Source organism: Streptomyces sp. NPDC046900, assembly GCF_040644975.1.
Classification (GTDB): domain Bacteria; phylum Actinomycetota; class Actinomycetes; order Streptomycetales; family Streptomycetaceae; genus Streptomyces.
Map to the genome: position 1 here is coordinate 1 of NZ_JBEYXD010000073.1, position 40,536 is coordinate 40,536.

Genomic DNA, 40,536 nt, shown 5'->3' on the forward strand with positions numbered 1-40,536 from the left:
CCTCTCACCACTGGAGTTCGAACAGCAACACCACAAGGAAGCTAGACTCTCACTCGCAGCATGAACCCCGTGTCCACACTCCGGGGGTCACCTCAGTCTCCACGTATCCGTACCGCGTGTACAAGGCCCGTGCCTCAGTGAGTTGGGTGTTGGTCTCGCACACGATCCGGGCAGCGCCCAGCCTCCTGGCAGACTCCTCGACGGCGAGCAGCAGACCCCGGCCCAATCCCGCGCCCCGGCCGGCGGGGCGCACGTACATCCGCTTGAGCTCCGCAGTCTTCGGGATGCCGCCAAGCAGCCTCAGACCCGCGCAGCCCAGGAACTCACCCCTATCGCTGCGCGCGACGAGAAACTCGCCGTCCGGCGGGCTGAGGACATGGTGCGGGTCCTTGGCAAGCACCGTTCGAAGCTCTGCCTCCGTCGCCGAGCGTCCCAGCACCCGCCGCCCCATCTCCGTGAAGTACTGCCGCATCACCTCGTACACAGCCGAGCCAATGGCGGGCTCGGGTTTGACAGTCCAAGTAGGCATGCAGGCCATGGTCCCGGACCCACTGCAAGCCGTCCACCGTTCTGTCGCCAGGCACAGCCGACTACGGGCAACAGTCAGAGATCGATACGGGACAGCCTTTCAACGCCGTCCCGTAAGTGATCTTCGATTTGGTGTGGACGAGGTTGGGTGCCGAACGAACTCGGCGCCTATCCCACGAGGGCGAGGTTGTGCAGGTGTGCGACGCCGAGCATCGCGTGGTGGACGCCGTCGCCCTTGCGGCGGCAATCGCGCAGGATCTTCGAGCACTTCATCTGGGCGAAGGCATGCTCGGCGCGGGCGTGAACCCGCTTGCGGGAGCGGTTGTGCTACTCCTTCCAAGCGGGGAGCTCTGTCCCCTTCTGGTGGCGGTGCGGGATAACCAGGCCGGTGCCTTGGTAGCCGCCGTCGGCGATCGTCATCGTGGCGCCGACAGCATCCTTGGCAGCAGATTCCTCCCAGCCTCGGGAGTCGTGTCGGTTGCCGGGCAAGGGCCGGCCGACCACAACGACCAGGCGGGTGGTCGGCATCGATGACGATCTGGTGGGCTGCGGAATAGCGATAGTTTAGGTTGCTGGGCGACAAGTCATCGAGACCAGCGTCTCTCTACCTCTCGGTCCGGGTTCGGCCCAGAATGCTGCCCATGGTCGACGAAGAGCCCAACGAGGCAGAAGCACCCACATTCTTGTCAGCCGCAGCCGAGGTGGCTCGACTACTGGACCTCGACAACGCGGCCGGTGTGCCAGAAGACCGACGCGCACGGCACCTGGCCCATGCAGTGCGCAAGCCACTACTCCAACACGTCAGCCTGTCCGAGGAGTTCTTCGCACCGTTGATGGCCGCAGCCGTCTATGACCCTGACCCCAGCTTCTGCCGCTGGTTCATCGAGCCCGCCCTCTACACCTTCGGGCGTCGGCGAGTCATGACGGCACTGCTCAACTATGCGCGGACAGGCACGGACGCGGAGCAAGCGGGCGCCAAGCGGGCCTGGTACTGCGCCCACTTGCCGCTGCGCGCCGACCGGTCTCCGGCCTACGCACCTGGTGGAAGTCGCAACCCGGCTCTGGACGAGTCCCACGAAGTGGTGGACAAGTGGCTGGAGTGCATGGCCTCACCGGACCGCAACGGAGCCTGATCCGGCGTACGAGGCGACGGGACAAGCTTTGGCCGTCGTATGCCAGCGTAAGCGCTGGACAAAGCGGGTATGTCTGCGGCACTGCGAGTAGGCGGACCTTGGGGAGGGGAACGGGCAGGCGTGGCGTCCTGGCACTGCTGGGACAGGAATAACTCCGGAAAATTACGGGCTTCTCAGAGACGTAGGAGTGGCACAGCGTGTCGATTTCACGTGCGGAAGCAGCGAGATTCTTCCTCCGCGCCTATTGGCGCACGCTGCGCGGCCTGATAAAGCGTGCAAGAGCCACCGCCATTGTCCTCACATGCTTGATTTCGTTTCTCTTGCTTCTCGTCATACAACTTTCCAGCAGCGCAAAGATTCTCGGACTAAGCAAGGACACCTGGCTCAATGTGGCAGGATCCGTGTTCGCGACGGCCCTCTTTCTATTTATTGAATCTGCTGTTCAGGCCGTGAAAGGAGTAGAGGAAAGCGTAGAGAAAAATGCATACCGAGAGATCGTGGAAGAACAAGGGATACTGGAGGTATTCAGCCAGCGCGGAGATGACCGAGTTCTGGCGCTTTATGAGCGGCTAATCTCCGACGCCGAAAGTAGAATTTGGGCAATCGGTATGACTAACGGTCATTTCGTGCACCAACACCTACAGGAGATCTGTGCGCGGCTACACAGACAGCCATTAGATGTGGTAATTGCCTTTTGGGATCCGGACACCACCGTTTCAAGACCGACGGCGCCTGGTTCTTCCAGTGCATCCGTAAACCTTCTCTCAGTCCAGAGTCAACTTGAGGGAAAACATATATCGTCCGACGACCTGAAGCAAACGGTTCGGGTACGGCAGGAACAGGTCCAAGAGGCTGTCGATCGGATTGGCACTCAACTCGCGGGGCGTGTAAGGATCGTCGATATCACTCATGTTGCAAATTTTACGTGCCTGATCGTGGACGATCAGGTTTTCTTTTTCCCGTTTCTCGCAGGACCTGACAGTACTAACAATCCAACGCTTCGGTGCTCTGCCCAGGGACAGATTGGGCGGGCAATTTGTCGGCATGTTGAACATCTGTTGGCGAGTCCTGAGCACACTCGAATTTTCTGGGAGAAGGATGCTTCATGAGGATCGCCCTCACAGGATCATCGAGTACGGGAAAGACAACACTTGCACATGCGCTCCTTCGAGATGCAAGATTTCAGAAGTACGCGACAGAGGTAAGGTCGATCAATGCGCGTGACACTCTGGCGAGACTTGGCTTCTCGGCGATGGACAAGATGAGCCGCGAGGAGGCTCGCTACTTCCAACTTGCTTATTATATTCAAAAAGAGAGTGACGAAAGGAAATGCCGGGAAGGGTTTATAACCGAACGGTCCTTTGTGGACGTTGCGGCTTATTGGATAGAGCGAGACACTCGCGATCGTTCCCACTTTGAGAAGATGATGCTGGTTGACCCGTGCACCGAGAATGCGCGAGCGTACGATATCCACATCTATCTGCCTTTCGGCAGCATTCCCTTTTATCCAGATGGTTGGAGGTCGGAAGATGTCTCCTTCCATGAAAGAATCGATCGACGCATACGGAGCCTGCTTGGAGAATGGGGCTTGCACTACATAGCGATCACAAGCGCTGATCTGTCGGAACGTGTGGCCTGCGTACTGGAGGGGTTGAGTAGCGTTGGGCGGACCTGATTCGGTCATTTTCGTTTCAGCAGGTATCACCGAACCGAAGAAGGGCAATAGCCCTCTAAATCGCCTGAACCTCTATCTCAATTATGGCCTGCTGGGGCTGGCCACATTGGTGGAGAGTAACGGCTACAAGGCCAAACTTGTACACGGCGGGTTTTCTGATCCGGCTGACATCCTATGCGAGTTAGAGCAGTCAGGGATTATTCCAACTCGCCACCCGGTGATGCTCTCCTTGCCGAGCAGTTTTTGCCTTGAATGGGCGCACATATTTTCGCGTACGCTCAAAGAGCGTTTTCCGGAAGTATCCATTATCGCCGGAGGGCGCTGGGTGATCGACCCTGATCCGGCATGGGCGAAAAAGCGGCTCCCTGATGTGGACCTATTCGTTTATGGTACGGCAGAGCGTCGAATACTCAGTCTATTGGGTGGCCCTCAGCGTTGGAGCGCAATCAGTTCGTGCAGTGCATCTCTAGATCGCTCCCCGGAGGCCGCGCTTGTTCAGCCACCGAACCTTAATTTCTTCCTGATGGATGATTATCGAGATTATCATCCAAGTCTCGAGATGTCTCGGGGATGTGGATTTAGTTGTTCCTTTTGCCTAGAGCGGAATGTGAAGCTACAGACCATACGAAGTCCCGCATCGACAGTGCATGAACTTTGTCGCTATATCCAGCAATATGACTCGGAGTTTATTCACCCGTACTTTGAGGCGTCCTATTTTCGCCCCTCACGTGCATGGGTGCGAGAGTTCGAGGAAGAATATCGAAGTAACGGATTGGAAGTGACCTGGCGTTGCGAGACCAGGGTGGACTCGTGGCGCGTTTCTGATATATCCGACCTGGCCGCGTGTGGCCTGAAGGTGATCGATCTCGGTCTCGAATCCGGCAGCCCCCGGCAGTTGGTGGCGATGGGGAAAACAAAAAACCCTACGAGATATCTCGAGAAGGCGAACGAACTACTGCATGCTTGCAGGGATAACGGAATATGGGCGAAAGTGAATGTGCTGCTGTATGCCGGGGAGACGGAAGACACGATCGCCGAGACCGTTCAATGGCTTGATGGCCGGCGGGACTGCATAAAGGGTGTATCGGTGACCCCTCTGATTGTCTATAGATCTAGCGGTGACGTCTATTCTTACGTGTCTGAGCTCTCGCGGGCGGGCGCTACCCTGGTCGACAGTGAGCGGCTGGAACAAGATGGATACTCTTTCGTTCACCTCAATTCGAGTATCCCGCATGAACAGGCTATTGAATTAACCCGCAGAATATCGAGACGGTACATGTCCGATCAGGACTACTTTAGCCTCAAGAAATTCAGCTACTATCCACGGACATTTTCATGGGAGTCATTCAATGAGATTCTTGACTCCCAGCCGCTGGATGAACTGCCGTTTTCGCGTCTCACATCAGCCTGTAAGTAGATGGCGATGCCGACATCCCCCGTCGGCGGGGAGGATCTGAACGGGTTCACGAGCGTGCTCAGTGGCGGTCGCCTCTTCCAACGACGGTTCAGTCCACCAGTATCACCGCTTGTTCGCCACGTGTAGCACCCGCGGCCGGGCTAGACCTGACCAGCTCCTCCAGCTCGCGGCGGCGTTGGAGTCCGTGCACGCAGCGATCTGATTGCGCAGCGTCAGCGCGACAGGACCGACGGCCGGTGGCTGCAACCCAAATTGCTCGGCGATAGCCGGGCAGTCTGAGCCGCCGGCCCGCGTGGCACGTCCCTCCGAACGCTGGTCGACCGGGCTGCAAGGCCCGGCCGAGGAGGGTGCCCGACGTCGCCTGGGCGCCGGGCGCGCCCATAGCGCTTTGTCACAGATTTACTACGCTTCGCTATCCAACTGGTGGGCCTGTGGGGGGCCTGAAGATCCGCACCTTCAGGCAGCCGACCGTTGGACCTGGCTGATCCTCGCCGTCCACACCTAACCTCGAAGTTTCGTGACGGGCCGTCGGCTCGCCCTTCGGGCCGTTTCGGTTGTTCGGGCTGGTGGCGGGCATGCCTGTGGCCCGGCTGTCGCGCCAGGTAGGCGCCGGGTTCCACGGCTCCGGCAGGGGTGTCTCGTTGGGGCGGGGTGTCGTTGCTGGTCAGCCGAGGTTCGGCAGCGCCTGCAGGCGGTCGAAGGCGGTGGTGATCACCTGGGTCCAGGGCCAGTGCCGGGCCAGGCGGAGCCAATGGCGGCGTGCGGTGGTGACGAGATGGGCGGCTGCGGAGAACAGCCGCGGGCGCTTGGGCTCCCAGCGTCGGGCCTCACTCGTGAGGGCAAGCATGGGCATCCAGGCGAGCAGGTCGAGGGCGAGCTGGACGATCTCCAGCCAGATGCGGTTCTGGGCGGCGTCGTGCAGGGGCAGGTTGCGCAGGCCGGTGTCGCGGGCGGCGTGGATGCGGTCCTCGGCGCGGGCGCGCTGGCGGTGCCGCAACTCCAGTTGAGCGATCGGGGTGCCGGTGGTGTTGGTGGCGAAGCAGGTAATCCGCATGCCGTCGGCGTCGTTGATGCGCAACTGGGCGCCGGGGTACGGTCGTTCCTTGCGGACGATCAGCCGCATGCTCGTGGGCCAGCCCCCCAGGACGTCGCCGGCAAGTTCGGCGACCCAGGCGCCATCGCGCACGTCGCCGTCGGGTTCGACGGCCGGTGCCCAGGCCGAGGCGGGAACCAGGAGGACGGCCTGGTGGATGGCGTCGGTGATGACCATCCCGACCGAGTAAGACAAACAGCGTCCCCGCGCGGTCAGCCAATCGAGGAACTCGTGGGTGCCGCCGGCGGAGTCGGTGCGAATCAAGGTCCGTCGGCCGCGGCGGTGCTGCTTCGGCAGCTGGGCCATCGCCTGCCGGGCCGCGGTGATGTGGTCGGCGGCGGTATTGCTGCCCGCGTTGCCCGGCCGCAGCAGACCCGCGACCGGCTCGCCGGAGCCCTCCGGGCCGTGGTCGACAAACGCGAGCAACGGGTGATGCCCGAAGCTCTTCTTCCACGTCGCGGCGGCGTCCTCCTTCTCGGAATGGGCCAGGACCAACACGCCGTCGATGTCCACGACCACCTCGCCGCCCGCGTTCGGCGCCGCGTCACCGGCCAACTGCCAGACCCGCTCGCGCACGTCGGCCTGAGGCTGCCGCACGGCGGCCAGGGCTCGGGGACCGGCCGCGGCAAGCCCGTCGACCAGCCGGGAGACGGTCGGATCCGAGGCCACTGGCCCGAACACGGCGGGCTCGGCCCGCAGCATCCCTACGTCGGACAGGCAGTCTCCGCCCAACGCGACCGCCAGCGCGAGGTCGAGCAGGACCTTCCCGGGATCGTGCACCGCCCGCGGCCTGCGCCACGGCTCCAGGGCTGCGGACAGCGCGCTGTCCAGGCCGATCCGGCGGACGGTCTCCACCAGCAGCACCCCACCGGCCTGCGAGATCGCGCCGGCACCACCGCCCCGGACGCGGACATGTGGATAGAAACCACTACGCTTCTTCACGTGGAGAGTGCTTCTTTCCCTGTGGCGACCGGATCCTAGACAAACCCTATCGTTGCAGGTCAGAGGCACTCTTTGCTTGTTTGATCAAGACCCAGACAAGCCTGCTCGTGAAGGCCCGAGGTTAGTTAGGGCCGCGGAAATCAAGGATTTTTCAGTGGTGTGGGGCAGGTCTGGACGTCCAGAACCATTGTGTCCGAGTTGCCGTTGCACCCGACCCGCGTGAAGCCGAGGGCAGTGTAGAGGTGCACGGCGGGGTTGCCGTCCTCGACGCTCAGGCTGAGTCGACCGACCGGGGCCACTCCCTCGGCGGCGGCCTGGATCAGCGCTTCCATCAGGGCCCGGCCGTGCCCGCGGCCGCGGTGCTCGGGCAACAGGCCGAGGGTCAGCTCGGGAACGTCCGGAGCAATGAAGCCGTATCCGGGCTCACTCTCGGGGAGGTGCCGCGCCCAGACCGCACCGATCGGTTCGCCGGTGTCGGTCTCGGCGATGATCCCGAAGTCGTCCTTGCGAGGCCAGCCGACGAGGTAGCGCGCGGCGTGCGGCTCAGCGGCGAGCTGCTCGGCAGTGAACCGCTGCTCGCCGTTCCAGTTGTATGCCTCGAGCAGGATGCGCCAGAGGAAGTCGGCGTCGCGGGCGACGGCGGGGCGGACAGACATCAACGGCCTTCGGGTCAGGAGCGGTGCGGGCCGACCGACGTTAGGTCGCCATCTGCAGATCGGCAAGGAGTTTTGTCGCGGGATGCCTGCCCCATCGGTCGGCATCCGGAGAGCCACCGGGAACCTCCGGCGGCCGACGCCCAACTGACGACCTTCACCTCAGGAGTGACGTCCTCTTACTGACCAACAGGACCCAGAAACGCCCTATCACTCCAGGGCAAAAGCACTCCTGAACATGTTGGTCACGCTCAGCTGCGCTGGCTCATGAAAGCGTGAGGCTAACTCCGGCTTGCCCGCCCGCTTGCAGCCGACCGGCGCCGCCCCTGGGGGAGGCCCGTCCAGTTGAGCAACTTCACTCTTGCCCGCGTCCGCCGCGACTTTCGGTATATCAGCCGAACGGTCGCCGGCTTGGCCCCGAACGGCCGCAAGGCCGCAAGAACGGAGCCGGGCCTCCCGCGGTGGTTCAGGCGAGTACGGGATCCAGCAACGTGAGTATGCCCGCGTCCGCGTCGAGTCGGGCCCGGGTACCGATGGGGAAGGTCTGCTGCGGCACGCCGTGGCCGATGTCCGCGCCGGTCAGGACCGGGATGCCGAGGTCGCCGAGCCGGTCGTGCAGCAGTTCCTCGACGCGCTCGCGCGTGCCGCAGTCCGTGAAGGTGCCGCAGACGATGCCGGCCGCGCCGTCGAAGTAACCGGCGCGGCGCAGTTGGGTGAGGAACCGGTCGAGCCGGAACGTCTCCTCGTCCACGTCCTCCAGCAGGACGATGCCGCCGCGCGCGGGCAGCGAGGTGTCGGTGCCCAGGGAGCAGGCGAGCAGGGTGACCGTGCCGCCCAGCGTGACACCCTCCGCCGTGCCGCCGACCAAGGGGCGGGAGTCGGGGAAGCGCAGTTCCTTGACGGACACCGGGTCGTTGAGCAGCGCGGCGAGCCCGTCGAAGTCGGCCCGGCCCGGACGGAAACCGCGGATGGCGGGCATCGGCCCGAACAGCCCCGTCCAGCCCAGCTTCACCGCCACCGCCTCCAGCAGCGCCGTCACGTCGGAGAAGCCGATGACGGTGCGCGGGGTGGGCGTGCCGACGGCGTCCCAGTCGACCAGTTCCAGGGTGCGCTGGGCGCCGTAGCCGCCGGCCGCGCAGAAGACGGCCGTGAAGGCCGGGTCGGTGAGCGCGGCGGTCAGGTCGCGGGCGCGCAGCGCGTCGTCACCGGCGAGGTACTCGCCGCCTGCCCGCGCGGAGGCGAACACTTCGGGCTGGAGGCCGAGTCCGCGCAGCGATTCCAGGCCGACCTCCAGGTTCTCCTGGTTGGGCGGCCCGCTGGCGGCGATGACGGCGACACGGTCACCCGGCTTGGGCGCGGAGGGGCGGACGAGCCCCTCGGGGGGCAGGGTGGGCATGGGGCTCCTTGGGGAGAGGGGTGGGTGTGCGGATGTTTTGGTCCGCGTTCGGTGCGGGGCGTGGAGCGCCGGGGGCACCGTTCGCGGGAAGGGGTGGGTGCGGCGTCAGTGGGCGTCCAGGAAGGCGGCCAGGAGCGCCGCCCGCTCCAACAGGGAGGCCAGCGAGGCGTGTTCGTCCTCGCCGTGGGCGCCGGCGCCCGCAGGGCCCAGACCGTCGACCGTCGGGATGCCGAGCGCGCCGGTGAGGTTGGTGTCGCCCGCGCCGCCGGAGGAACCGAGGGGCAGATCCAGGCCCAAGGCGGCGGCGAGCGTGGTCAGTTCGGCCGCCAGGGGGTTGGCCGGGTCCATCGCCCAGGCCGGGCGGTGGGACAGCGTTTCGGCGGTCAGGGCGGCCCGCTCCCGCACCGGCGTCGGCTCCAACAGGGCGGACAGCAGGGCCCGTTCGGTCTCGGAGGTGGCATAGCGCAGGCCGATCTCCGCCTCGGCGTGGTCCGCTACGACGTTGGCGCGGGTGCCGCCGCTGATCGTGCCGACGTTCAGCGCGGCGTCGGGGAGGGACGCGGCCGTCGCCCGCAACCCGGCGAGCTGGTCCACGAGTTCGTCGATGGCGGAGACGCCGAGCGCGGCGTCGAGGCCGGCGTGGGCGCTGACCCCGCGCACGCTGAGCCGTACCCGGGCCACGCCGCGTCGGCCGATCTTCAACGCGCCGCCGGGCAGTGGCGGTTCGAGGCCGAGGACCGCGTGGGCGCCCTCGGCGTGCCGGGCCACCAGGCGGCTGCCGTCGGGGCTGCCGATCTCCTCGTCGTTGACCACCACGAGGCGTACCGGGCGACCGGGCGTGGCGCCCGTACGGGACAGCAGGTCCATGGCCAGTTCTACGGCGACCAGGGAGCCCTTCATGTCGAAGACCCCGGGGCCGGTGACCGTGTCCCCGTCCTCGGCGAGCGTGAACGGGCGCCGGGCGACCGTTCCGGCCGGGAAGACGGTGTCGCTGTGGGCCACGAGCAGCGTGTGCCCCGCCGGCGGGCCGTCTCCCGCGTCGCCCTCCGTCTCGAGGCCGTCCCAGTAGGCCACCAGGTGGTCGCCGCCCGGTCCCGGCGGCTGCTCGACGCGGTCGGCGGTGGCGGCGAGGCCGGCGGCGAGTTTCTTGCCGAACACGGCCGCACGGTCTGCGTCGCCGGACGGGGTCTCCAACGCGACCAGGCGTTCCCAGCGTTCCAGCACCGTGTCGCCGAACGTGCGGGCCAGGGCGAGGAGTTGGGCGGGCTCAGCCATAGCAGTTCTCCACGGCCGAGGTGACGACGCGGGTCAGGGCACGGAAGCAGCGGATTGCCTCGTACATCGTCGGGAGCGTGAACCGCACAGTCAGCGGGTCGGTCTGGACGACGCCGGGGATGTAGCTCGCGGCGGGCGCCAGGTGGGCGGCGTCGAAGGACACCTCGTAGGTGTAGCCCTCGGCGGGCGGGGCCGCCGGCCGGATGGAGGCGGGCAGAGACGTGAGGCCTTCGCGGGCGGCCTCGGTGATGCGGGCGGCGCTCACGTCGGGCGGCAGGCAGATCGCGGAGTAGCGGTCCACGCAGGTCTTGACCACGGCGTGGGCGGCGTGCGGAGCCCAGCCGCGGGCGTCCTCGCAGCACAGGTCGTCGCCGGTGACCAGGACCACCGGGACGCCGTACTCGTCGGCGAGCAGTGCGTTCATCCGGCCCTCGGAGGCCGGCTCGCCGTTGATCCGCACCGCGGTGATGGTGTTGGGCAGATAGGTGTGGGCGAGGACGCCGGGCTGGCCGGCGCCGGTGTGGTAGCCGACGAAGGCGACCGCGTCGGGGGAGTGGTCGATGCCCTCCATCATGCCGAGCGGCTTGTGCGTGCCGATCAGCAGCGTGGCCCTTTTGTCGAGCCGGTCCAGGAGCAGGTTGCGCTGGTCGGCGTGGGCCTCGTTGACGAGGATCTCGGTGGCGCCGGCGGCGGCGAAACCGGCGATCGCGGCGTTGACGTCGGCGGTGAGGAACTGCCGGTTGTACTCCCAACGGGCGTGACCGGGCTCGCAGTCGTCGGGGAAGGTGACGCCGGTGACGCCCTCCATGTCGGCGGAGATCAGGACCTTCATGCTGCCTTCTCCTCAGGGGTGGTGAGATGGGCGCGGGGACGGATGGTCCAGGTGCGCATGGTGTGCCGGCTCAGCTGGTCGAGGTCCACGTCGAGGCCGATGCCGGGCCGGGAGCGGGGCACGGCGACCATGCCGTCCACGGCGCGGATCGGCGGCGTGACGATGTCCCGCCGGTAGTACTTGTCGGAGCCGGAGACGTCCGAGGGCAGGGTGAAGCCGGGCAGTCCGGCGAGCGCCAGGTTGGCGGCCCTGCCGATGCCGAACTCGTGCATCCCGCCGCACCACACCGGCACTCCGGTGTCCAGGCACAGGTCGTGCACCGTCTTGGACGGGCCGAGCCCGCCGAGCCGGGACACCTTGATGTTGACGACGTCGGCCGCGCCCAGGTGCAGCGCGGTGCGCAGCATGTCCGGGGTGGTGATCGACTCGTCCAGGCAGACCGGGGTGTCCAGCCGGGCGGCGAGCCGGGCGTGGGAGAGCAGGTCGGAGGCGGCGTACGGCTGCTCGATCATCAGCAGGCCGCGCCCGTCCAACTCTGCCAGCACCGCCTCCTGTTCGGGCCGGTAGGCGGTGTTGGCGTCGACCTGGAGGGCGATGCCGGGGAAGGCGTCCTGGACGGCGCGGACCGGTTCGAGGTCCCAGCCGGGGCGGATCTTCAGCTTGATGCGGCGGTAGCCGTCGGCGACGTGCTGGGAGACCTGCGCCAGCAGGGCGTCGATCGTCGGCTCGATGCCGAGGCTGACGCCGGCGGGCACCGCGTCGGCGTCGGCGCCGAGCAGGTTGGCCAGGGGTTCGCCCCGGCGCTGTCCGTACAGGTCCCAGCAGGCCATGTCGAGGCCGGCGCGGGCGAAGTGGTTGCCGCTCACCTTGGCGGTGAGCCGGGCCGCGTCGTCGGGGTGGTCCCAGGGCCGGCCGAGCAGCATCGGGGCGAGGTACTCGCCCAGCACCTGCCAGCAGCTCCAGGTGGACTCGCCGCAGTAGTAGGGGTCGGTGGGTGAGGCGCACTCGCCCCAGCCGACGCTGCCGTCCTCGGCGGTCGCGCGGACGACGATGTGCTCCAGGTACGACTTGCGGTGCGAACTGGTCTCGAAGGAGTGGACGAGGTCGAGCCGGACCAGCGCCAGCTCGATCTCGGCAAGGGTGACGGTCATGTGGGGTCGTCCTACCGTGCGGGGCCCCGGTCAGGGGCGAGGGGCCGTGCCGGGTGCGGCGGCACGGGGGGTGAAGCGGTACGCGGCGAGCCCGTCCGGCAGCCGTACGCAGGAGACGGCCGTGCGGTCGGCGAGCAGCCGGGCGAAGGTGTGGGTGAGGCGGCCGCGCAGCCGGGCGGCGTGCTCCGGGCCGGCCTCGGCGCGCAGCCGGTGCCAGTCGTCGGGCAGGACCACGATCCGGTCGTCGCGGTCGTCGTGGACCTGGCCGACGCTCCAGCCGCCCGGCGGAGGACTGGGAGCGGGCGCGGCGGGCCGTGTCGGGGCGTCCAGGTGCCAGGAGACGATGAAGCGGTCGGTGGACTCGCCGGTGGCGGCGCCGAAGCCCGAGGTGCCGTACATCGCGGGCTTGAACGCGTCCACCACCGCGCCGAGCACGTCCAGGTTGAAGTGGGCGTTGCGGGTCTGCATCGGGTCGTACGCCCAGCGGATCAGCGTCGTGCCCTCCGCGAGGCAGCGGTCGCGCTGGCCGAGCTTGAGCAGCCGTCCGATGCCGAGGCCCTGGCGCTCGTGCGCCACCACGGCCAGCTGCGAGTACTGGTACAGGCGCGGGACCGGCCCGTCCGCGCTCCGCTCGCGGGCGAGGAAGCTGTAGGTGAAACCCACCAGCGCCTCGCCGAGATAGGCGCCGACGACCAGGCCGCTGTTGTCCTGCAGGGCGGTCAGCAGGCGCGCGTTGAGGCTGCCGTCACCGGGGCGCAGCCCCATGACCCGCTCGTACAGCGCGATGCAGTCGGCCATCTCCAGCGGGCCGTCCACGTCGCGTACGACCAGCGGCGGACCCTGCCGGGTACCGGCCGTGGACCTCGGTGTCGCCGTCGAGTTCACGATACGCTCGCGAGGTGACACGCGGCCTGGCCGCCCGCCGGAGCCTGCGCCGTGAGGACCGGCAGCGTCCGCCGGTCGCAGCCCGCCTCCGCGCGGCCGGCCGCGTCGAGGCCGGCCCACAGCGGGCAGCGCGGATGGAAGCGGCAACCCTCGGGGACGGCCGTCGGGTCCGGCGGCTCGCCCTGCAGAAGCTGGGGCCGCTCACCGCGGCCGCCCTCCGTGGACACCACCGACAGCAGTGCCTTGGTGTACGGATGCTTCGGCGCGAGCAGGACCTCCTCCACGGTGCCCACCTCGACGATCCGGCCCAGGTACATCACCGCCACCCGGTCGGCGATGTTCCAAGCCAACCCCAGGTCGTGACTGACCACCAGGGAGGACAGGCCGAGGTCGCGGCGCAGGTCGAGGACGAGCTTGAGGATCTCGCCGCGTACGGAGGCGTCCAGCGAGGCAACCGGTTCGTCGGCGACGATCACCGAGGGCTCCAGCGCCAGCGCGCCCGCGATCACCACGCGCTGCTGCTGACCGCCGGACATCTCGTGCGGGAAGCGCGAGAGGAAGTGCTCCGGAGGGCGCAGCCCGGCCTTGGACAGGGCGGAGTGCACGCGCTGTTCGAGGCCGTCCTTCATCCGGTGCAGCCGGGGACCCTCGGCGACCGCGTCGAACACGTTCTGCCGCGGGTTCAGGGCGCCGCCGGGGTCCTGGAGGACGAACTGGACCTTGCGACGGTGCGCCTTCAGCGCGGCGCTCGTGTAGCGCAGCGGCACGCCGTCGCACAGCACCTCGCCGGACGTGGGCTTGACCAGCCCGGTGAGGGCGCGCGCCAGGGTGGACTTGCCGCAGCCGGATTCGCCGATCAGGGCGAGGATCTCGCCGCGGCCCAGCTGGAGGTCGACGCCGTCCACCGCCCGGGCGGGGCCGCGGCCGGCCCGGGGCGGGTAGGTGATGTGCAGGTCGCGGACCTCCAGCGCGGGCGCCGTGGCCGCGGCAGGTCCGGTGCCCGCGCCGGTGGTGGTGACGGTCATGAGCGGGCTCCTTCAGCGGACGGTTCGGGCACGTCCGGGGCCGTGGAGACGTTCGGGAAACCGGGCTGTACCCGCAGGCACGCCGACTGCCGTCCGGGACCGGCGGGCCACAGCTTCACGGGGGTGCCGTCGCAGACCTCGTGCACGTCCGGGCAGCGGGCCGCGAAGGGGCAGTCCGCGCCCAGCGCGGCAGGGTCGGGAGGGTCGCCGGGCAGCCCGGCCGGCGCCCTGCGGGAGGCGGGGTCGCCGATGGTGGGGAAGGCGCGGGACAGCGCCCGGGTGTACGGGTGCTTGGGGTCGTCCAGGAGCTGTCGGGAAGGCCCGGACTCCACCAGCTCGCCGGCGTACATCACCGCCAGCCGGTCGCACATCTGGCCGAGGACGGACAGATCGTGGCTGATCATGATGACGCCGATGCCCTCGTCGCGCACCAGGTCCGTGAGCAGGTCCAGGATCTGGGCCTGCACCATCACGTCCAGCGCCGTGGTGGGCTCGTCCGCGATGATCAGGTTGGGGCGGCAGGCCAGCGCCATCGCGATCATGATGCGCTGGCGCTGCCCGCCGGAGAACTCGTGCGGATAGCTGCGCATCCGCCGCGCCGGGACGCCCACCGACTCCAGCAGCTCGGCCGCGCGGGCGCGGGCCTGCTTGTCGGTGATCCGGCCGCCCTCCTCGCCGGCCCTGCGGCCGTGCAACAGGATCGGCTCGATCAGTTGGTCGCCGATGGTGTGCACCGGGTTGAGGGCGGTCATCGCGCCCTGGAACACCACGGAGGCCTCCGCCCAGCGCACCGCGCGCATCCGGCTCCACTTGGCGGTGAGCAGGTCCTCGCCCTGGTACAGCACCTGGCCGGTGACCTCGGCGGCGGACGGCAGCAGCCGCAGCAGGCTCATCGCCAGGGTGGACTTGCCCGAGCCGGACTCGCCGGCCAGGCCGAGCGTCTGTCCGGCGTCCAGCGTGAGGTCCACCCCGCGCACGGCGGGCACCGTGCGCCCGCCGCCGCGATAGGTGACCTTGAGGTCCCTGACCTCCAGCATCGCGTTCAACGTGTCTTCACCGACCTCGGGTTGAGAATGGTCTCCACGGCGCGGCCGGTCAGGGTGAAGCCGAGGACGACGATCAGGATGGCGATGCCCGGCGGGTACAGGTACCACCAGGCGCCGGAGGTGACGGCGCCGCCGCTCAGCGCCGAGTTCAGCATCGCGCCCCAGGAGATGCCGGTCGGGTCGCCCAGACCGAGGAAGGTCAGGGTCGCCTCGGACAGGATCGCCGAGGCCACGGTCAGCGTCGAGGAGACCAGGATCAGCGGGGTGACGTTCGGCAGGACGTGCCGCAGCATCACCTGCGGCCCGCCCGCGCCCAGCGCCCTGGCCCGCTCGATGAACGGCTTGGCCTCCACGGCGAGGGTCTGCGCCCGCACCAGCCGGGCCGTGGACGACCAACTGGTGACCGCGATGGCGATGGTGATGGAGGCGGTTCCCTGCCCGATCACCGCCGACAGCGAGATGGCAAGGGGCAGGCTAGGCAGCGCGATGAACCAGTCGGTGAGGTGCATCAGCGCCTTGCCGATCCAGCCGCCGTAGTGCCCGGCGACCAGGCCGACGGCGCTGCCGAGCACCACCGTCAGCAGGGTCGCCATCAGACCGATGGACAGCGAGGAGCGGGCTCCCCAGATGACCAGCAGCAGGATGGAGCGCCCCTCCTGGTCGGTGCCGAGCGGGTAGCCGTCGGTGGGGGAGTGCAGCGAGGGGCCGTCCACCTTGATGACGTCGAGGTCGTTGTCGGAGATGAACAGCGGCGCGCACAGGGCGAGCAGGCCGAACACGACCAGGATGCCGAGGCCCGCCACGCCGGAGCGGATGCGCACGAAGGAGCGTACGAAGCCGGTGAATCCGTTGCGGCGCGGCTTCGCCGCGACCGGTGCGACCGACGGCGCGGGTTCGGCGCCCGCCGGCGGCGGGACGGCGACCGGCGGGTCCGCCTGGGTGAGGGGTTCGTGGTTGGTCACTGGGCACGCACCCGGGGGTCGAGGAAGCGGTAGATCACGTCAGCAAGGAGGTTCATGAGGATCACCGATGCGCTGAAGACGATGAACGTGCCCTGCAGCAGCGGGAGATCGGGCACCTTCAGAGCCTGGTAGCTGAGCTGACCCAGGCCCGGCCAGGAGTAGACGGTCTCCACGGTGATGGCACCGCCGAGCACCGTGCCCAGGTGCATGAAGATCATCGTGACCGAGGGCAGCAGGGCGTTGGGCACGGCGTGCTTGCGCCGTACGTCGTCGTCGCGCAGCCCCTTGGCCCGTGCGGTGAGCAGATAGGGGCTGCCCAGCTCGTCGATGATCGAGGAACGCATGACGGCCACGTACTGGGCGAAGACCACCAGGACCATGGTCAGGCAGGGCAGGACCAGGTGCTTGGCCACGTCGACGACGTGGTCCAGGCCACCGGTGATCGCCGGGTCGCTCATGCCGCCCGCCGGCAGGAAGCCGGGGAACGGGCCGATGCCCACGCTGAAGGTGATCAGCAGGATCATGCCGAGCCAGAAGGTCGGCACCGACCACAGCGTCAGCGAGGCGCCGGTGGCGATGCGGTCCAGCCAACTGCCGTGCCGCCAGCCGGACCTGACGCCCAGCCAGAGTCCGAGCAGGACCGAGATCACGGTGGCGGTGCCCATCAGCAGCAGGGTCGGCCACAGCCGGTCGCCGATGAGCGAGCTGACCGGTTGCTGGAACTCCCAGGAGGTGCCGAGGTGCCCGGTCAGGGTGTCGGTCACGAAATGGAAGAAGCGTTCCGGCACCGACTGGTCGAGGCCGAGCTGATGGCGCAGCTGGGCCATCTGCGCGTCGCTGGTGGGACGGCCGCGGGTGATGGACTGGACGGGGTCGGCCGGCATCAGACTGAACAGCACGAACCCGATGACGAGCGTGACCAGGAAGCTGATCGCCGCGGCCACCAGCTTCGTGACCAGGTAGCGCGCGAACCCGGAGCCCTTCCGGCGCCCGCCGTCCGGGGCGCCGGCGGGCTTCGCCGCGACGGCGCCCGTGACGTCGATGGTGTCTGCCACGGTCTACTCGCGGTCGTCGGAAGAGGAGCGGCGACGCGCCAGGAACACACCGCCGGCGGCCAGGACGACGACTACGGCCGCCGAGGCGCCGATCACCGTGCCGGAGTTGCCGCCCGAGGAGGAGGACGAGGCCTTCGCCGGGGCCGCGTTCAGGTACTGGTCGTAGGAGACCTGCGCGGGGAAGGCCCCGGTGGAGTCAGCCTTGCCGCTCACGATGCCGCTCACCCGGTCGCTGCGGTACGCGGCGAGGCCGTTGGCGTTGTAGATCATGATGTTCTCGTTGGCCTTGTACAGGATCGCCTGCATCTGCCGGAGCAGACCGGAGCGCTCCTTGACGTCGAAGGCACTCTGCTGCCGCAGGAACAGGTCGTCGTAGTTCTTGTCGCAGAAGAAGGAGTCGGTGCTGCCGCCCTCGCCCTTGCTGTCGGGCAGCGCCGCGCAGGTCTGGATGCCCAGCAGGTACGTCGGGTCCGGCCCGGTCGACCAGGAGTCCATCAGGATGTCCCAGTCGCCCTTGGCCAGGTCGGCGTTGAGCTTGGCGGAGCTCATCGACTGGATGTCGACCTTGACGCCGATCTGCTTGAACCAGCCCGAGAGGTACGTGGAGACCTTGGCGTCCGAGTCGTCGTCGGAGTGGATGCCGAGGCGGAACTCCAGCTTGCGCTTGGACTTCGGGTCGACCCGGATCCCGTCGGAGCCCTTCTTGTAACCCGCCTGGTCCAGCACGGAGTTGGCCTTGGCCGGGTCGTAGTCGAACTTCTCCGAGTCGGAGGGCTGCCACGCGTACTGCGGCAGCGATGGCGGCAGGTAGCTGGCGCCGACCTGCGCCAGGCCGTCGCGGACCTTCTTCACGATCGTCGGCCGGTCGATGGCGAGCGCCAGCGCCTCACGGACCTTGACATCGCCGAGCGCCGGGTGGCCGGTACCGATCTTCTTGCCGTCACGGGTGCGGGCGCCGCCGTTGACCTCGATGCCGTTCCAGCGGTTGCCGACCTGCTCGTACGCCTTGATGCCGGACTGGCCCTTGAGCGCCTGGTACTGGGTGGGGTTGAGGCCGCTGACGTAGTCGAGCTGGCCCGAACGCAGGGCGGCCACGGCGGCGTCCGTGTTCTTGAACGCCTGCTGGATCATGTGGTCGTACTTGGGCGCGCCCAGCAGGAAGTCCTTGTTCGCGTCGAACTTGGCGTACTGCTCGGGCTTGTAGTCCGTCAGCGTCCACGGGCCGTACCCGACGATCGGGAAGCTGTCGTTCTTGTAGTTCTTCAGATCCTTGACGTGCGATTCCCATATGTGCTTCGGCACGATCGGGATGCCTGACACCGGGATGCTGACCGAAAGCATCGTGGCCTGCGGCTTCTTGGTCTTGACGACCAGCGTGGTGTCGTCCGGTGCACTGACGGAGGCGAAGTTGCTCACCAGCGAGCCGTTGGCGGTGGCCGCGGTGGAGTTCGTCATGATCAGGTTGAACGTCCAGGCGGCGTCCTCGGCCGTGATCGGCTTGCCGTCGCTCCACTTCAGACCCTTGTGGATCTTGAAGGTCCAGGTGAGCTTGTCGCTGGACGTCGTCCAGGAGTCGGCGAGGTACGGCTTGACGGTGCCGTCCTGCTCCACCGTGTCCAGGGCGGGGTAGATGCCCGAGAACACGTCCAGGCTACCCGCGAAGTAGGCGAGGAACGGGTTGAGGGAGTCGATGCCGATGCCCGTGATCGGCATCCGCAGCGTCTTGCCGCCGTCGTCGGCCGAGGCGGTCGGCGCGGCGACGAGGCCCGCGGCGGTGCCGATCAGCAGGGAGGCGGCCAGCGCGGCGGCCTTGCGGCCGGTTCTGCGCACGGGGGTGGATGTGGTCATCGTGAACTTCTCCAAGAGGTGCCGGCGGCCGGGGCCGCGAAGGGACGGGAGGGAGATACGAGCGCCGCTGCGCTGCGGACCCGGGTGCGGGCCGTGCGGTGGGGCCAATCGATGCGTGATGCATCTATTGGTGCGGCGTAGTGCGGTGCTGCGTGCGGGGTGTGCCTTCCGAGTCGGTGCGGACGTGTTGGTGGTGAAGGTCGTCCGAGGCAGGTGGGGCGTCGCGGACGTGGTGATGGTTGACCGAGGGAAGGAGGGCGGCGGCTACGGACGTGGCAAGGTCGTTCGGGGGAGGGCGGTCGTGGTGGCGATGTGGCCGGCAGGTTCAGGCGGTACGGGGCCCGGTCACCGGTCCGTGCCAGGGGCGAGAGGGTCGGTGCGCAGGAAGTCCTCCAGCACCCGCACCCCGAACTCCAGGCTGCTCACCAGGACCTGCTCGTCGACGCCGTGCACGTACCGCCAGGCGTCGAAGCCGGGCGGGGTCAGGCCGGGGCCGAAGCCGTAGCACTGGATGCCGAGCCGGGAGAACGCCTTGGCGTCGGTGCCGCCGGACATGATGAACGGCAGTACCAGTGCCTGCGGGTCGGCCCTGCGCAACGCCGCCGCCATCGCCGCGAACTCACGGGACTCGTGGTCGGCGAAGACCGGGGCGGCGAAGCTGTGGAAGGAACGGGAGACCTTCTCGCCGAGCAGCGCGTCCACGGTCGCGAAGAAGTCCTCCTCCGCGCCGGGCAGGATACGGCCGTCCACACCTGCCGTCGCCTCGCTCGGGATGACGTTGTGCTTGTAACCCGCCTTCAGCATCGTCGGGTTGAGCGTGTTGGCGACGGTGGCCTCGACCAGCTTCGCCGCCTCGCCGAGCTGCGCCAGCGACGCGGGATCGGCCGGGTCGACCGTGACGCCCAGGTGGGCCGAGAGCCCCTCCAGCAGTGCGGCCACCGCCGGCACGATCCTGACCGGCCAGCGGTGCGCGGCGAGCGTCGCGAGCGTCGCCGCCAGGGTGGCGACAGCGTTGTCAGGACCGGGACGGGAGCCGTGGCCCGCGGCACCGCGCGCGGTCAGGTCCATCCAGGCGCTGCCGCGCTCGCCGACCGCGATCGGGTAGAGCCTGCTCGCGTCGGGCAGGTGGACCGAGTAACCCCCGGACTCGCCGATCGCGGTGGCCACCCCCTCGAAGAGGCCGCGATGCCTCTCGACGAGGAAACCCGCACCCAGTTCGCCCGTGTCCTCCTCGTCGGCGACGAACGCCATCACGACGTCGCGCGGCGGACGCACGCCCCGGCGCGCCCACCAGCGGGCGATCGCCAGCATCATCGCGTCCATGTCCTTCATGTCCAGCGCCCCGCGCCCGAGGACGGCCCCGTCGCGGATCTCCCCGCAGAACGGGTCGAAGCTCCAGTCGGCGGGCTCGGCCGGGACGACGTCCAGATGGCCGTGGACCAGCAGGGCGGGGGCGTCGCGGTCCTCGCCGGGGATACGCACCACCGTGCTGGCCCGGCGCGGTGCCGACTCCAGCACGACCGGCTCGTAACCGGAGTCGGAGAGCAGTTCGGCGGTCCACTCGGCCGCCTCCCGCTCACCGCGGGAGTCGCCTGCGCCGTAGTTGCTGGTGTCGAAACGGATCAACCGGGCGCACAGCTCGGTGACTTCGGAGGTCAGGGCGGCGTCCTCGGCGGTGGAGAGAGCGACGCTGCCCTGACAGTGAGAGGGATCGTTCATGCGGAGGGGACCAGGTGCCTTCCCGGCGACAGGGACCGAGGGCGAACCCTCTGCCGCCGATGGCTCCGCGAGACGGACTCGCGGAGGCGGGGGAATGGTTGGGACGGGGGACGGGGGACGGGGGACGAGGACAGGGCACGGGGACGGCCGCCGTGCGGGTGGGTGCCGTCGCCGGGGGGAGCAGGAGGAGCTACGGGTGTCCGGGGTTTACGTGCCGGGGGTGTCGCCGGCGGGTCCCGGGAGGCCTGGGTCACCGGCGACGGCCCCTAAGGTGCCCGCAGTCGCGTCGGACGCCGGACGGCCGAGGCCGTAACTGCCCAGGGAGCGGAAGAGCTCCGCGCGGCGCCGACTGCGACGGGCGGCGCCCTTGGCGCCTGCGGCGGCCAAGGCCGCCAGCACATGGGCCGCCGCCGCCACCGCCGTCGGCGAGTGGTGCGGCGACTCGCTGCGCGTGTCCACCGCCAGAACGTGCGTGGCGAAGGAGCACACCGGACTGGTGTAGCTGTCGGTCAGCGCGATCACCGAGGCGCCCAGCGCGTGGAACTCCCGGGCCACGTCCACCGTCAGGCGGCTGTAGTTGCGGAAGCTGAACACGACCAGGGCGTCGTCCGCGTGCGCGTCGCTGATGGCGTTGACCGCCGCGCCCGTCGCCGGCTGCACCAGGAACACGTCCCGCATGCTGCTGGTGAGGTCGCTGGTCAGCAGCGAGGCGTACCCGGCCGACTTCAGGTCGCCCAGCACCCACCGTCGCCGCGCCCGCAACAGGGCCGCGGCCGCCACCTCCAGGGCGCCGTTGGCCTGGAGATCCGCGAGCGTACGGCGGAGGTTGTCCTCCTCCGCGGTGATCATCCGGCGCAGCGCCGACCGCTCGCGCGGCTCGGACTGAGGCTCACGGCTGGTGAACCGCAGATCCGGCTCGGCCAGCCGCAGACCGACCTCCCGGGCCGCCAGTTGGCGCAGGTCGTCGGTGGAGGCGACCCCGGCCGCCGCCAGCAGTCCGTCCAGGTCCGCGGCACTCGCGTCGGCCGCGCGCAGCAACTGACCCGGACGGCGCTCCAGCGAGGCCGGATAGTCCTCCGCCAGTACCGCGAACAAGCGCTGCGCGGCGGGCCCGCACAGCTCGGCCGCCGCACGCAGCAGCTCGAGGGTCGGCGTCGGCGCCAGAGGACCGGTCACTGCTCACCCCTCCCACTCGGGGCAGCCCACACCCGGGAGTCCGGGTGCTGAACTGCCTCTCTGCTGACAGTTAAACGGTGGTGTCAGATTGCTTGATCTAAGCGATGCGTGAGTCTTACTGTCGCGTTATGACCTCGTCAAGAGTCACAGGGGCGGAAAATTCTTCGGCCGATTGCCGCGTCCCAGAAGAGATTTCGCGTCGCTCCCCGGACGATCCCGGACAACAGGACGCCGAACCGGGCGGAGGGGCAGGAAAGAGCGACCCCACCGGATCCGGTCGGGCCGCGGCCCCCGACAGCGCCGACACCGGAGACCTGCTCGCGGCCTCCGTCGCCCGTGTGCGCCGGGCCGCCGGCCTCACCCTCAGCGCGGTGGCCGCCCGCGCCGGCGTCTCACCGGCGTACGTCTCGCAGATGGAGTCGGGCGCCGCCAACCCCACGGTCCGCACCCTCTGCCAGATCGCCGACGCCCTCGGCTGCACACCCGCCGAACTCCTCGGCGGCACCCGGCCGGGCACCGTCGTCGCCCCGGGCTTCCCCCCGCGGTTCGCCCCGGCCCCGCTGCTCGCCCAGGTCGACGGCCACCTCGGCATCTGGGACCTGACGGCCCCGGGCGCGAGCCGCATCGGCGCCCGGCTGCTCCACGCCGACCTCGGCGACCACGACCACCCGACCGCCCACCCCGGCGAGGAATTCGTGCTCGTCCTCGCCGGCTCCTGCCGAGTGGCGGTGGCGGGCACCGCACGGCTGCTGCGCCCCACCGACAGCTGCCACTTCGCCGCCATGGACGAACACCACTTCACCGACGCCAGCGACGACCTGCTCATGCTCGTCGTCCTCACCGAGGAGTAGCCCCGTGTCCACCGCACCCTCCCTGCCCGCACCGCGCGCGGGGACCCCGCTGCCCGACGGACTGGCCGCGGCCGCCCCACCCGAGACGGCCCCCGAGGTGTGGCCGGTGACCGCCCGCACCGTCGAGGGCCGGCTGCACATCGGGGGCGTCGCCCTGGACGACCTGGCCGACGCCTGCGGCACGGCGCTGTACGTGGTGGACGAGGCCGACTTCCGCCACCGGGCCCGGCTGTGGCGCGAGTCCGGCGCGGACCGGGTGCACTACGCCTCCAAGGCGTTCCTGTGCGCGGAGATGGTCCGCTGGGTCGACTCCGAGGGGCTGCACCTGGACGTGTGCAGCGGCGGCGAACTCCAACTCGCCGTGGACACCGGCTTCGACGCCGCCCGGATCGTCTTCCACGGCAACAACAAGTCCGTCGCCGAACTGGAGGCGGCCGTCGCCCACGGCGTCGGCGTGGTGGTCGTCGACTGCCTGGAGGAGATCGAACGGCTGGCGGACGCGGCGGCCGCAGCCGACCGGGTCCAAGACGTCTACGTCCGGATCGCCCCCGGCGTCGCCGCCGAGACCCACGACTACATGGCCACCGGCGGCGACGACGTGAAGTTCGGCTTCCCGGTGCGCGGCGGCCACGCCGAGCAGGCCGTGCTCGCCGTCGCGGCGTACCCCTCGCTGCGGCTCGCGGGGGTGCACTCCCACATCGGCTCACAGATCACCGCAACCGAGGGGCTGACCCTCGCCGCCGAACGGGTCTCCGCGTTCGTCGCCCTGCTCGCCGAGCGGCACGGCATCACGGTGGCGGAGATCGACCTCGGCGGCGGCGCCGGAATCCCCTACCTGCCGGGCCAACCCCGCCTGGAACCGGCCGAGTTCACGACGGCCCTGCGAGCGGGCCTGGAACGGGTGCTGCCCGGCTCACCGATACGGCTCGCCGTCGAGCCCGGCCGGTCGATGATCGGCACCGCCGGGGTGACGCTCTACCGTGTCGGCGCCGTCAAGGACGGGCTTCGCCGCCGATTCGTCTCCGTCGACGGCGGCATGAGCGACGCCCTGCGTCCCTCCCTCTACCTCGCCCGCTACACCGCGTGGACCGCCAACCGCCCCGCCGAGGGCGAGCCGGTGCACGCCGTGGTGGTAGGCCGCCACTGCGAGAGCGGGGACGTGGTCGTGCCCGACATCGCCCTGCCAGCCGGTGTGACCACCGGAGACCTGCTGGCCGTCCCGGCCACCGGCGCTTACCACCACGCCATGGCCAGCAACTACAACGCCCAGCCCCGGCCCGCCGTCGTCGCTGTGCGGGACGGCCGCGCCCGCCTCATGGTCCGCCGGGAGACCCCGGCCGACCTGCGCCGCCGCGACGCCCACGGCGACCCGGTGCAGCTGACTGCCATGTGACCCGGCGGGCGCCCGTCCGCCGAGCGCCCGCGGGCCGCCCTCAAGCCGGATTCAGGGGCACCTGTCGCCCACGGCGTACGCGCGCAACTTCCCGTAAGCGCCCAGAGCCGGCACGCCAGCCCCGGAACCGTCCACCCAGGGGGCGGTAACCCGCGCACCGGGCCCTGCGGTTGCCCACCGCCCGCACCCCGCCCAACTCCCTCTCCCGTACTCGGAGTCACCCATGTCCACCGCGCCTCACCTGCCGTACGGCACCTGGCCGTCCCCGATCACTGCCGAAGCGGTCGCCGACGCCTCCGGATCCACCTCCTGGCCCTCCGGAGCCAGCGACGAGAACTGGTGGTGCGCCTCCGACCCGGCCACCGCGACCGTGCGGCTGCTGCGCAACGCCCCCGGTCACGAGGAGCCCGTCCCCGTGCTCGCCCCCGGCGTCTCCGTACGCAACCGCTCCCTCGGCTACGGCGGCAAACCGTACTGGGTACGCGCCGCAGACTCGGCCGCCGACCGCCACCTGCTGGTCTTCACCGACCACCGCGACCAGCGGCTGTACCGCGCCGAGGTGCCCCGCCTCGGTGCAGCCGAGGACGACGCGTTCCCAGTGCCCGTCCCGCTCACCCCGGCCGACCCGCCCGACCGGGAGGCCTGCTGGGCCGACCCGGTGACCGGCCCGGACGGAACCGAGGTGTGGTGCGTGCGGGAGACCACCCGGGCCGCCACCGGACCGCACGACGCCGACCCGGCCGTCCGCGCCGTCCGTGAGATCGTCGCCGTACCGCTGTCCGGTGCCGCCGCCCACGACCCCGGCGCGCTGCGCGTAGTGGCCCGCTCGCACCACTTCCTCTGCGGTCACCGTCTCTCCCCGGACGGCCGACGGCTCGCCTGGATCGGCTGGGATCACCCTCATATGCCGTGGGACAGCTCGGAGCTGATGGTCGCCGACCTGCACGACGGCGTCGCGGGCGAGCCCGTTCGTCTGCTCGGCGGCAGCCATGACGGCACCGAGGTCTCCGTCTCCCAGGCCGCATGGGCGGGCCCCGACACCCTCTACGCGATGGCCGACCCGGACGGCTGGTGGAACCTGCACCGCGTCGACCTGGCCGCCGACCGGCCGACAGCCACCGCGATCGCCAACGTCCTCCCCCTGCAGGAGGATTGCGCCGGTCCCATATGGCGGGTCGGCGCGAGCTGGTTCGCCGTCACGCCGTACGGTGTGGTACTGCCGCACGGCAACGGCCCGCAGCGGATGTCCTGTTGGTCGCCGAAGAACGGCGAACTGACCGAACTCGCCGACGGCTGGAGCAGTTTCCAGGGCGACCTCTGGTCGAACGGCGAACGGATCCTGGTCCGGGCCGCCGATCCGGTCCGCGGCTCGGCCCTGCTGTCGGTGCCCCTGGCACCCGGGTCCGGTCCGGCGCGACCCGTCAGGCCTAAGGCCGAGGACCCGCTGGCCCCTTGGCAGCCCCTGCCCGAACGCCGCACCGTGTACGACGCGCAGGGCCGACCCGTGCACTTCGTGCTGCACCGGCCCACTCATCCCACTGCCACTGCACCCGAGGGCGAACGGCCACCGCTGCTGGTGCAGGTGCACGGCGGCCCGACGAATTCCACCGGCGTCACCGCCGACCTGGAGTTCTCCTTCTTCACCAGCCGGGGCTTCACCGTTGCGGACGTCGACTACGGCGGCTCCACCGGCTACGGCAGGGCCTACCGCGACCGGCTGCGCGGGCAGTGGGGAGTGGTGGACGTCGACGACTGCGTCACCGTCGCCCGCGTACTGGCCGCCGAGGGCCTGGCCGACCCCGCCCGTACGGCCGTGCGCGGGGGTTCGGCTGGCGGCTGGACCACCCTGGCCTGTCTGACCCACACCGACGTCTTCTGCGCGGGTACGGTCCTCTACCCGATCAGCGAACCGGCACGATGGCGGGCCGAGCAGACCCACGATTTCGAGTCCCGCTACGTGGACACCCTGGTCGGCGTCCTCCCACAGGACCGGGCCTGGTTCGACAAGATCTCACCCGCCGCGAACGCCGACCGCATCACCGTGCCGCTGGTGATGCTCCAGGGCGCGGATGACTTCATCTGCCGCCCGGACCAGGCCACTCGCATCGTGGACAACCTCGCCGAACGCGGAGTATGGCACCGCTTCCTGCTCTTCGAGGGCGAGGGACACGGCTTCCGCCGGGTCGAAAGCGTCCGCCGCTCCCTGCTGGCCGAGGTCGCCCTCTACCGCGAGGTCCTCGGCGCCCACATCGCCCCCGATGTCTCCCTGGACGCCGACGCCGTCGTTGGTTTGGCGTGAATCGTTGCGGCCCGAAGATCCCGCCGTCGTCAGTAACGGAGGTCCAGCGGGCTGTGCTTGAGGGATGGATGCGTCGCGGGGAGCAATTGTCATTCCTGAAGGGGCGGATGTCGTCAAGAGGGTTGTCGGCGCTGGCTGTTGATGGTCCCGGGCAGGAGTGAGCGGCTCGCGGCCGGTGGGCGTTGACAGCGGGCTGGCAGGATGGCATGCGGTTGTGGGTGTCGTTCATCTCCGGTTGATCGTGCGGGAGGGCAGGGCCGTTGCTCGGCTGCCGGTCATTCCTTCGCGGCGCGTGGCCGCATGGAGCTCTACGACGTGCGGCAGGCGGGGTCAATCAAATCCACGACCGCGCCGTGTGGGGGTCAGACAATTGCCCGGCCTCGCGCCTGCCGCGTCCGGGCTGCTCATCCCGGCTGCTCGGCCAGGGACCGGGCCAGCGCGCGGATGTGCCCGTCACGCAGGCCGTAGTAGACGAGGGTGAGCAGTTTGCGGGCCGCGGCGATTTTCGCGATGTTCTTGCCGCGGCGGGCCTCGATCCGGTCCCGGTCTTCGGCGATCTTGGGGGTGGCCTTGCGCTGGATCGCTTCCACGGCGGCCCAGCGGACCAGTTTGCTGCCCTGCTTGGTGACATGCCCGCGCCGCACGAGGGTGTCGGACTCGTAGTGACGCGGGGTCAGCCCCGCCCAGGAGCACAGTTTCTCAGCGGCGGTAAACCGGTGGACATCGCCGATCTCCGCGACGAACACCGCGGCCAGCACCGGGCCGATGCCGGGCAGCCACCGGATGGCCCCGCAGCCTGGGTGCCCGCGCAGCCGGTCGGCGATGCGCTGGTTGAAGACGGCCTCCTCGGCGTCGAGGATGTCAACCAGGTGCAGCAGGGACGTCACGCGCTGGGCGTAGGGGCCGGACAGGGGCGTCTGCTCCAGCCGGCTGCGGCCCTCGACGCCGAACAGGTCGGAGACGGCGATGAGGATGCCGGCCTTCGCGAGCACGGCATGGACCTGAGCCTTGAGTCCCGAGCGGAGCGCGACGAGTTTGGCGCGGTAGCGCACCAGTTCACGCAGTTCCCGCACCTCGGGCGGGGCGATCCACGACTCTGGCAGCCGCCCCATGCGCAGCAGGTCGGCCAGGTCTGCGGCATCGCGGATATCGTTCTTCACCCGTCGGTAGGCGAAGCCCTTCACGCCCAGCGGGTGGGCCATATGGACCTCCGCCCCGGCGGCCTGCAGGGCGTCGACCGCCCAGTATCAGCCGTAGGTAGCCTCCAGCACCACGTCGGGGCGGATGCCCGCCTTCTCTATCTGCAGGCCCAGCGCGACCGGGTCGTTGAGGATGCGTACCGCGCTCAGCTGCATGCCATCCGCTGTCTGCCGCACGATCACCGACCGCCTGCGATGCAGGTCGATGCCGACGTACTGGTGTCCGTCGTACTCGCTCACCAGGGGCCTCCTTCGCCGTGACGAATGTGAGCCACCTGGGACCTACCCGGGAACCCACGGGGGCGGAGGCCCCGCCCCTTGATCGCATCAAGAGTTGTGGATCGAGTGATGTCAGTTCTCGGTCTCACGACCGAGACGGGTCTGGCTACTGATAGGGCAGCACGAGGTGAGTGGGGTCTTCCTCGGGCCGGATCTGCGTCGACCCTCGGGCGTACTGATGACAGAACTCCACTGGCTCCTCGAAGCTCACCGCAATCAACGCCTCGGCTCCCGGCATCGGGACAGCAGGGCCCGTGCCGTAGTGATGGCGCGTGACCTCATCCAGTCGCTCGGCCGGTTCCATCGAGGAGAAGGCCGGGGGTCCAGTCTCTTGGCTGAGGGTTCCCTGGACCATCCACTGCGCATGCAGTTCCAGGACTCCCGGTTCCGGGCATCGCCAGCGAAAGCGGGTGACGCACAGTGCTTCGGCGTTGAACCATGTGCTCCAACCTCGTTCATCACCGAGGAACGCGAGCTCAGACGCTTCCATGACGCCGTAGGAGAAGGGGAGGCTGCTCCAGTGGCCTACCAGCAGGTCATCCATCCGTAGATCTTCGGGCAACGGGCGCACTCTTCTCGACTGAGTTCGATGAGACAGCGACTCGGATGCGTGGGAACGAACAAGAGCCCTGTGATCAGGCGGCGGCTTCCTCGCGCTCGACCAGGACACCGTTGGTGAACCTGGCGGCTGCGCGGACGAGAGGAACCAGATGGGCTCCGGTGATCGCACGCCAGCGGGCCTGGGCGGACTCGACGAGCTTGAACACCATGGCCAGGGCGGCGGCTGGGCTGCCTGCGCCGCGCGTGACCTTGCCGTGGGTTCCTTGCCCTCGCGCCACGCCACCATGACCACAGCATTACTGGTACGTGTGAAATCTGACCTCCGTGCGTGCGGCTGCCAGTCAGGAAAGCTCCACGGGAAGATGCCGGGGGCCGCGCAGGAGGGCGCTGTTCCGGTACGGGGGCGGGTCCTCGACCAGGCGGGGGCTGCCGAGGCGGCGTACCAGGGCGTTCAGGGCGATCTGCGCTTCCAGCCGGGCCAGCGCCGCGCCGTAGCAGATGTGGACGCCGCCGCCGAAGCCGAAGTGCTGATTGTCCTGACGTGCCGGGTCGAAGCGGTCGGGGTCGTGGAAGCGCTGGGGGTCGCGGTTGCCGGAGGCCAGCACCAGCATCAGCTGCGCACCCTTGGGGATGGTGGTGCCCGCGACCTCGACATCGGCCAGGGGGGTGCGCTGCGTCAGAATCTGGACGGGCGACTCGTAGCGCAGCAGCTCCTCCACCGCCTTGGGCATGAGGTCGGGTTCGCGGCGCAGGCGTTCCAGCTGGTCGGGGTGGCGCAGCAGGGTCAGCACACCATTGGAGATCAGGTTGACGGTGGTCTCGTGTCCGGCGACCAGCAAGGTGGCGGCTGTGCCCATCAGTTCCTCGGAGGTGAAGCGGGCGGCCGGATCCTTCTCGTTGACGAACGCGGAGAGCATGTCGTCGTCCGGATGGCCGCGGCGCTGCTCGGCGAGGTCCAGCAGATACCGGCCCATCGCCTTCCGGGCCTGCTGGCCCGCCCGGACGCGCTCGGTGGGGTCCTCGCCGATCCTGATGTCGAAGCCGTTGATGATGGCCTCCGACCACTGGTGGAAGCGGGGTTCGTCGTCGCGTGGCACGCCCAGCAGTCGGCAGATGACCGTGACGGGGAGCGGGTAGGCGAAGTCGTCCACGATGTCGATCTGCCTGCGGTCCCTGAAGGCGTCGATCAGCTCCTCGGTGATCTCGGCGATCTCGTCCCGCATGCCGGCGACCCGGCCGGAGCTGTGCGGCGGGCCGAAGGGCCGCGTGGCGATGCTGCGCAGCCGGTGGTGCTCGGGATCGTCGAACCGGATGAAGGACGGCGGGACCTCCTCCTCCACCTCCTCCTCCGCAACACCGCTGTAGGGCACGGTGAGGTTGCGGCGGTCGGAGCTGATTCGCGGGTTGTGCAGCAGGGCGTTGATCTCGTAGTACGTACCGACCAGATAGCTGCCATCCGTCTGACGCGGCACACCGCCCGCCTCGCGCAGCTCCGCGTACAGCGGGAAAGGTTGGGCCGGCTGGCGTAGTCGGTGATCCGTTCCAGCAGGGTTTCCGTGGTCATGCGTGGGGCTCCTCGTCGACGGATGGCGGGATCAGCCGGTGGGCCACACCCTGGTCAGCCGGCGGTCCGGCAGGTGCCCGGTGAGGCTGACGGTGGGGCCGTGCGAGAGCACCGCCGGGTCGGGCACGTCGGAATGGATCGGGAAGCTCGCCGCCGCCGACCGGTCGGCCGCCTCAGGTGCGGGCGGGAACGGGGCGGCCGTCTCGATCAGGTGCTGGTAGTACTCCAGCCACTTGGCCATGTTGATGGTGACCGCGGCCGTGATGCGGCCCCGGTAGCCGTAGACCGCCACCAGGCGGCCCTGTTCGAGCGAGCCCTGGGCAATGACCAGATGGTCGGAGAAGGTGGGCACGCCGACGGACTTGATATTGAGCCCGAACTGGCTCGACCAGAAGGTCGGGACCGACAGGTGCGGGCGCCGCCGCGGCCCCGGGTTGACCATGTTGTGGGCCGCCACCTCCGCTTGCGCCACCGCGTTGCCCCAGTGTTCCAGGGACATCATCTGGTACTCGTACAGCGGATGGGGGAAGCGGGAGACATCGCCGGCCACGAAGACGTCGTCGGTGACGATCCCGTACATGTCGAAGGCGCGGCATCCCGCGTCGCACGCGACCCCGCGCGGGCCCGCGGCAAGACCGCAGTCCGCCAGCCATTCGGTGTTGCGCACCGCTCCCAGGGCGACCACGGCGATGTCGGCCTCGACCTGGCTGCCGTCGGACAGCTCCGCGCCGGTGAACCGGCCATGGCCGTCCCCGCGCAGTGCAGTCACCGTCACCCCGCACCGCAGGTCCACACCGTGGTAGCGCTGCAGCCTGTCGGCGAAAATACTCAGCACCCCACCGAGCGCGCCCACCAGGGGTGCGGCGCCGCGCTCCGTGAGCGTGACCTCGATGCCGCGTTCCCGGCAGGCGGAGGCGATCTCGGAGCCGGTGAACCCGCCGCCAATCACTAACACCCGGCTCGGCCCGGCGTCCAACCTCTCGGCCAGCCGCCCCGCGTCGTCGATGGTACGCACGGTGAACACCCCGTTCAGGGCGGCCTGCTCCGCATCCGGCCACGGCCGGGCCCCGGTCCCGGTGGCGATCAGCAGCCGGTCGTAGGGCAGGGACTCTCCGTCGGCCAGCAGCACCTGCTTCTCCACCGTGTCAAGACCGGTCGCGCGCACTCCGAGCCGCCACTGCGCCTCGGGATCGCGACGCATCGGCAGGCCGACAGCGGTCGCCGCCGCCTTGCCCAGCAGCACCTGTTTTGTCGCGGCGGCCGGTCGTAGGGCGGGTGGGGCTCGTCCCCGACCAGGGTCAGCGAGCCGGTGAACCCCTTCTCGCGCAGCGTCTCGGCGGCCCTGAGACCGGCGAGCGACGCGCCGACGATGACGATCCGGCCCTCGCGCAGCTCATCGGACACAGCTGCTCACCTCCTCCCCCACGAGGATCGCCTGCACCGGACACGCTGCCGCGGCCTGCCGGACGGCCTCCAGTCGCTCCTCGGGCACGGCGGGGTCGTACAGCAGCGCCTCCTCACCGTGCAGCTCGAACAGATCGGGGGCGAAGAACACGCACTGCGCATAGCCCTGGCAGCGGTTGAGGTCCACGACGATCGGCATCCGACCCACTCCTCCCGTCGGGTCACTGCCTCCGGTTGCACGCTACGTTCGGCGGCGGGCAACGACACTTGCGGCTGCTCCGACCGGGTCAGCGAGCCGGTCCTCCGCCCAGGCGGTCACGACCCGATGGGCCCCGAGTCGGGGCTCACAAGGACGGGGCCAGCGGGCTCTGGGCGAGGGCATGGTCGTGAGAACCGGCCGAGGTACCCCCGCCAAAGTCGCTACGCCGGCCTCGGCGGCCAGGGCGCAGGTAGGCCAGGGGCGCCCGCTCGGGACAAGCCCGAGCCTCCCTCAGACCCGGATGGCTACACGGAGCGGCACCGCCACAGATGAGACAGAATGCAGCAATATGTGAAGGACTGTCGGAATTGAACGGAGTGGGCGATGGGGCGTCCCTGGCTGCACGTGCTGGCACAGGTGGTCCCCGTTCCGCTCGGGTTGCTGCTCAGCGGGGCACTGGTATGGGGTGCCACCAACGCCGACTGGAGTGGGACCACCAGCAACAGCGGCAACACGTGGGAATCTGGCTCGCTGGGGCTGGCCAACGACAGCAAGGTGCCCATGTTCCGCGTCGACAACATGCGACCCGGCGACACAGGCTCCAACTGCATCAGGATCGAGTCGAACGCTGACTTCCCCACCGCGCTCAAGCTGTACAGCAACTCACCGAACTGGCCGAGCAACTTCCAATCCTTCATCAACCTCAAAATTGAGGTAGGCAACGGCGGCACCTTCGGCGACTGCAACGGCTTCACTCCGCACAAGACCGCGTTCGACGGCACCCTGGACCAGTTCGTCGCCCTGCACACTGACTTCCGCACCGGCGTGGGTCCCTGGACCCTGCCCGGCAAGCCACCCAACTCGCTGAGCTTCCGCTTCGCGTGGAAGTTCAGCCGGAGCGCACCCAACAGCGCGCAAAGCGTGGTCACCAACGAGGTGACCTTCACCTGGGAAGCGCGGGAACGCAAGTGACTCTCCCAAGTGACCTGGCCGCCGGCGCGCCCTGCCAACCCACGGCCAGGGGTGCCCGGCACCCGATCCGCGTGGTCACCTCGGTCACCTCACGTACCGTGCTCGGCTCACTGATTGGGCTGCTCGTATGGGCGCAATTGCCCGTGGCGGCGCTGGGCTGGACAGCGTGCGTGGTGCAGTCCGGCTCCATGCGTCCCGCCCTTATGCCGGGCGACGTCGTTCTCTACCAGCCACCACCGCGCGACCGCACACCGGCGGTGGGCCAAATCGTGCTGGCCCAGGACCCCACCCGACCCGGCCATCTGCTCACCCATCGGGTCTACCAGGTACTTCCCAACAACGACCTGATCACCAAAGGTGACGCCAACTCCACACCGGACTCCACCCCGATCCGGCCCACGGCACTCGAAGGCGTAGCACGGTTGCGCGTGCCCTCGATCGGGCTGCCGGTACAGCTCTGGCGCGCCAAGCAGCCCGTGCCCGAGGCGATCCTGCTGCTTGGACTTGCCACTCTGCTTGCGCTTGCCGCTCTGCCACTGAACAGCCGCAACCGGCACAATTAGAGCGTGTCTCTTTGAAGCGTCGAGTACTTGGTAGCGCCAGCCACTCGACCCGCATCGATGTCATCACCGCCTGAGATGCTCTTGGGCATGAAGCAGAAGATCAGGCCCGACCTCACCCAGATCACCGGGGTGCATGAGGTCACCCCCGGACTGCTGCGCCAGCTTGTCGACTGCTGGATCGCGGTCACGAACTCGGGCGGTGCTGCGGGATTCCCGTTTCCGCCCGTTCACAACGACGACGTCGCGCCGGTCGCGGACGAGCTCCTCAACCGTCTCCACCCGTCGCACAGCCGACTCATCATCGCCAGATTCGACGAGGCTCTTGAGGATGGGTTGTCCTCAACCGTGGTCCCTTTCGGCTCGTCGCGCACTGGGGCACGGTCCACCACCTCCAGACCCATCCCAGGTTTCGTGGCCGTGGTGTCGGCTCTGCTCTCATGCAAGAACTGCGGAGGGTCGCCCGTGACGAGCTAAGGCTTGAACAGCTCCGTCTCGCGACCCAGGGCGATGAGGGCCTGGAGAACTTCTACGGCCCCTTGCTGCGGAGCTGACACTGGAGCGCCGGGCCAGGTAGCTGGCGTGTGCCCGTATCTTCTAAACGCTTGGCCACAAGTTCGAGTCCTGCCGGACGTCACCATCCAAAACGCCCCAGCGGGGATCTTCCTCCAGGGCGTTTCGTGTCTCTGGCGGCAACGGAGTAGTCGCCGCACCAAATCAGCAGTGACTGTCGGGGGCGGCGCAGCGCGCCGTCAAGCTCCAATCCGCCGTCCGTCTCGTCTCGCCGAGGCGATCACGGCGGAAACGATGGCGGTCACGACGAGGCTCCCCATCATGACCATCCCCACGCCGACCATGAAGAGGCCGCTGGAGTCGTCCGACCAGTCGTAATAGGCAGCAACGGTGAGGCCGACCGTGGTGCCGAGCACAGCGCCTGCGATGTAGTGCCGGGATGCCGCCCAGTACACCGGGGCCAGCAGAGTCAGCACCAGCCCGATCACCTGCCACGCCTCGTACGGACCGGTCGTCGTGCCATCGGGTTGCACGTCACGCCGCTGGTCCCAGCCCAGCCAGGCAGCCCACGCTGCTAGCGACACCCCAGCCAGCACGAGGATCGACAACGGCTGGCGAACAGGTATCAGTAGTCCATGACGCATGACCCAAGCGTTTCCGCTCATCCCATCACCGACCAGAGCGCAACTACTCAGCTCTGCCTGAGTACATCAGCTATGGGCACAGACATATTGGGCCAGGTTAGCTGCCCAGCAGGTGAGGGAGCCACGCGACCTCGCTGTGGCCAGAACAGTCCTGTCGAATGCGTGTCGAAGTCGGCATGCAAGGCTCCGCCAGGCCGTACGACTGACCAGGTCAGCGGCCTACTGCAGGCAAACCAGAAGTGCGCCTTCTAAGCGCCTGCCCAGGCCGGCGCTCGCGCCTACTGGGGTCATGACTCCGCCCGCGCGATATCACTCGAACCCAGGGCCGGAGGCTGCAAGAGGCCCGATACTGGGCGCATCTAAGGGAAGGGGCCGTTGTCGATGTTGAGACGGTGGGCACAACGGCGTTGGGTGTAGCTCTCCTCGTGGGACGCGTTGAGCTGTCCGTTGGGTGACGGGGCCTGTCCGGCTCTGTGCTGCGCTCCTCCCAGTAGCAACCGCCACCGCGGCTCTTGTCGGTTCCGGCTTCACCGGCGCCTGAGCACGCGGAAGTTGTTGCCGTCAGGGTCGGCCAGCAGCACAGCGCCGTCCCTGCCGGGGGCGGGGTCGAGACGCTTCGCCCCGAGGGAGAGCAGGCGCTCGACTTCGGCTTGCTGATCGTCGTCCGGCGCGAGGTCGAAGTGCAGGTCCTTGCCGGGGTCCGGCATGAGCGGCGGACCGCCCCACGTGATCTTCGTGCCGCCGTTCGGCGACTGGATGGCGGTCTCCTCGTCCTGGTCCCAGACCAGCGGCCAGCCCAGTGCCGCGCTCCAGAAGTAGCCCACGGCCTGCGAACCATCACAGGCGAGCGCTCCGATGAAGCCGCAGCCGGCGAGGAAATTGTTGCCCGGTTCGATGACACAGAACTCGTTGCCCTCGGGATCGGCCAGCACCACATGGGATGCGTCCGGTCCCTGGCCGACGTCGGCGTGCTGCGCGCCGAGGGCGAGCGCCCTGGCCACGGTCTCCTGCTGGTCTTCCAGGGAGGAACTGGTCAGGTCGAAGTGCAGCCGGTTCTGGGCGAGCTTCTGCGCCTGGGAGGGACGGAAGCCGAGGCGGTAGCCGGCGTCATTCCCGGACAGCAGGGCGACGCCGTCGTAAGAATTGTCGGTTCTCTCCCAGCCCAGGACGCCGGACCAGAAATGCGCCAGGCGCACGGGCTGGTGTGCGTCGAAGGAGATTGCGGAGAGTCGGCTGCTCATGTGCGCCACGCATCCTCGGTCAGTTGAGTGCCAGCTGTCGGCAGCGCGTCATGTCAGCGCCTCGAACGAGGATCCTATGGGCGGGCCGGCCTCGGTTGCAGGGGAGTATTCCGCGGCCCGCGTGCGGACCTTGCTGTTATGCGTCAGTCACCGACACCGACCTGCGGCGCCGCCTGAACCTCCCCACCCCCGGCACAGCCGCTCCCGGCCACGGCAACGTCCCAGGACCCGGACAGTGCCCCGCGCACCACCGCCCTCCATCTGGCCGTCCTGCGCGCGATGACCGAGCACGGCCTGAAAAAGGTGCTGGTCTACTTCAACCTCGTCTCCGACGCGCGTCGCTTCGCACGCGAACTGCCCCAGACGCTGCGCCTGCTCCGCAAGACGGACCCCGACCTCTGCCCCGACATCACCCCCCAGCTCTTCTTCGCCCACGGCGATCACACCCCCGAAGAGCGCGCCGGCACCTTCGCCAACTTCGCCGCCGCCACGTCCGCGATCCTGGCCAACTCGAAACTGATCGCCGAGGGAGTCGACATCCCCAGCGTCGACGCGATCGTCTTCGCCGACCCCACCCGCAGCGTCGTCCGCTGCGTCCAGGCCCTCGGCCGTGCCCTGCGCCTGGACGTGAGCGACAATACAGCCAGCCTCATCGTCCCCGTCTACATCCCGCCCGGCGCCGACCCCGAGAACATCCTCGGCACCGCCCACGAGCCGGTGTGGGCGATCGCCACGGCGCTGGCCAGCCACGACCACCGCATCCTCGAGCGCCTGCCCGACAAGGCCAACCGTCTCCCCAAGGAGACCAGCGAGGTCATCGCACGCCGCCGGCACTTCGACTTCACCGTCCACCCCGAGCGCATCGCCCGCGCTATGGATCTGGTCGCGTTCGATCCCCGCGACGCCACGGTGTCCCGCTCCCGCCGTCTCGGGCTCGCCGCCGCCCAGTCCTACCGCGACGAACACGCCCACCCCGACGTCCCCGCCGACTACATCGACCCCACCGGCTACACACTCGGCACCTTCATCACCACCATGCGCGACGCCGCGAAAACCGGCCGTCTCGAAGCCGACTGGATCGCTGAACTCGACGCCCTCGGCATGATCTGGGACAAGCACGATGCCACCTGGCGTGCCCGCCTCGCCGCGCCCGCCACCACCCCCACCGGGGCCTGGCTGGCCGAGCAGCGCCACCTCGACGGCAAGGACCAGCTCGACTCCCAGCGCGCCGACGCTCTGACCGCTCTCGATCCCGACTGGCGCCTGCCGCACGGCGCGGACTGGCACCGCAAATGTCACCTGCTGCGCGCCCACCTCGCCGACGGAGCCGACCCCGCCGACCCCTCACCCGTGACACCCAGCTCGGCAGCGTGAAGATCGGTTCCTGGCTAGGGCGCCAACTCACCACCTGGCACACTCTTGCGCCCGGCCAGCAGCACGAGATGGTTGTCCTCGGCCTCACCCCCGAGAGCAACCCACTGACCCCTGCAAGCCGCGCCCGCCGGACCTTCGAACAGACCAAGGCCCGCACCAAGCACCGCACCGGCCAACTCCCGGACGAACACGTCCGCCTGGTCGCCGCACTGTTCGACGGCGACTGGACCGCCGAAGACGCCGCTCCGGCGGCCCTCGCGTAGCACTTCCCGCTCACCTGTGCCCGCTGCCGCGCTTCCCGCTCCTTCCCCGTGTCTACGGCCAGACGAGCCTGGGTGCAGATCAGGCGTCCCCTTGCTGACGTCGGATCCTGGCGGCCACGTCGTTCTGTTCCGTCTCCCACCAGGGACGTACGCGTTCAAGGGCCGGTACCGGGGGGTGGTCCGCCGTGGGCGCGGGGACGACGACGGCGAGTTCGGCGTCCAGGCGGCGGTCCAGCGCCGCGGTCTGAGCTCGCTCAGCGCGCGCCCACTGGAACAGGATCGCCAGCAGGAAGGGCAGTGCGACGAGTTCGGCGATGCTGAGCATCGCGCCGCCGCCGAGCTGCTGGTCGTGCTGGACGTCCGGGGACCAGGTCGGCGCGTGGTGCAGGTACCAGGCACCAGCGATCAGCGTGCCGTGCGTCATGACGACAACGCCGGGGACCGCGTCGACGATGCCGTCCAGGAACATCAGCCCTGCGCGCACCGGGTGCGTGCACCAGGCCGGAAGCGCCTCTTGGTCGGTCAGCACTGGTACGACGAACAGGCAGCCGGCCGCCAGCAGGTGCAGATACATCAGCTCGTGCAGCCATCCGACGCGCAGGGCGGTTTCGAAGTACGGCGTGAAGTACACCGTCAGCTCGGTGGCCAGCACCAGGGCGGTACTGACAAAGGGGAACGTCAGCAGCCGCACCAGGCGGCCGGCCATGGCCCGGCGAACCCGCCCGGCGGCGCCCTCCGGCAGCGCCTCCACCGCCAGCCGCAGCGGGTCGCCCAAGGCGAGGCCCAGGGGTGTGACGAGGTCGAGGAGGATGTTCTGCACGGCTGCCGGCCAGAACAGCACGTGGTCGTAGACGGCCAGGGCGGACATCGTGGCCACGACCAGTCCGCCCAGGCCGACCAGCGCGAAGGCTGCGACACGGGCGGGCGGCCAGGGCGCGCCCAGGCGGCGGACCCGCACAACGCCGCAGCCGTAGAGCGCGCCCAGGGCGACGACCAGTAGCAGCGCGGGGACGTCCAGCTGCCACGTGGACGACAGACGCCCTGCGGTCAGCTCAGGGAGCTGACCGGCCGACAGTTCGGTCACCGGGTGACCAGCCATGCAGATCGTCCTCCTTCGGCTCCGTGCACAAGAGCCGGCTCGCGTCCCCAGCAGGACGCTAGTCCCCGGCGGCGGCAAGCCGGGCATGGATGCGCCGCACGCCGGGGTGAAATCCCGGTATCAGGCGAGACCGAACCAGCCGAGGACCGTCTGGACGAGCAGGATGGTGGACATGGCGGCGCCCCCGATGACCATGGCGGTGGCGGCGATGCGGTAGCGCGGGCCGTTGGCGGCCTGGCCGAGGAGGGAGCGGCGGTTTGTCAGGACCAGCAGGTAGACCAGGACGATCGGGCTGATCAGGCCCTGCAGGACCTGAGTGCCGATCAGCAGCTGGATGCCCGGGCCGGCCCGGCGCCTAGCCCAGTACCCCCAGTTCGCTGTCTGGGCGGCAGAAAGCGCAGGGTTCGATGTTCGGATCCGTGAGGGCGACGCGGGTCTCGTGGTCTCCGATCGGGTGCGTGCTACCCGCGATCATCGTGCAGTCGTACGCAGCCGCCGCCCGTCAGGAAGAACCACGACGCCGGCGGCCCCCACCCCCGGCGCTTGTCGTGAATGGTTGTCGCGCAAGGCCAGTCCTGCACATGCCACTGCGGAACGCGGCGCGGGGCCAGCGATGCGAGGCCGCCTTCCGGCCCGAACCCCCCGTCACCGATCTCGGTGTAGATGCGCCGCAGCAACTGGGGCAGCCGATACCCGAGCTTCCGTTCCGCGCGCTCCACTTCGGCCATCGCAAGCCGGGGAAAAGGCTGGTCCGGGAGGCAGCCGGGGGAGGGGACCACGCTCTCCGCTCCCCACGCGAGGGCGTGCAGTCTCTCCAGAAGCGCATCATCATCCACAACAGTGTGGTGAGCGGTATCGGTCACGAGCCGGGACTGTAGCGCGGGAGCTGACATCCCCTTACAGCTCCTAATGAAATGAGGCGGGCTCCAGGGCACCGCGACAGCGGTGACGGCAACGGGCGCGGACGACGGCGGTACTCCACGGCTTGTAGTGGAATCGGAACGGGCTTCTGCGGCCAGGTCCACAAGCCTGCCCGATCCGCGGGCCAGCGTAAGGGGCCATGATCACTCGCGCCAAAGGGCTCCAGGCCGAAGTCGCTACACCGACCGCGCGGTATCGTGCCGCCGTCACGGGGAGGCGAGGAGCACACCATGGGCGAGAGCATCGGCCAACAGCAGTTCAAGGTTGGCGACGTCTTGCTGGTCAGCTGCCCGTCAGCGCGTGCACGAGTCGTCCATGTGACCCCGTTCGAAATCTCGGTCGAATGGCCATGGGCGGCCATCATCTACGTCCTGGTCAGCGGCTGCGCATGGCGCCAACTTCCGCCGTGCTTCGGCATATCGAAGTCGACTGCTCACCGCCGCTTCCTGATCTGGTCCAGAGCCGGCGTCTGGGGCCGCCTGCACGAAGCCGTGCTGCACCTGCTCGACGACTCAGGCCTCATCGACGTCACCCGCGTCGTTCTCGACACCGCCCACGTCCGGGCTAAAAAGGGGGCGAACACACAGGTCCGAGCCCCGTGGACCGGGGCAAGCCGGGTTCCAAGATGCACGTCCTGTCGGACGCGAACGGACTGCCCCTCGTCGTCGGCGTCTCGGCCGGCAACACCCACGACAGTGAAGGGCTGAAGCCCATGGTCGAGGGTCACCAAACGAGACACGACCCTCACAAAGGCCGGTACTTCAAGCCTCAACGCCTCCACGCGGACAAAGCCTACGACCGACCTGACCTGCGCAGATGGCTGCGATGGAAGCGCATCGGCGTGCGCATCGCCCGCAAAGGAATCGAGTCCAGCGAACGATCAGGGCGACGCCGCTGGGTCATCGAGCGGACCATGTCCTGGCTGTCCGGCTACCGCCGACTCAGCCCCCGCTACGAGCGTGATCCCCGCAACTACCTGGCATTTCTCGGACTCGCCGCCGCCCTGTGCTGCTACAAGCGCCTCGTCCGCCTCACCACGTAGGACACGGTCTAAGGGCTCGCCGAGACTTAGAGGCCGCGCGGATAGGCATGGTGAGGGGCTTCCGCTGCGGGACAGAGTGCAGGGCGTAGCGATCATGGAGTTCACACGCTCTGTGATCGTTGGGGGATCTATGCCCGTGCTGCAGTCATGGCTGACCGAACCGTTGTGGGAGCAGTTCGTGGCGCTGCTTCCGGTGCGGCCGGAGTATCACCCGGGCCATCCTCTGGGCTGTCACCGTCGGCGTGTCGGCGACCGGATCGTCTTCGACAAGTTGCTGCAACTGTTGCGCTTCGGCTGTTCTTACGAGGCGATCGCCGACACGACGTGCTCGGCCACCACGATCCGCG

At 68.9% G+C, this 40,536-nt stretch carries 33 protein-coding genes and 9 pseudogenes; 14 read left to right on the plus strand and 28 right to left on the minus strand.

Translation table 11 applies throughout. The features are described 5' to 3' along the window. Positions 1–49: 49 nt before the first annotated feature. Positions 50–529, minus strand: a complete 480-nt coding sequence (locus ABZ904_RS39490; protein WP_361828952.1) for a GNAT family N-acetyltransferase — start codon at positions 527–529, stop codon at positions 50–52. Between the two features lie 167 nt (positions 530–696). Continuing rightward, positions 697–1,093: pseudogene (locus ABZ904_RS39495) on the minus strand (transposase); the annotation flags it as partial. Between the two features lie 76 nt (positions 1,094–1,169). Between ABZ904_RS39495 and ABZ904_RS39500 the strand changes: the two are divergent. The 4 genes from ABZ904_RS39500 to ABZ904_RS39515 all read left to right on the plus strand — a co-directional run bounded on the left by ABZ904_RS39500 (position 1,170) and on the right by ABZ904_RS39515 (position 4,753). Next, entirely contained in the window at positions 1,170–1,661 is a 492-nt protein-coding gene (locus ABZ904_RS39500; RefSeq protein ID WP_361828954.1) for a hypothetical protein, read from the plus strand. Between the two features lie 197 nt (positions 1,662–1,858). Next, positions 1,859–2,770, plus strand: coding sequence for a hypothetical protein (locus ABZ904_RS39505; RefSeq protein ID WP_359408252.1), 912 nt, complete (start codon positions 1,859–1,861; stop codon positions 2,768–2,770). Beyond that, positions 2,767–3,336, plus strand: coding sequence for an AAA family ATPase (locus ABZ904_RS39510; RefSeq protein ID WP_359408255.1), 570 nt, complete (start codon positions 2,767–2,769; stop codon positions 3,334–3,336). The genes ABZ904_RS39505 and ABZ904_RS39510 overlap by 4 nt, the downstream gene beginning before the upstream one ends. Next, positions 3,323–4,753 (plus strand): radical SAM protein, encoded by a 1,431-nt coding sequence (locus ABZ904_RS39515; RefSeq protein ID WP_361828957.1) that lies wholly within the window; start codon positions 3,323–3,325, stop codon positions 4,751–4,753. The genes ABZ904_RS39510 and ABZ904_RS39515 overlap by 14 nt, the downstream gene beginning before the upstream one ends. Before the next feature lie 664 nt (positions 4,754–5,417). On the opposite strand, the gene ABZ904_RS39520 is transcribed toward ABZ904_RS39515, so the two are convergent. The 14 genes from ABZ904_RS39520 to ABZ904_RS39585 form a co-directional block, all read right to left on the minus strand. Then, positions 5,418–6,788, minus strand: coding sequence for an IS1380 family transposase (locus tag ABZ904_RS39520; protein WP_361828959.1), 1,371 nt, complete (start codon positions 6,786–6,788; stop codon positions 5,418–5,420). Between the two features lie 140 nt (positions 6,789–6,928). Next, on the minus strand, positions 6,929–7,444 hold the full coding sequence (locus ABZ904_RS39525; protein ID WP_361828961.1) for a GNAT family N-acetyltransferase: 516 nt from the start codon (positions 7,442–7,444) through the stop codon (positions 6,929–6,931). Between the two features lie 463 nt (positions 7,445–7,907). Beyond that, complete coding sequence (locus tag ABZ904_RS39530; RefSeq protein ID WP_361828963.1) at positions 7,908–8,837, minus strand: LD-carboxypeptidase; 930 nt, start codon at positions 8,835–8,837, stop codon at positions 7,908–7,910. Between the two features lie 105 nt (positions 8,838–8,942). Continuing rightward, the gene (locus tag ABZ904_RS39535) at positions 8,943–10,112 is read right to left on the minus strand and encodes a M20/M25/M40 family metallo-hydrolase (protein WP_361828965.1); all 1,170 of its coding nucleotides are present in this window, start codon (positions 10,110–10,112) and stop codon (positions 8,943–8,945) included. Next, entirely contained in the window at positions 10,105–10,944 is an 840-nt protein-coding gene (locus ABZ904_RS39540) for a M55 family metallopeptidase (protein WP_359408273.1), read from the minus strand. The genes ABZ904_RS39535 and ABZ904_RS39540 overlap by 8 nt, the downstream gene beginning before the upstream one ends. Further along, entirely contained in the window at positions 10,941–12,095 is a 1,155-nt protein-coding gene (gene menC / locus ABZ904_RS39545) for an o-succinylbenzoate synthase (protein ID WP_361828968.1), read from the minus strand. Before menC ends, ABZ904_RS39540 begins: the two co-directional genes overlap by 4 nt. A gap of 30 nt (positions 12,096–12,125) precedes the next feature. After that, positions 12,126–12,980: a hypothetical protein gene (locus tag ABZ904_RS39550; RefSeq protein WP_361003354.1), complete on the minus strand. Its 855-nt coding sequence runs from the start codon at positions 12,978–12,980 to the stop codon at positions 12,126–12,128. After that, the gene (locus tag ABZ904_RS39555) at positions 12,977–14,005 is read right to left on the minus strand and encodes an ABC transporter ATP-binding protein (RefSeq protein ID WP_361828970.1); all 1,029 of its coding nucleotides are present in this window, start codon (positions 14,003–14,005) and stop codon (positions 12,977–12,979) included. The genes ABZ904_RS39550 and ABZ904_RS39555 overlap by 4 nt, the downstream gene beginning before the upstream one ends. Next, positions 14,002–15,042, minus strand: a complete 1,041-nt coding sequence (locus tag ABZ904_RS39560; protein ID WP_361828972.1) for an ABC transporter ATP-binding protein — start codon at positions 15,040–15,042, stop codon at positions 14,002–14,004. The genes ABZ904_RS39555 and ABZ904_RS39560 overlap by 4 nt, the downstream gene beginning before the upstream one ends. A gap of 5 nt (positions 15,043–15,047) precedes the next feature. Beyond that, entirely contained in the window at positions 15,048–16,013 is a 966-nt protein-coding gene (locus tag ABZ904_RS39565) for an ABC transporter permease (protein ID WP_361828974.1), read from the minus strand. Further along, a complete protein-coding gene (locus tag ABZ904_RS39570) occupies positions 16,010–17,068 on the minus strand; it encodes an ABC transporter permease (RefSeq protein WP_361003343.1) in 1,059 nt (352 codons plus the stop codon). Before ABZ904_RS39570 ends, ABZ904_RS39565 begins: the two co-directional genes overlap by 4 nt. Before the next feature lie 3 nt (positions 17,069–17,071). Beyond that, positions 17,072–18,916 carry an ABC transporter substrate-binding protein gene (locus tag ABZ904_RS39575; protein WP_361003340.1) on the minus strand — a complete coding sequence of 615 codons (1,845 nt, stop codon included), beginning with the start codon at positions 18,914–18,916 and terminating at the stop codon, positions 17,072–17,074. A gap of 345 nt (positions 18,917–19,261) precedes the next feature. Further along, on the minus strand, positions 19,262–20,635 hold the full coding sequence (locus ABZ904_RS39580; RefSeq protein ID WP_361828976.1) for a M20/M25/M40 family metallo-hydrolase: 1,374 nt from the start codon (positions 20,633–20,635) through the stop codon (positions 19,262–19,264). Between the two features lie 207 nt (positions 20,636–20,842). After that, on the minus strand, positions 20,843–21,811 hold the full coding sequence (locus ABZ904_RS39585; RefSeq protein ID WP_361828978.1) for an SIS domain-containing protein: 969 nt from the start codon (positions 21,809–21,811) through the stop codon (positions 20,843–20,845). A 128-nt stretch (positions 21,812–21,939) separates the two neighbouring features. Between ABZ904_RS39585 and ABZ904_RS39590 the strand changes: the two genes are divergently transcribed. From ABZ904_RS39590 to ABZ904_RS39600, 3 genes are all read left to right on the plus strand, one after another. Next, the gene (locus ABZ904_RS39590) at positions 21,940–22,662 is read left to right on the plus strand and encodes an XRE family transcriptional regulator (RefSeq protein WP_361828980.1); all 723 of its coding nucleotides are present in this window, start codon (positions 21,940–21,942) and stop codon (positions 22,660–22,662) included. A gap of 4 nt (positions 22,663–22,666) precedes the next feature. Continuing rightward, complete coding sequence (lysA, locus tag ABZ904_RS39595) at positions 22,667–24,055, plus strand: diaminopimelate decarboxylase (protein ID WP_359408307.1); 1,389 nt, start codon at positions 22,667–22,669, stop codon at positions 24,053–24,055. Between the two features lie 223 nt (positions 24,056–24,278). Then, positions 24,279–26,354: a prolyl oligopeptidase family serine peptidase gene (locus ABZ904_RS39600; RefSeq protein ID WP_361828982.1), complete on the plus strand. Its 2,076-nt coding sequence runs from the start codon at positions 24,279–24,281 to the stop codon at positions 26,352–26,354. Positions 26,355–26,758: 404 nt separating this feature from the next. On the opposite strand, the pseudogene ABZ904_RS39605 reads toward ABZ904_RS39600, so the two are convergent. The 7 genes and pseudogenes from ABZ904_RS39605 to ABZ904_RS39635 form a co-directional block, all read right to left on the minus strand. Next, positions 26,759–27,586: pseudogene (locus ABZ904_RS39605) on the minus strand (IS110 family transposase); the annotation flags it as partial. Between the two features lie 15 nt (positions 27,587–27,601). Next, entirely contained in the window at positions 27,602–27,793 is a 192-nt protein-coding gene (locus ABZ904_RS39610) for a hypothetical protein (RefSeq protein ID WP_361828984.1), read from the minus strand. A 145-nt stretch (positions 27,794–27,938) separates the two neighbouring features. Then, positions 27,939–28,376 carry a hypothetical protein gene (locus ABZ904_RS39615; RefSeq protein WP_361828986.1) on the minus strand — a complete coding sequence of 146 codons (438 nt, stop codon included), beginning with the start codon at positions 28,374–28,376 and terminating at the stop codon, positions 27,939–27,941. Positions 28,377–28,467: 91 nt separating this feature from the next. Continuing rightward, positions 28,468–28,644, minus strand: a pseudogene (locus tag ABZ904_RS39620) (IS256 family transposase); the annotation flags it as partial. 90 nt (positions 28,645–28,734) lie between these two features. After that, positions 28,735–29,957, minus strand: a pseudogene (locus tag ABZ904_RS39625) (cytochrome P450). Between the two features lie 31 nt (positions 29,958–29,988). Further along, a pseudogene (locus ABZ904_RS39630) lies at positions 29,989–31,361 on the minus strand (FAD-dependent oxidoreductase). After that, positions 31,351–31,560 (minus strand): ferredoxin, encoded by a 210-nt coding sequence (locus ABZ904_RS39635; protein ID WP_359411683.1) that lies wholly within the window; start codon positions 31,558–31,560, stop codon positions 31,351–31,353. The pseudogene ABZ904_RS39630 and the gene ABZ904_RS39635 overlap by 11 nt, the downstream one beginning before the upstream one ends. A 384-nt stretch (positions 31,561–31,944) precedes the next feature. On the opposite strand from ABZ904_RS39635, the gene ABZ904_RS39640 reads away from it, so the two are divergent. The 3 genes and pseudogenes from ABZ904_RS39640 to ABZ904_RS39650 form a co-directional block, all read left to right on the plus strand. After that, positions 31,945–32,532, plus strand: coding sequence for a hypothetical protein (locus ABZ904_RS39640; protein WP_359411680.1), 588 nt, complete (start codon positions 31,945–31,947; stop codon positions 32,530–32,532). Positions 32,533–32,603: 71 nt separating this feature from the next. Beyond that, positions 32,604–33,095, plus strand: a complete 492-nt coding sequence (locus ABZ904_RS39645) for a signal peptidase I (protein WP_359411676.1) — start codon at positions 32,604–32,606, stop codon at positions 33,093–33,095. Between the two features lie 386 nt (positions 33,096–33,481). Beyond that, positions 33,482–33,646: pseudogene (locus ABZ904_RS39650) on the plus strand (GNAT family N-acetyltransferase); the annotation flags it as partial. A gap of 198 nt (positions 33,647–33,844) precedes the next feature. On the opposite strand, the gene ABZ904_RS39655 reads toward ABZ904_RS39650, so the two are convergent. Together ABZ904_RS39655 and ABZ904_RS39660 are read right to left on the minus strand one after the other, a co-directional pair. Beyond that, on the minus strand, positions 33,845–34,249 hold the full coding sequence (locus ABZ904_RS39655; protein ID WP_361828995.1) for a hypothetical protein: 405 nt from the start codon (positions 34,247–34,249) through the stop codon (positions 33,845–33,847). 527 nt (positions 34,250–34,776) lie between these two features. Further along, a complete protein-coding gene (locus ABZ904_RS39660) occupies positions 34,777–35,490 on the minus strand; it encodes a VOC family protein (RefSeq protein ID WP_361001898.1) in 714 nt (237 codons plus the stop codon). A 279-nt stretch (positions 35,491–35,769) separates the two neighbouring features. Here ABZ904_RS39660 and ABZ904_RS39665 point away from each other — a divergent pair, with 279 nt between their 5' ends. Then, a complete protein-coding gene (locus ABZ904_RS39665) occupies positions 35,770–36,864 on the plus strand; it encodes a Helicase associated domain protein (RefSeq protein ID WP_361828989.1) in 1,095 nt (364 codons plus the stop codon). After that, entirely contained in the window at positions 36,861–37,127 is a 267-nt protein-coding gene (locus tag ABZ904_RS39670; protein WP_361828991.1) for a hypothetical protein, read from the plus strand. The genes ABZ904_RS39665 and ABZ904_RS39670 overlap by 4 nt, the downstream gene beginning before the upstream one ends. 79 nt (positions 37,128–37,206) lie before the next feature. Here ABZ904_RS39670 and ABZ904_RS39675 read toward each other — a convergent pair whose 3' ends face one another. The 3 genes and pseudogenes from ABZ904_RS39675 to ABZ904_RS39685 form a co-directional block, all read right to left on the minus strand. Beyond that, positions 37,207–38,226 carry a cytochrome c oxidase assembly protein gene (locus tag ABZ904_RS39675; RefSeq protein ID WP_361828993.1) on the minus strand — a complete coding sequence of 340 codons (1,020 nt, stop codon included), beginning with the start codon at positions 38,224–38,226 and terminating at the stop codon, positions 37,207–37,209. A gap of 355 nt (positions 38,227–38,581) precedes the next feature. Further along, positions 38,582–38,701: a DUF6233 domain-containing protein gene (locus ABZ904_RS39680; protein WP_361001910.1), complete on the minus strand. Its 120-nt coding sequence runs from the start codon at positions 38,699–38,701 to the stop codon at positions 38,582–38,584. A gap of 142 nt (positions 38,702–38,843) precedes the next feature. After that, a pseudogene (locus ABZ904_RS39685) lies at positions 38,844–39,089 on the minus strand (hypothetical protein); the annotation flags it as partial. A gap of 408 nt (positions 39,090–39,497) precedes the next feature. On the opposite strand from ABZ904_RS39685, the pseudogene ABZ904_RS39690 reads away from it, so the two are divergent. Then, a pseudogene (locus tag ABZ904_RS39690) lies at positions 39,498–40,189 on the plus strand (IS5 family transposase); the annotation flags it as partial. A gap of 130 nt (positions 40,190–40,319) precedes the next feature. After that, positions 40,320–40,536, plus strand: a pseudogene (locus ABZ904_RS39695) (IS5/IS1182 family transposase); the annotation flags it as partial.

Bases quoted from the DNA above. Each gene is read 5' to 3' on its own strand.
- ABZ904_RS39600 (WP_361828982.1), top strand. From the start codon at position 24,279: ATGTCCACCGCGCCTCACCTGCCGTACGGCACCTGGCCGTCCCCGATC.
- ABZ904_RS39675 (WP_361828993.1), bottom strand. From the start codon at position 38,226: ATGGCTGGTCACCCGGTGACCGAACTGTCGGCCGGTCAGCTCCCTGAG.
- ABZ904_RS39500 (WP_361828954.1), top strand. From the start codon at position 1,170: ATGGTCGACGAAGAGCCCAACGAGGCAGAAGCACCCACATTCTTGTCA.
- ABZ904_RS39615 (WP_361828986.1), bottom strand. From the start codon at position 28,376: ATGGATGACCTGCTGGTAGGCCACTGGAGCAGCCTCCCCTTCTCCTAC.
- ABZ904_RS39590 (WP_361828980.1), top strand. From the start codon at position 21,940: ATGACCTCGTCAAGAGTCACAGGGGCGGAAAATTCTTCGGCCGATTGC.
- ABZ904_RS39490 (WP_361828952.1), bottom strand. From the start codon at position 529: ATGCCTACTTGGACTGTCAAACCCGAGCCCGCCATTGGCTCGGCTGTG.
- ABZ904_RS39660 (WP_361001898.1), bottom strand. From the start codon at position 35,490: ATGAGCAGCCGACTCTCCGCAATCTCCTTCGACGCACACCAGCCCGTG.
- ABZ904_RS39555 (WP_361828970.1), bottom strand. From the start codon at position 14,005: ATGACCGTCACCACCACCGGCGCGGGCACCGGACCTGCCGCGGCCACG.
- ABZ904_RS39530 (WP_361828963.1), bottom strand. From the start codon at position 8,837: ATGCCCACCCTGCCCCCCGAGGGGCTCGTCCGCCCCTCCGCGCCCAAG.
- ABZ904_RS39540 (WP_359408273.1), bottom strand. From the start codon at position 10,944: ATGAAGGTCCTGATCTCCGCCGACATGGAGGGCGTCACCGGCGTCACC.
- menC (WP_361828968.1), bottom strand. From the start codon at position 12,095: ATGACCGTCACCCTTGCCGAGATCGAGCTGGCGCTGGTCCGGCTCGAC.
- ABZ904_RS39525 (WP_361828961.1), bottom strand. From the start codon at position 7,444: ATGTCTGTCCGCCCCGCCGTCGCCCGCGACGCCGACTTCCTCTGGCGC.
- ABZ904_RS39635 (WP_359411683.1), bottom strand. From the start codon at position 31,560: ATGCCGATCGTCGTGGACCTCAACCGCTGCCAGGGCTATGCGCAGTGC.
- ABZ904_RS39535 (WP_361828965.1), bottom strand. From the start codon at position 10,112: ATGGCTGAGCCCGCCCAACTCCTCGCCCTGGCCCGCACGTTCGGCGAC.
- ABZ904_RS39665 (WP_361828989.1), top strand. From the start codon at position 35,770: ATGACCGAGCACGGCCTGAAAAAGGTGCTGGTCTACTTCAACCTCGTC.
- ABZ904_RS39560 (WP_361828972.1), bottom strand. From the start codon at position 15,042: ATGCTGGAGGTCAGGGACCTCAAGGTCACCTATCGCGGCGGCGGGCGC.
- ABZ904_RS39510 (WP_359408255.1), top strand. From the start codon at position 2,767: ATGAGGATCGCCCTCACAGGATCATCGAGTACGGGAAAGACAACACTT.
- ABZ904_RS39640 (WP_359411680.1), top strand. From the start codon at position 31,945: ATGGGGCGTCCCTGGCTGCACGTGCTGGCACAGGTGGTCCCCGTTCCG.
- ABZ904_RS39575 (WP_361003340.1), bottom strand. From the start codon at position 18,916: ATGACCACATCCACCCCCGTGCGCAGAACCGGCCGCAAGGCCGCCGCG.
- ABZ904_RS39655 (WP_361828995.1), bottom strand. From the start codon at position 34,249: ATGCGTCATGGACTACTGATACCTGTTCGCCAGCCGTTGTCGATCCTC.
- ABZ904_RS39580 (WP_361828976.1), bottom strand. From the start codon at position 20,635: ATGAACGATCCCTCTCACTGTCAGGGCAGCGTCGCTCTCTCCACCGCC.
- ABZ904_RS39680 (WP_361001910.1), bottom strand. From the start codon at position 38,701: ATGATCGCGGGTAGCACGCACCCGATCGGAGACCACGAGACCCGCGTC.